The 57,387-nt window shown below is 67.5% G+C and carries 54 protein-coding genes and 2 pseudogenes (1 of these 56 only partly in view); 24 read left to right on the top strand and 32 right to left on the bottom strand.

The features are described 5' to 3' along the window. The 5 genes from AU188_RS24060 to AU188_RS24040 all read left to right on the top strand — a co-directional run. Positions 1-362: the final stretch of an acyl-CoA dehydrogenase family protein gene (locus AU188_RS24060; RefSeq protein ID WP_059165986.1), read on the top strand. It extends 787 nt beyond the left edge of the window; only the last 362 of its 1,149 coding nucleotides appear in the window; its start codon lies beyond the left edge, outside the window; it ends in the stop codon at positions 360-362. Beyond that, entirely contained in the window at positions 359-1,954 is a 1,596-nt protein-coding gene (locus AU188_RS24055) for an acyl-CoA carboxylase subunit beta (RefSeq protein WP_059165985.1), read from the top strand. Before AU188_RS24060 ends, AU188_RS24055 begins: the two co-directional genes overlap by 4 nt. 82 nt (positions 1,955-2,036) lie before the next feature. After that, complete coding sequence (locus tag AU188_RS24050; RefSeq protein WP_059165984.1) at positions 2,037-3,974, top strand: ATP-binding protein; 1,938 nt, start codon at positions 2,037-2,039, stop codon at positions 3,972-3,974. Continuing rightward, positions 3,971-5,131 carry an acyl-CoA dehydrogenase family protein gene (locus AU188_RS24045; protein ID WP_059165983.1) on the top strand — a complete coding sequence of 387 codons (1,161 nt, stop codon included), beginning with the start codon at positions 3,971-3,973 and terminating at the stop codon, positions 5,129-5,131. Before AU188_RS24050 ends, AU188_RS24045 begins: the two co-directional genes overlap by 4 nt. Next, on the top strand, positions 5,131-5,910 hold the full coding sequence (locus tag AU188_RS24040) for an enoyl-CoA hydratase family protein (RefSeq protein ID WP_059165982.1): 780 nt from the start codon (positions 5,131-5,133) through the stop codon (positions 5,908-5,910). The genes AU188_RS24045 and AU188_RS24040 overlap by 1 nt, the downstream gene beginning before the upstream one ends. On the opposite strand, the gene AU188_RS24035 is transcribed toward AU188_RS24040, so the two are convergent. Beyond that, positions 5,907-6,881, bottom strand: a complete 975-nt coding sequence (locus AU188_RS24035; RefSeq protein ID WP_059165981.1) for an HTTM domain-containing protein — start codon at positions 6,879-6,881, stop codon at positions 5,907-5,909. The two genes, AU188_RS24040 and AU188_RS24035, sit on opposite strands and share 4 nt — an antisense overlap. Continuing rightward, entirely contained in the window at positions 6,878-7,402 is a 525-nt protein-coding gene (locus tag AU188_RS24030) for a hypothetical protein (protein ID WP_059165980.1), read from the bottom strand. The genes AU188_RS24035 and AU188_RS24030 overlap by 4 nt, the downstream gene beginning before the upstream one ends. A gap of 120 nt (positions 7,403-7,522) precedes the next feature. Between AU188_RS24030 and AU188_RS24025 the strand changes: the two genes are divergently transcribed. Both AU188_RS24025 and AU188_RS24020 read left to right on the top strand, forming a co-directional pair. Further along, on the top strand, positions 7,523-8,284 hold the full coding sequence (locus AU188_RS24025; RefSeq protein ID WP_059165979.1) for an SDR family oxidoreductase: 762 nt from the start codon (positions 7,523-7,525) through the stop codon (positions 8,282-8,284). A 93-nt stretch (positions 8,285-8,377) separates the two neighbouring features. After that, complete coding sequence (locus AU188_RS24020) at positions 8,378-8,959, top strand: DUF1707 SHOCT-like domain-containing protein (RefSeq protein ID WP_059166107.1); 582 nt, start codon at positions 8,378-8,380, stop codon at positions 8,957-8,959. Positions 8,960-9,095: 136 nt separating this feature from the next. Here AU188_RS24020 and AU188_RS24015 read toward each other — a convergent pair whose 3' ends face one another. The 7 genes from AU188_RS24015 to AU188_RS23985 form a co-directional block, all read right to left on the bottom strand. Then, the gene (locus AU188_RS24015) at positions 9,096-11,090 is read right to left on the bottom strand and encodes a VWA domain-containing protein (RefSeq protein ID WP_059166106.1); all 1,995 of its coding nucleotides are present in this window, start codon (positions 11,088-11,090) and stop codon (positions 9,096-9,098) included. Positions 11,091-11,185: 95 nt separating this feature from the next. Continuing rightward, a complete protein-coding gene (locus AU188_RS24010; RefSeq protein ID WP_059166105.1) occupies positions 11,186-12,568 on the bottom strand; it encodes a sigma 54-interacting transcriptional regulator in 1,383 nt (460 codons plus the stop codon). A gap of 78 nt (positions 12,569-12,646) precedes the next feature. Beyond that, entirely contained in the window at positions 12,647-13,309 is a 663-nt protein-coding gene (locus tag AU188_RS24005) for a hypothetical protein (RefSeq protein WP_059165978.1), read from the bottom strand. Between the two features lie 49 nt (positions 13,310-13,358). Next, positions 13,359-14,927 (bottom strand): bifunctional phosphoribosylaminoimidazolecarboxamide formyltransferase/IMP cyclohydrolase, encoded by a 1,569-nt coding sequence (gene purH / locus AU188_RS24000; RefSeq protein ID WP_059165977.1) that lies wholly within the window; start codon positions 14,925-14,927, stop codon positions 13,359-13,361. Then, positions 14,924-15,553, bottom strand: a complete 630-nt coding sequence (purN, locus tag AU188_RS23995; protein ID WP_059165976.1) for a phosphoribosylglycinamide formyltransferase — start codon at positions 15,551-15,553, stop codon at positions 14,924-14,926. Before purN ends, purH begins: the two co-directional genes overlap by 4 nt. A gap of 10 nt (positions 15,554-15,563) precedes the next feature. Continuing rightward, on the bottom strand, positions 15,564-16,973 hold the full coding sequence (locus AU188_RS23990) for a cell division protein PerM (protein ID WP_059165975.1): 1,410 nt from the start codon (positions 16,971-16,973) through the stop codon (positions 15,564-15,566). 58 nt (positions 16,974-17,031) lie between these two features. After that, positions 17,032-17,913 carry a DUF5336 domain-containing protein gene (locus AU188_RS23985; RefSeq protein WP_059165974.1) on the bottom strand — a complete coding sequence of 294 codons (882 nt, stop codon included), beginning with the start codon at positions 17,911-17,913 and terminating at the stop codon, positions 17,032-17,034. Between the two features lie 156 nt (positions 17,914-18,069). Here AU188_RS23985 and AU188_RS23980 point away from each other — a divergent pair, with 156 nt between their 5' ends. After that, complete coding sequence (locus AU188_RS23980; RefSeq protein WP_059165973.1) at positions 18,070-18,918, top strand: LLM class F420-dependent oxidoreductase; 849 nt, start codon at positions 18,070-18,072, stop codon at positions 18,916-18,918. On the opposite strand, the gene modA is transcribed toward AU188_RS23980, so the two are convergent. The 4 genes from modA to sucC form a co-directional block, all read right to left on the bottom strand. Beyond that, positions 18,919-19,641, bottom strand: coding sequence for a molybdate ABC transporter substrate-binding protein (gene modA, locus AU188_RS23975; RefSeq protein WP_059166104.1), 723 nt, complete (start codon positions 19,639-19,641; stop codon positions 18,919-18,921). A 34-nt stretch (positions 19,642-19,675) separates the two neighbouring features. Continuing rightward, complete coding sequence (locus AU188_RS23970) at positions 19,676-21,202, bottom strand: acetyl-CoA acetyltransferase (protein WP_059165972.1); 1,527 nt, start codon at positions 21,200-21,202, stop codon at positions 19,676-19,678. Between the two features lie 102 nt (positions 21,203-21,304). Then, a complete protein-coding gene (gene sucD, locus AU188_RS23965; protein ID WP_059165971.1) occupies positions 21,305-22,207 on the bottom strand; it encodes a succinate--CoA ligase subunit alpha in 903 nt (300 codons plus the stop codon). Between the two features lie 13 nt (positions 22,208-22,220). Beyond that, entirely contained in the window at positions 22,221-23,387 is a 1,167-nt protein-coding gene (sucC, locus tag AU188_RS23960; RefSeq protein ID WP_059165970.1) for an ADP-forming succinate--CoA ligase subunit beta, read from the bottom strand. A gap of 270 nt (positions 23,388-23,657) precedes the next feature. Here sucC and AU188_RS23955 point away from each other — a divergent pair, with 270 nt between their 5' ends. Beyond that, a complete protein-coding gene (locus tag AU188_RS23955) occupies positions 23,658-24,722 on the top strand; it encodes a M23 family metallopeptidase (protein ID WP_059165969.1) in 1,065 nt (354 codons plus the stop codon). A gap of 9 nt (positions 24,723-24,731) precedes the next feature. After that, positions 24,732-25,343: a hypothetical protein gene (locus tag AU188_RS23950; RefSeq protein ID WP_059165968.1), complete on the top strand. Its 612-nt coding sequence runs from the start codon at positions 24,732-24,734 to the stop codon at positions 25,341-25,343. Here AU188_RS23950 and pcrA read toward each other — a convergent pair. Further along, positions 25,340-27,655 carry a DNA helicase PcrA gene (gene pcrA, locus AU188_RS23945; RefSeq protein WP_059166103.1) on the bottom strand — a complete coding sequence of 772 codons (2,316 nt, stop codon included), beginning with the start codon at positions 27,653-27,655 and terminating at the stop codon, positions 25,340-25,342. The two genes, AU188_RS23950 and pcrA, sit on opposite strands and share 4 nt — an antisense overlap. Positions 27,656-27,858: 203 nt before the next feature. Here pcrA and AU188_RS23940 point away from each other — a divergent pair, with 203 nt between their 5' ends. Continuing rightward, positions 27,859-28,179, top strand: coding sequence for a chorismate mutase (locus tag AU188_RS23940; protein WP_286137659.1), 321 nt, complete (start codon positions 27,859-27,861; stop codon positions 28,177-28,179). 60 nt (positions 28,180-28,239) lie between these two features. On the opposite strand, the gene AU188_RS23935 is transcribed toward AU188_RS23940, so the two are convergent. Together AU188_RS23935 and AU188_RS23930 are read right to left on the bottom strand one after the other, a co-directional pair. Next, positions 28,240-30,195, bottom strand: coding sequence for an SGNH/GDSL hydrolase family protein (locus tag AU188_RS23935; RefSeq protein ID WP_156426814.1), 1,956 nt, complete (start codon positions 30,193-30,195; stop codon positions 28,240-28,242). A gap of 100 nt (positions 30,196-30,295) precedes the next feature. Then, positions 30,296-31,744, bottom strand: a complete 1,449-nt coding sequence (locus AU188_RS23930) for an NAD-dependent succinate-semialdehyde dehydrogenase (protein WP_059165966.1) — start codon at positions 31,742-31,744, stop codon at positions 30,296-30,298. 127 nt (positions 31,745-31,871) lie between these two features. On the opposite strand from AU188_RS23930, the gene pgi reads away from it, so the two are divergent. Further along, positions 31,872-33,530: a glucose-6-phosphate isomerase gene (gene pgi, locus AU188_RS23925; RefSeq protein ID WP_059166101.1), complete on the top strand. Its 1,659-nt coding sequence runs from the start codon at positions 31,872-31,874 to the stop codon at positions 33,528-33,530. 4 nt (positions 33,531-33,534) lie between these two features. On the opposite strand, the gene AU188_RS23920 is transcribed toward pgi, so the two are convergent. Both AU188_RS23920 and AU188_RS23915 read right to left on the bottom strand, forming a co-directional pair. Beyond that, positions 33,535-34,080 (bottom strand): hypothetical protein, encoded by a 546-nt coding sequence (locus tag AU188_RS23920; RefSeq protein WP_059165965.1) that lies wholly within the window; start codon positions 34,078-34,080, stop codon positions 33,535-33,537. Further along, positions 34,055-34,366, bottom strand: a complete 312-nt coding sequence (locus AU188_RS23915; RefSeq protein WP_059165964.1) for a helix-turn-helix transcriptional regulator — start codon at positions 34,364-34,366, stop codon at positions 34,055-34,057. The genes AU188_RS23920 and AU188_RS23915 overlap by 26 nt, the downstream gene beginning before the upstream one ends. Before the next feature lie 135 nt (positions 34,367-34,501). Between AU188_RS23915 and AU188_RS23910 the strand changes: the two genes are divergently transcribed. Beyond that, positions 34,502-34,903, top strand: coding sequence for a hypothetical protein (locus tag AU188_RS23910; protein WP_059165963.1), 402 nt, complete (start codon positions 34,502-34,504; stop codon positions 34,901-34,903). A gap of 82 nt (positions 34,904-34,985) precedes the next feature. Here AU188_RS23910 and AU188_RS23905 read toward each other — a convergent pair whose 3' ends face one another. The 3 genes from AU188_RS23905 to AU188_RS23895 form a co-directional block, all read right to left on the bottom strand. After that, positions 34,986-35,363, bottom strand: coding sequence for a hypothetical protein (locus tag AU188_RS23905; RefSeq protein WP_059165962.1), 378 nt, complete (start codon positions 35,361-35,363; stop codon positions 34,986-34,988). 46 nt (positions 35,364-35,409) lie between these two features. Continuing rightward, positions 35,410-36,399 carry an SDR family NAD(P)-dependent oxidoreductase gene (locus AU188_RS23900; protein ID WP_059166100.1) on the bottom strand — a complete coding sequence of 330 codons (990 nt, stop codon included), beginning with the start codon at positions 36,397-36,399 and terminating at the stop codon, positions 35,410-35,412. A gap of 69 nt (positions 36,400-36,468) precedes the next feature. Next, on the bottom strand, positions 36,469-37,218 hold the full coding sequence (locus AU188_RS23895) for an SDR family oxidoreductase (RefSeq protein ID WP_059165961.1): 750 nt from the start codon (positions 37,216-37,218) through the stop codon (positions 36,469-36,471). A gap of 43 nt (positions 37,219-37,261) precedes the next feature. Here AU188_RS23895 and AU188_RS23890 point away from each other — a divergent pair, with 43 nt between their 5' ends. After that, on the top strand, positions 37,262-37,828 hold the full coding sequence (locus tag AU188_RS23890; protein WP_156426805.1) for a chorismate mutase: 567 nt from the start codon (positions 37,262-37,264) through the stop codon (positions 37,826-37,828). Here AU188_RS23890 and AU188_RS25905 read toward each other — a convergent pair. From AU188_RS25905 to AU188_RS23870, 5 genes and pseudogenes are all read right to left on the bottom strand, one after another. Then, positions 37,821-38,288: a zinc finger domain-containing protein gene (locus AU188_RS25905; protein WP_286137665.1), complete on the bottom strand. Its 468-nt coding sequence runs from the start codon at positions 38,286-38,288 to the stop codon at positions 37,821-37,823. The two genes, AU188_RS23890 and AU188_RS25905, sit on opposite strands and share 8 nt — an antisense overlap. Before the next feature lie 153 nt (positions 38,289-38,441). Beyond that, positions 38,442-38,684, bottom strand: a pseudogene (locus tag AU188_RS25900) (DNA-formamidopyrimidine glycosylase family protein); the annotation flags it as partial. Positions 38,685-38,700: 16 nt separating this feature from the next. Then, positions 38,701-39,099 carry a phage holin family protein gene (locus tag AU188_RS23880; RefSeq protein WP_059166099.1) on the bottom strand — a complete coding sequence of 133 codons (399 nt, stop codon included), beginning with the start codon at positions 39,097-39,099 and terminating at the stop codon, positions 38,701-38,703. Positions 39,100-39,175: 76 nt separating this feature from the next. After that, complete coding sequence (gene cobF, locus AU188_RS23875) at positions 39,176-39,934, bottom strand: precorrin-6A synthase (deacetylating) (protein WP_059165958.1); 759 nt, start codon at positions 39,932-39,934, stop codon at positions 39,176-39,178. Positions 39,935-39,949: 15 nt separating this feature from the next. Next, positions 39,950-41,002, bottom strand: a complete 1,053-nt coding sequence (locus AU188_RS23870; protein ID WP_059165957.1) for a YihY/virulence factor BrkB family protein — start codon at positions 41,000-41,002, stop codon at positions 39,950-39,952. 126 nt (positions 41,003-41,128) lie between these two features. Here AU188_RS23870 and AU188_RS23865 point away from each other — a divergent pair, with 126 nt between their 5' ends. Both AU188_RS23865 and AU188_RS23860 read left to right on the top strand, forming a co-directional pair. Further along, on the top strand, positions 41,129-42,031 hold the full coding sequence (locus tag AU188_RS23865) for an AurF N-oxygenase family protein (RefSeq protein WP_059165956.1): 903 nt from the start codon (positions 41,129-41,131) through the stop codon (positions 42,029-42,031). Then, entirely contained in the window at positions 42,028-42,306 is a 279-nt protein-coding gene (locus tag AU188_RS23860; RefSeq protein WP_172799586.1) for a DUF4873 domain-containing protein, read from the top strand. The genes AU188_RS23865 and AU188_RS23860 overlap by 4 nt, the downstream gene beginning before the upstream one ends. On the opposite strand, the gene AU188_RS23855 is transcribed toward AU188_RS23860, so the two are convergent. Continuing rightward, complete coding sequence (locus AU188_RS23855; protein WP_059165954.1) at positions 42,303-44,078, bottom strand: thiamine pyrophosphate-requiring protein; 1,776 nt, start codon at positions 44,076-44,078, stop codon at positions 42,303-42,305. The two genes, AU188_RS23860 and AU188_RS23855, sit on opposite strands and share 4 nt — an antisense overlap. Before the next feature lie 29 nt (positions 44,079-44,107). Further along, positions 44,108-44,374 carry a DUF4235 domain-containing protein gene (locus AU188_RS23850; RefSeq protein WP_059165953.1) on the bottom strand — a complete coding sequence of 89 codons (267 nt, stop codon included), beginning with the start codon at positions 44,372-44,374 and terminating at the stop codon, positions 44,108-44,110. A 65-nt stretch (positions 44,375-44,439) separates the two neighbouring features. On the opposite strand from AU188_RS23850, the gene AU188_RS23845 reads away from it, so the two are divergent. The 4 genes from AU188_RS23845 to AU188_RS23830 all read left to right on the top strand — a co-directional run bounded on the left by AU188_RS23845 (position 44,440) and on the right by AU188_RS23830 (position 48,981). Beyond that, positions 44,440-45,306, top strand: a complete 867-nt coding sequence (locus AU188_RS23845) for an LLM class flavin-dependent oxidoreductase (RefSeq protein ID WP_059165952.1) — start codon at positions 44,440-44,442, stop codon at positions 45,304-45,306. Between the two features lie 40 nt (positions 45,307-45,346). Further along, positions 45,347-46,351 (top strand): chemotaxis protein CheB, encoded by a 1,005-nt coding sequence (locus AU188_RS23840; RefSeq protein ID WP_059165951.1) that lies wholly within the window; start codon positions 45,347-45,349, stop codon positions 46,349-46,351. Beyond that, complete coding sequence (locus AU188_RS23835; RefSeq protein WP_502687637.1) at positions 46,335-47,096, top strand: STAS domain-containing protein; 762 nt, start codon at positions 46,335-46,337, stop codon at positions 47,094-47,096. The genes AU188_RS23840 and AU188_RS23835 overlap by 17 nt, the downstream gene beginning before the upstream one ends. Before the next feature lie 88 nt (positions 47,097-47,184). Beyond that, positions 47,185-48,981, top strand: a complete 1,797-nt coding sequence (locus AU188_RS23830; protein WP_059166097.1) for a CheR family methyltransferase — start codon at positions 47,185-47,187, stop codon at positions 48,979-48,981. On the opposite strand, the gene AU188_RS23825 is transcribed toward AU188_RS23830, so the two are convergent. Both AU188_RS23825 and AU188_RS23820 read right to left on the bottom strand, forming a co-directional pair. Beyond that, entirely contained in the window at positions 48,978-49,385 is a 408-nt protein-coding gene (locus tag AU188_RS23825; RefSeq protein ID WP_082686770.1) for a hypothetical protein, read from the bottom strand. The two genes, AU188_RS23830 and AU188_RS23825, sit on opposite strands and share 4 nt — an antisense overlap. A 5-nt stretch (positions 49,386-49,390) precedes the next feature. Then, positions 49,391-50,365, bottom strand: a complete 975-nt coding sequence (locus AU188_RS23820; protein WP_059165950.1) for an AraC family transcriptional regulator — start codon at positions 50,363-50,365, stop codon at positions 49,391-49,393. A 175-nt stretch (positions 50,366-50,540) separates the two neighbouring features. On the opposite strand from AU188_RS23820, the pseudogene rnhA reads away from it, so the two are divergent. After that, positions 50,541-51,006: pseudogene (gene rnhA, locus AU188_RS23815) on the top strand (ribonuclease HI). Between the two features lie 207 nt (positions 51,007-51,213). Here the strand turns inward: rnhA and AU188_RS23810 are convergent. Then, positions 51,214-53,493 carry an ATP-dependent DNA ligase gene (locus AU188_RS23810; RefSeq protein ID WP_059165949.1) on the bottom strand — a complete coding sequence of 760 codons (2,280 nt, stop codon included), beginning with the start codon at positions 53,491-53,493 and terminating at the stop codon, positions 51,214-51,216. Positions 53,494-53,527: 34 nt separating this feature from the next. On the opposite strand from AU188_RS23810, the gene AU188_RS23805 reads away from it, so the two are divergent. From AU188_RS23805 to ku, 3 genes are all read left to right on the top strand, one after another. After that, complete coding sequence (locus AU188_RS23805; RefSeq protein ID WP_059165948.1) at positions 53,528-53,749, top strand: hypothetical protein; 222 nt, start codon at positions 53,528-53,530, stop codon at positions 53,747-53,749. A 101-nt stretch (positions 53,750-53,850) separates the two neighbouring features. Next, positions 53,851-54,804, top strand: a complete 954-nt coding sequence (locus AU188_RS23800; RefSeq protein WP_059165947.1) for a carbohydrate kinase family protein — start codon at positions 53,851-53,853, stop codon at positions 54,802-54,804. Then, positions 54,804-55,739, top strand: a complete 936-nt coding sequence (ku, locus tag AU188_RS23795) for a non-homologous end joining protein Ku (RefSeq protein ID WP_059165946.1) — start codon at positions 54,804-54,806, stop codon at positions 55,737-55,739. The genes AU188_RS23800 and ku overlap by 1 nt, the downstream gene beginning before the upstream one ends. A 103-nt stretch (positions 55,740-55,842) precedes the next feature. Here ku and AU188_RS23790 read toward each other — a convergent pair whose 3' ends face one another. Further along, a complete protein-coding gene (locus AU188_RS23790; RefSeq protein WP_059165945.1) occupies positions 55,843-57,291 on the bottom strand; it encodes an HNH endonuclease signature motif containing protein in 1,449 nt (482 codons plus the stop codon). Positions 57,292-57,387 lie beyond the last annotated feature (96 nt).

Below are 57,387 nucleotides of genomic sequence, written 5' to 3'. Positions count from 1 at the left end.
AGTGGTGCCGCAACCGCGAGACCTTCGGCCGCCCGTTGATCTCGCGCCAGCAGGTGCAGAACACGCTGGCCGAAATGGCGCGCCGCGTCGACGTCGCGCGGGTCTACACCCGCAGCATCGTGGAGCGGCAGCTACGCGGCGAGACGAACCTGATCGCCGAAGTCTGTTTCGCCAAGAACACCGCGGTCGAGGCCGGCGAATGGGTGGCCAACCAGGCGGTGCAGTTGTTCGGCGGCATGGGATACATGTCAGAGTCCGAGGTCGAACGCCAGTACCGCGACATGCGCATCCTCGGAATCGGTGGCGGCACAACCGAGATCCTCACCTCGCTGGCCGCGAAGACGTTGGGATATCAATCGTGACGGCACTGCACTCCACGCTCGACGCCGCGTCACCCGCCTACGACGAGGCGGCGTCCGCGATGACCGTCAAGCTTGCCGAGCTCGAGGCCGAGCACGCCAAGGCGTTGGCCGGCGGTGGCTCGAAATACGTTCAGCGTCACCACGACCGCGGCAAACTCACCGCGCGCGAGCGCATCGAGCTGCTCCTCGATCCGGACTCGCCGTTCCTGGAGTTGAGCCCGCTCGCCGCATGGGGCAGCGACTTCACCGTCGGCGCCAGCGTGGTGGTCGGCATCGGGGCGGTCGAGGGGGTGGAGTGCCTGATCGTGGCCAACGACCCCACGGTCAAGGGCGGCACCAGCAACCCGTGGACGCTGAAGAAGATCCTGCGCGCCAACCAGATCGCGCTGCAGAACCGGCTGCCGGTGATCTCGTTGGTGGAGTCCGGCGGCGCCGACCTGCCGACTCAGAAGGAGATCTTCATCCCGGGCGGACAGATGTTCCGCGACCTCACCAGGCTGTCGGCGGCGGGCATTCCGACCATCGCGCTGGTGTTCGGCAACTCGACGGCCGGCGGCGCCTACATTCCCGGCATGTCCGACCACGTCGTGATGATCAAGGAGCGCTCGAAGGTGTTCCTGGCCGGCCCGCCGCTGGTGAAGATGGCCACCGGCGAGGACGCTGACGACGAGTCCCTCGGCGGGGCCGAAATGCACGCCCGCACTTCCGGTCTGGCCGACTACTTCGCAATCGACGAGCCCGACGCGGTCCGGATCGGACGCCGCATCGTGGCGCGGCTGAACTGGCAGAAGCAGGGACCCGCGCCGGCCCCGGTCGCCGAGCCGCTCTTCGACGCCGAAGAACTGCTGGGCATCGTGCCCGCCGATCTTCGCATCCCGTTCGACCCGCGCGACGTCATCGCCCGCGTGGTCGACGGCTCCGAATTCGACGAGTTCAAGCCGATGTACGGCTCGTCGCTGGTGACCGGCTGGGCCCGGCTGTACGGCTACCCGATCGGCATCCTGGCCAACGCGCGCGGGGTGCTGTTCAGCGAGGAGTCGCAGAAGGCCACCCAGTTCATCCAGCTGGCCAACCGCTCCGACACGCCACTGTTGTTCCTGCACAACACCACCGGCTACATGGTCGGCCGCAAGTACGAGGAAGGCGGCATGATCAAGCACGGCTCGATGATGATCAACGCCGTGTCGAACTCGACGGTTCCGCACATCTCGTTGCTGATCGGCGCGTCCTACGGCGCCGGCCACTACGGTATGTGCGGACGTGCCTACGACCCGCGGTTCCTGTTCGCGTGGCCCAGCGCCAAATCCGCGGTGATGGGCGGTGCGCAGTTGGCGGGCGTGTTGTCGATCGTCAGCCGCGCCGCCGCCGAAGCCCGCCGCCAGGTCTTCGACGAGGAAGGCGACGCGGCGCTGCGGGCCGCGGTGGAGGCGCAGATCGAGGCCGAGTCACTGCCGATGTTCCTGTCCGGCCGACTGTACGACGACGGGGTCATCGACCCGCGCGACACCCGCACGGTCCTCGGGATGTGTCTGTCCGCCATCGCCAATGGCCCGATCAAGGGGACGTCGAACTTCGGCGTCTTCCGGATGTGAGCGCCGAGATGTCAGTGATTTCGGTGTACTTGGTCGCGGTGAGCGCAACCAACTGCGCCGAAATCGCGAAGGAAGGGGCCCGATGATCACACGAGTTCTGGTGGCCAACCGCGGCGAGATCGCCCGGCGGGTGTTCGAGACGTGCCGGCGGCTCGGTATCGGCACCGTCGCGGTCTACACCGATCCCGACGCGAACTCGCCACACGTCGGTGAGGCCGACGCGCGGGTCCGCCTCGAGGGCCGCACCGGATACCTCGATGCCGGGCAGTTGATCGCGGCGGCGAAGGCGGCGGGTGCCGATGCGATCCATCCCGGGTACGGCTTCCTCTCGGAGAACGCGGAATTCGCCGCCGCGGTCCAGGACGCCGGGCTGACGTGGATCGGGCCGCCGGTGGCCGCGGTCGCCGCGATGGGGTCGAAGATCGAGGCCAAGAAGCTGATGGCAGCCGCCGGTGTTCCCGTGCTCGACGAGCTCGATCCCGACACCGTCACCGCCGATCAGCTACCCGTGCTGATCAAGGCGTCGGCCGGCGGTGGCGGCCGCGGCATGCGGGTGGTCCGCGAACTGGCCGAACTTGCGGGCCAAGTCGAGGCGGCTCGCCGCGAGGCGCAGTCGGCTTTCGGTGACCCGACGGTGTTCTGCGAGCGCTACCTGGCCACCGGCCATCACGTCGAGGTGCAGGTGCTCGCAGACGAACACGGCACCGTCTGGGCGGTCGGCGAACGCGAATGCTCGATTCAACGCCGCCATCAGAAGATCATCGAGGAGGCGCCCTCACCGCTCGTCGAGCGCACCTCCGGCATGCGCGCCAAGCTGTTCGACGCTGCGCGGTTGGCCGCCACCGCGATCGACTACACCGGCGCGGGCACCGTCGAGTTCATGGCCGACGAGAACGGCGAGTTCTTCTTCCTGGAGATGAACACCCGGCTTCAGGTCGAGCACCCGGTGACCGAGGAGACGACCGGGCTGGATCTCGTCGAACTGCAACTACTCGTCGCCGACGGTGATCGCCTCGACTCCGAACCGCCGCCGTCGCGCGGGTACTCGATCGAGGCCCGGCTCTACGCCGAGGATCCGGCCAAGGGGTGGCAGCCGCAAGCCGGCACCGTGCACCGGTTCGAGGTGCCGGCCAACGTGCGGGTCGACTCCGGCGTCGTCGCGGGCTCGGAGGTGTCGATCTTCTACGATCCGATGCTGGCCAAGGTCATCTCGTATGCGCCGAGCAGGCGCCAAGCCGCCGCCGTGCTCGCGGACGCGCTGACCCGCGCCCGTATCCACGGCGTACGCACCAACCGCGACCTGCTCGTCAACGTGCTGCGGCATCCGGCGTTCCTCGACGGTGCCACCGACACCGCGTTTTTCGACAGGCACGGCCTCGCCGAGCTCGCGGCGCCGCTGACCGACGACCACGCGGTGGCGTTGTCCGCGATCGCCGCCGCACTCGCCGACGCCGCCCACAACCGCGGTACCGCAGGAGTTTTCGCGGCCGCACCCAGCGGCTGGCGCAATCTGGCGGCGGCCCACCAGACGAAGCGGTACGCGGACGGGACGGGCACCGAGCACGAGGTGCGTTACCGGTTCGCCCGCGGCGGTCTCGACCTGCCCGGCCACGACGACGTCTCGCTGGTGTCTGCCAGTCCGACGCAGGTCGTGCTGCGGGTCGACGGCGTGGACCGGCCGTTCGACGTCGCCCGCTACGCCGACGCGGTGTTCGTCGACTCCCCCTCGGGTCCAGTGCAACTCACCGCGCTGCCACGCATCGGCGATCCCGACGCCGCGGTCGCCCTCGGCTCGCTGCTGGCGCCGATGCCCGGATCGGTGCTGCGGATCGGCGCGGCGGTCGGCGACGCGGTCGCCGCCGGCCAACCGCTGGTGTGGCTGGAGGCGATGAAGATGGAGCACACCGTGACCGCCCCAACCGACGGTGTGCTCACCGAACTGAACGTCGAACCGGGCCAACAAGTCGATGTCGGAGCTGTCCTGGCCCGAGTCGAGAACCCACAAGGAGACCAGCAATGAGCAGTTTCATCGAGACCGAAGAGCAGCAGGCGCTGCGCAAGGCGGTCGCCGCGATGGCCGCCAACTACGGCCAGGACTACTACCTGGAGAAAGCCCGCGCCGGCCAGCATACCGACGAGTTGTGGTCTGAGGCAGGCAAACTCGGCTTCATCGGAGTGAACCTGCCCGAGGAGTACGGCGGCGGCGGCGCCGGGATGTACGAGCTGTCGCTGGTGATGGAGGAAATGGCCGCGGCCGGCTCGGCGCTGCTGATGATGGTGGTGTCACCGGCGATCAACGGCACGATCATCTCGAAGTTCGGCACCGAGGAGCAGAAGAAGCGCTGGCTGCCCGGCATCGCCGACGGCTCGATCACGATGGCGTTCGCGATCACCGAACCCGACGCGGGCTCGAACAGCCACCGCATCACCACCACGGCGCGCCGCGACGGCAGCGACTGGATCATCAACGGCCAGAAGGTGTTCATCTCCGGCGTCGACCAGGCGCAGGCGGTGCTGGTCGTCGGCCGCACGGAGGACCACAAAACCGGCAACCTCAAGCCGGCGCTGTTCATCGTGCCGACCGACACAAAAGGGTTGAGCTGGACCAAGATCGACATGGAACTGGTCAGCCCGGAGAGTCAGTTCCAAGTGTTCCTCGACGAGGTGCGGCTGCCGTCGGACGCGCTGGTGGGTTCGGAGGACGCCGCGATCGCCCAGTTGTTCGCCGGGCTGAACCCGGAGCGGATCATGGGTGCCGCCAGCGCGGTCGGCATGGGCCGGTTCGCGATCAACAAGGCAGTCGACTACGTCAAGACCCGGCAGGTGTGGAAGACACCGATCGGCGCGCACCAGGGGCTGTCGCATCCGTTGGCGCAGAACCACATCGAGATCGAGCTGGCCAAGCTGATGATGCAAAAGGCGGCGTCGCTCTACGACGCCGGAGACGACGTGGGCGCCGCCGAGGCGGCGAACATGGCCAAGTACGCCGCCGGTGAAGCGTCGGTGCGCGCGGTCGACCAGGCCGTTCAGTCGATGGGTGGCAACGGGCTGACCAAGGAGTACGGAATCGCCGCCGCGGTCACCGTGTCGAAGCTCGCCCGCATTGCGCCGGTCAGCCGGGAGATGATCCTCAACTTCGTCGCGCAGACCTCGCTCGGACTGCCCCGGTCGTACTGATGAGCGCACTCGTCGGTTTCGCGGTCGACGGACCCGTCGCCCGGCTCACCCTGGACTCCCCGGACAACCGCAATGCGTTGTCGACCGCGCTGGTCGACCAATTGCACCAGGGCTTCACCGACGCCGTCGCCGACCCCGGCGTGCGAGCGGTGGTGCTCGGCCACACCGGCGGAACGTTCTGTGCGGGCGCCGATCTCGCCGAGGCTGCCGGACGGGATCCCAGCGCGCTCGCGGTCGACCGCGCCCATGAGATGACCCGGCTGCTCCGCCGCATCCTCGAGTTGCCGATCCCGGTGGTCGGCGCCATCGACGGGCACGTCCGCGCAGGCGGCCTCGGCCTGGTCGGCGCCTGCGACATCGTGGTGGCCGGCCGGCAGAGCACGTTCGCGTTGACCGAGGCCCGCATCGGCGTTGCGCCGTCGATCATCTCGCTCACCCTGCTGCCGAGGATGACCAGTCGCGCGGCGGGCCGCTACTTCGTCACCGGCGAGAAGTTCGGCGCCGCGGAGGCCGCCGAGATGGGCCTGATCACGATCGCCGCCGACGACGTCGAGACCAGCGTCGCCGAACTGACCACGGCGATCGGCAAGGCGTCGCCGCAGGGCCTGGCCGCGTCGAAAGCCTTGACCACAGCATCGATTCTGGCGGCTTTCGACCGCCGAGCCGAAGCGCTCACCACGCAGTCGGCCGAACTGTTCGTCTCCGAGGAGGCGCGCGAAGGCATGATGGCGTTCTTGGAGAAACGCCAGCCGAAGTGGATTCCGACCCCTCGCCCCTAGGACACGGCCGGCTGCTCGGAGGACTGCTGCGGCGGTGAGGGATTCGACCGCCCGCGGTTGCGCCATCTGGTCTTGAGCCGTGTCGGCAGTCGCTCGACGACCTCCCCCGGCACGAACGCCAGATACAGCACAAACATGGCGAGGCTGAAGAACCCGACATTCAGGTTGAACATGATCGTCAAGTGCATCAGCACGCCGGCCAGAAGCACCCAGCACCGCCATCGCCGACTCCAGACCAGTACCGCGAGCGCCAATTCGATCAGCAGGGTGCTCCACGTCAGAACGTTGACCAGAATCGCGTTGGCGGACAACCATTCTGGCGCGGACAGCAGCGCCCACCTGCCGTCGGTGTGCCACGCGTAGTAGACCGCCGAACCCTCCACCCAGGGTTTGCCGGCCAGCTTCGCCTGGACGGTCGCCAAATAGATGACCGACAACTGAACCTGCAGCAGCCGAACGGGCCACACCTGCCTGGCTTCTGCAGACCAGAAGGCTCCGGTACGGCGCCGCTGGTCCATCGACAACGCCACCCCGCACGACGAGAGCGCCAGGATCAGGGCGACGACGGTGAGAATGGCGTCACCGGCATTGAAATACGGGGCGCCGCGCCGCAGGAACGACTGAAGCAGGACGAACACCAGGATCGCCGCCACGCGGCTGTGCCAGCCCACCGTCATCGCGATGGCCGACAACAGCAGCAGCACCCACCCGATCACGAGCGCGGTGTCGCCGGGCCAGAGCTCGAACACACTCCACTGGAAGTCGACCCTCGGATGCTCGGGCAACACCCCCTGGTTCCCGAAAACCCCGAGCAGATCCGGCAGCAGCGCCACGGTCCACGCCATAATCACGACGCCGAACCCCATTCGGACCAAGCCCAGCGTGTACGCCGGCGCAGACGTGAAGAAAAAGGCGCACCAGCGGTCGACGCACGTGCTGACCCCCGCCCGGAGCCGATCGGAGACGGTCATCGGGACCCCGCCAAGTTCTCTTGGTACAGAAGCTTCGTCGCGGTCGGGCGCCGATTTCCCGAAGGCGGTTCGTCCGGTCCCCGCAACGTTTCGGTCCGAAGGACCATGGTGACGCCGACGGCATGTTCGTTGGGCTTGCTGACCTGCCGGACCACCCAGTGCGCGAGCTGCGGCCGGAACGCGGAGTCGAGCACGGCGGCATATCTGAGCAGTAACCAGCGATCCCACCAGCCGACGCCGCTCGCGCCGGGCTCAAACGTCCACACCCGGACCTCGCCGCTGGCGAACCGGACCTGAACCTCGACCGTGTCTTGGCGCCTGGTCGGGTTGGCGTACATCGCCCAACTCTGATCGAGACCCGTGGGCACCGCGACCGGTTCGACGACCGGTAGCAGGCTGCGCTTGATCGGCGAATCGGGCAGGTTGCACACGATGCCCACGAGGAGGAACAACGCAATGAAGACGCTCACCACCGCCTTGCCCACCGGCGAGTCCTCGAAGCGCTGCTGAATCAACGTCACCCACCCTTGCCTCGCGTCGCAAACACCCTAATTCACGTGAGGGTCGTCGCCATGGCGTCGCACCGCCGCTCGTCGACCAGGCGGTCTATTCTGAGGCCTTCAACCGCCGAGGAGGAGCTGATGTCGCGCACGGTCCTCGTCACCGGTGCAACGGGCACGTTGGGGCATCGCGTCGTTCCAGAAGCGGTCGGGGCCGGGCATCCCGTCCGAGCGTTGAGCCGCAAGAGCCACGTCGGATATACCGGCGTGAACTGGGCTCAAGCCGACCTGGTGAGCGGCGCCGGCCTCGACGCGGCGGTCGACGGGGTGGACGTCGTGGTCAACTGCGCGACGCAGCCAACCGGCGACAAGGACGTCGCCGCCATGCGCAACCTCGTCGAGGCGGGGCAGCGAGCGGGCGTCGCGCACATCGTGCACGTGTCGATCGTCGGCATCGACCTGATCCCGCTGCCGTACTACCGCGCGAAGCTGCGCGCCGAACAAGTCCTCGAGGCATCGGGCGTCGGCCATACGGTGCTGCGCGCCACGCAGTTCCACGATCTGATTGGCACCATGTTCGCGCTGCAGCGGTACTCCCCCGTGCTGTGGGCGCTGCGCGGCGTGCGATTCCAACCGATCTCCACTATTGACGTCGCGGCACGGCTGGTGGAGCTCGTCGACGCCGATCCGGCCGGGCGGGCGCAGGACATCGGCGGGCCGACGGTGCACACCCACACCGAGTTGGCGCGCATGTATCTGACGGCGCATCGAAGCCGTCGGCGAGCCGTTGCGGCGCCCTTGCCGGGACACATCGGGGCGGCGCTGCGGTCGGGTGCCAACCTGGTGCCGCAGAACCCTGTCGGCACCGTCGGCTTTGCTGAGTTCCTGACGTCCGGGCGATAAGTTTGGTCATCTACCTTCTTCGCCGTGGCCCGTCAGGGCACAGTTTGGACAATGGTCTTGCGTGTGCCACGGTTCGTCGTAGGCTCGTATCCGATGAGCACTCCAGCGTCGCGGAACGGTTCGATGCGAGCTGCTGACACCGACCGCATTCAGGTGGCGCAGCTGCTCACTGACGCCGCCGCGCAGGGCCGCCTTCAACTCAACGAGTATGAGGACCGTCTGACCAGGGCGTATGCCGCGCAAACCTATGACGAGCTCGACCGTCTGTCGGCGGATCTGCCCGGCGCGGTCACCCGGGGACGCAGCGGTGGCCCGTGTCGGCCCGCGCCGTCGACGATGCTGCTGGCGATCATGAGCGGATTCGAACGCCGCGGCCGCTGGAACGTGCCGAGGCGGATGACCACGTTCGCTCTGTTCGGCGGCGGGGTCATCGATTTGCGGTACGCCGACTTCACCTCGCCGGAGGTCGAGATCCACTCGTACTCGATCTTCGGAGGCCAGACGATCCTGGTGCCGCCCGAGGTCAACGTCGACCTGCGTGGTGTCGGGGTGATGGGCACCTTCGACCAGTCCGTGGAGGGCGACGGCTCACCGGGGGCGCCGTGCGTGTGTATCCGCGGCTTCTCGCTGTGGGGCCGCGTTGCCATCAAGCGCAAGAAGCGCAAGGCCGCTTAGCGCGAGTGACCCGTAGTAAGCAGGAAGCTCCTACGGTCGAGATTGCAGTCAGGGTCGTAGGGCGGCGCACGACCCTGACTGCAATCTCGCGTATGGGACGCAAGAGTCAACCCGCACTGGGCCCGCTTGACCGTCGCTAGCGCCTCCGCCGCGACCGCAGGTAGTCGCCGACTACGGCCGCACCGAGACCGTCGAGATCGGGCACGACGACCCGGCCCTCGACGCGACGCGCGACCTGGTCGATGAACCGCGCCAAGCCGGGATCGTCGCCCAGGCGGAAGATCGTCACCTGCGCCCCGAGCGCGGCGACCTCGTCGAAGCCCTTGACGGTGTGCGCGATCGTCCGCGGATGCGGCGGGTAATCGAAGAACACTGCCGGCGGCTGAGCCGCCGAATCCGATCCGGCCCCGCGCCCGAATCCCTCCAGGTGTGCGGTCGGCTCACCATCGGTGACGACCAGCACCACCGGCTGTGCGTTGGGATGGCGGCGCAGGTGCCGCCCGGCGAGCGCCAGCGCGTGGTGCAGGTTGGTGCCCTGCTCGTACACCCCTTCCAGCCCGGTGAGTTCGGCCGCGGTCACGGTGCGCGCGTAGCGGCCGAAGGCTATGATCTGCAGGGCGTCCGACCGGAACCGGGTGCTGACGAGGTGGTGGAGCGCCAGCGCGGTCCGTTTCATCGGCAGCCACCGGTTCTCCATCACCATCGAGAACGAGGTGTCGACCAACAACGCCACCGCGGCCTGTGTGCGCGTCTCGGTCTCGGAGATCTCGACGTCTTCGACCGTGATGCGAATCGGGCGTTCGGCCACCCCGGTCCCCGCCTGGCGCAGCACCGCGTTGGTGAGGGTCCGGGTGACGTTCCACGGTTCGGTGTCGCCGAACGCCCACGGCCGGGTCGCCCCGGTCAGTTCGCCCGCCGCGCCGGCACGACGGGTGTCCCGCTCGCCGTGTCGACCTGAAAGCCGTTGTGCCACATCGCGTAGCGCCGTCTGACCAAGCTGACGCATCGCCTTGGGAGAGAGCCGCCACTGGCCGTCGGAACCCCGATTCAAGAACCCCTGATCCATCAGCGCCCGTTCGAGTTCGGTCAGCGTGCGTGCGTCGACGGCGGCGTCCTCACCCAGCTGGCGGGCCAGCATGTCGAGGTCGACGTCCTCCATCGTCGCGCCGGCATAGCTCTGCGACAACGCCTCGGCGAGCTGCTCGAGTTCGGCGATGTCCTGCATCGCCTGGGCACCCTCTCCCATGCCCAGCGGATTGTCGCCGGAGAACTCCGACGAGCCGGTCCAGTCCTCCCCCGGCCGCGCCGCCTGCAGATGGGCGTCCAACCGGTTCAGCGCGTTCATCAACGACGGCGAGCCGAACGCCTGTTGGGCCAGCGCATCCAATTCGGCCCGTTGCTCGGCGCTCAAGCTGTTGCGGAACCGCTGCGCGGCCGCTGCGCGCTGGGCCAGCGAGTCGAGCAATTCGTCGACGTTGCGCGGGTTCTCCGGGAAGAACTCGCCGTGCTTGTTCATGAAGTCTTGGAAATCCTGTTGGGTGTCTTCACCTTTTGCGTGCTTGTCCAACAGGTCGTTGAGGTCGTCGAGCATCTCGTTGACGCGCTGGCGGTCCTCGTCGGTGGCGTTTTCCAGCGCCTGCTTCATGCCCGCGAACCGCTGGTCGAGCATCTCGCGGCCGAGCAGATCCTTGATCTGCTCGTACTTCTCGCGGGCCTCCTGCGAGCGCCAGTCGTAGTCGGACAGCTCCTGCACGGCCTTCGCCGGTGAGGGCGGCAACGACTCGATGCGCATCTCGTTGAACCTGGCATCGTCGTCGAGCGCCCGGGCCAGCTCCTTGCGTTCGGCCAGCACCGCCTCGTCGAGAAGTTTCTTGATCTCGGCCAGCGTGCCGTCGAGATTGTTGCGGGACAACAGCTCTCGACGACGACGGTTGGCCTCGGCGGCGAGTTTGTCGGCGCCCCGCATGTTCTTGGTGCCGCGGCGCATCAGTTCCGACAGCGCGCGCCGCGGCGAGCTGCCCTCCATCACGTCCTGGCCGATCTGCTCGAGCGCCTCGCGCAGGTCGATCGGCGGCGCCAACGGGTCGGGTCCGCCGGTGTATCGCGAATACCGCGAAGTCCGCTTACTCATCGTCACGCGCCTCAACGCGCCTCGATTGTGAATCTGACGACGTTTTTCGGCGATTTCCGTCGTCAGATTCACACTGGCCGCCACGCGGCGTGCTCTTAGCCATAGACCGTTTCGCCTTCTCCGGACACCTTGTCGATCCGCTTGGCCAGATACAGCGCCTCGAGCGCCAGTTCGACGGCCGCGGCCCGCTGACCGTCCGTCACCGCTCCGAGCCGCTTCTGTATCTCGGCGATCGCCGGCACCTCGGGCACCGCGGCCAGCACGTCGCGAGCCGACACCCGCTCGCCGGTGGTGACCGCCGACCCGTTCTCGATCGCCACCACCAGCGGTCCGACGTCGATGCCGCCGAGCAGCCGCTGCGCGGTGTCGGCGGTGGCGCGGCGCAGCAGGTGTTCGAGCACCGCCTGCTCGCGACCCTCCTCGCCGGACTCGAACTCGAGCTTGCCGCGCAGCACGTCGACCACCGAGGACAAGTCGACCACCCGGGCGACCGGCTCCTGCTCGCCGAGTACGGCCGACCGGTGGCGCGCGGCCGCGGCAGCGGTCTCGGCGGCGGCGATCGCGAAGCGCGCCGACACGCCCGAGCGCTGGTCGATCGACCGCGACTCGCGTAGATAGCGGGCGAACCTGGCGAGCACATGCACCAGGTACTCGGGCACCTCGGCGGCCAGGTGCGCCTCCTGGGTGATGACGCCGACTTCCGCGTCGAGTTCACGCGGGTAGTGGGTCCGGATCTCCGCGCCGAACCGGTCCTTGAGCGGCGTGATGATCCGGCCGCGGTTCGTGTAGTCCTCCGGGTTGGCGCTGGCGACAACGAGCACGTCAAGCGGCAGCCGCAGCGTGTAGCCGCGGACCTGGATGTCGCGCTCCTCCATCACGTTGAGCATCGACACCTGGATGCGCTCGGCGAGGTCGGGCAGCTCGTTGATCGCGACGATGCCCCGGTGCGCGCGCGGAATGAGGCCGTAGGCGATGGTTTCCGGGTCGCCGAGGCTGCGGCCCTCGGCCACCTTGATCGGGTCGATGTCGCCGACCAGGTCGGCCACGCTGGTGTCCGGGGTGGCCAGCTTCTCGGTGTAGCGCTCGCTGCGGTGCCGCCAGGCGATGGGCAGGTCGTCACCGCTGTCGGCGGCCCGCCGGATCGACTCGGGGGTGATCGGGCGGTACGGATGCTCACCCAGCTCCGAGCCGGCGATCACCGGGGTCCACTCGTCGAGCAGACCGGCCAGGGCGCGCAGCAGCCGCGTCTTGCCCTGACCGCGTTCTCCGAGCAGCACGACGTCGTGGCCGGCGATCAGCGCTCGCTCCAGTTGCGGAATGACGGTGTCTTCGAAACCGAAGATGCCCGGCCACGGATTGCGGCCCTCCGCCAGCGCGGCCAGCAGGTTCTCCCGGATTTCGGCTTTGACGCCGCGCTCGCGGTGGCCGGAGGTCCTCAGCTCGCCGACGGTGCGAGGCAGGTCTTGGGGTGCAGTCACGATCTCCACGCTACGACGTGCTCGGCGACAGTGCGGGTTCCCCACGCTTCGCGGGGGTCCAGCACCCGATGCGCCTGCTCAGTTCGGCGACGGCGGCAGCAGTTGGAAACCCGTCAACATCATCTCGGTGTCACGCTGATACGTCGGGTCGTCGGGGTCCATGGTCTGGGCGGTCACGCTGACGGCGTATGTCGCATTGTTGGTGTGCATCACGACGCCGAGCGCGATGGCCGGATGCCGCGCGACGTTGCCCAACACCGGCATCTGATAGCGGAACGTCCGGGCAGGCAGCGCGCACAGCGTGCCCTCGGTGATGCGGACGTCGGTTGCGCCCAACCCGGACTCCAACGCGTCGAGCATGTTGTCGAACACCAAGCCCGCGTCTTGAGTGCCCGCGGCGCTCTCGAACGTGACCACGACATTCGCCGCGAAACCGTCCGTGGTGAGACGGTCGTTGCGCAAAGCGAATCTGATCAGCTCCGAATCCAGCATCGTCGAGCGAATCCAATTCGGCGGCTGAGGGATCTTCATCACCGGCTCGTTGTCGCCCCGGGCCGGAATCGTCGTCAGCGGAGCGTCGGTCGTCTCGCACTGTGACGCGTCGGCCCCCTCCGCCGTCGCTGCGGCCGACAGGTCGGCGCCGGGCACCGCCCGTGGGTCGTCGACGTAGCGGGTGCAGGAAGCCAGGACCACTGTCGCCGCCAGCAGTAGGACGGTGGCAGTCCTCGACGCCGCGACCATGCTTGCAACCTAACCAGTCGCCGGGCATTCGCGCAGGGCGTGGCGGACGTCAGTGCGCGAAGTGTCGCGCCCCGGTCAGGTACAGCGTGATGGAAGCTGCTTCGGCGGCTGCAGTCACCTCGTCGTCGCGCACCGAACCGCCCGGATGCACGATCGCCTTGACGCCCGCGTCGGTCAGCACCTCGAGCCCGTCGGGAAACGGGAAGAACGCGTCCGACGCCGCGACCGCGCCGCGCACCCGATCGCCCGCGCGTTGCACCGCCAGGCGCGCCGCGTCGACGCGGTTGACCTGACCCATGCCGACCCCGACCGTAGCGCCGCCGGCGGCCACGACGATCGCGTTGGACTTCACCGCCCGGCAGGTCTTCCAGGCGAACTTCAGATCCGCGAGCGTCGCGGGGTCGGCGGGTGAGCCGGTCGCCAGCGTCCAGTTGACCGGATCATCGCCGGCAGCCGTGAACTCGTCGCGCTGCTGCAGCAACAGCCCGCCACTGATCTGGCGGAATTCGCTGCCACCGGGCTGCGGCTCGGAGGCCACCAGCACGCGGATGTTCTTCTTGCGCGCAAGCACTTCCACCGCGCCCGCCTCGTAGGCCGGCGCGATGATCACCTCGGTGAAGATGTCGGCGACGGTTTCGGCCATCTCGACGGTGACCTCGGTGTTGGCCGCGATCACGCCGCCGAACGCGGACAGCGGGTCGCACTCGTGGGCCTTGCGGTGCGCGTCGGCCACCGACGTCGACGAGACCGCGATGCCGCAGGGATTGGCGTGTTTGATGATCGCCACGCAGATTTCGCTGTGGTCGAACGCCGCCCGCCACGCCGCGTCGGCGTCGGTGTAGTTGTTGTACGACATCTCCTTGCCGTGCAGCTGTTCGGCCTGCGCGAGCCCGGGCCACGCGGCATCGTTGCGGTACAGCGCGGCTCGCTGGTGCGGGTTCTCGCCGTAGCGCAGCACCGAATCCCGCCGCCAGGTGGCGCCGAGCCACTCGGGCAGCGGCGCGGCGGCATCCGGCTCCGGCGCCAGCACCGAACCCATCCACGACGCGACTGCGACGTCGTACTCGGCGGTGTGCCGGAAGGCCAACGACGCCAACCTCTTCCGCTCAGTCAACGTGAAGCCACCGGCTCGCACCGCAGCCAGCACGCCGTCGTAGCCGCGCGGGTCGACCACCACCGCGACGCTGGGATGGTTCTTGGCGGCGGCGCGCACCATCGACGGTCCGCCGATGTCGATCTGTTCGACGCACTCGTCCTCGCTGGCACCGGACTCGACGGTCTCGGTGAACGGGTACAGGTTGACCACGACGAGTTCGAACGCCTCGACGCCGAGGTCGGCGAGCGCCGAAACATGTTCGGGCTTACGCTGATCGGCCAGCAGGCCCGCGTGCACTCGCGGATGCAGGGTCTTGACCCGCCCGTCGAGCACCTCCGGGAAGCCGGTGACGTCTTCCACCGGCGTCACCGGAACACCTGCTGCGGCAATGGTTTTGGCCGTCGAGCCGGTCGAGACGATCGCGACGCCCGCCTCGTGCAGGCCGCGGGCCAGTTCGGCCAGGCCCGTCTTGTCGTAGACGCTGACCAACGCCCGCCGAATCGGCCGCTTACCTTCGGTCATCCGATGATCGCCTTTCGTCCTGTCCAGGTCACGCCGCGGACGGCCACGGCGGCCAATACTTCCACCAGCAGCCGTCGTTCGACGACCTTGATCCGCTCGTGCAGGGTGGCTTCGTCGTCGTCGTCGAACACCGGCACCGCCTCCTGGGCCAGCAGCGGACCGGTGTCGGTTCCGGCGTCGACGAGATGCACGCTGCACCCCGTCACCTTCACGCCGTACGCCAGCGCGTCGTGCACCGCGTGGGCACCCGGAAACGCGGGCAGCAGCGCCGGATGGGTGTTGATGATCCGACCCAGGAACCGCGAAAGAAAAAGGGGGCCAAGGATCTTCATGAAACCCGCGGACACGATCAGGTCCGGCGAGTGTGCGGCGGTGGCTTCGGTGACGGCCGCGTCCCACGCGGCCCGGTCCGGGTGGTCGCGCAGCCGCACGGTGTACGACGGCACCGACGCGGCCGCGGCGATGTCGACGGCCGGGCAGTCCCGGTCGGCCCCGACCGCGACGATCGACGCGGGATAGTCACCACCGGTGGCGTCGAGCAGCGATCGCAGCAGTGAACCGGTGCCGGACGCCAACACCACCACCCGTGCAGGCACCTTCGGGGGCACACGGAGGGGTTGCTGCACGCCTGGCAGCCTAACGGGTTCCGGGGGCGCCTCTGTCGTCGTCCGCGACGAAGTGCTCCTCCGGGTCGTCGAGCGGGTCCCGCGGACCGGCGGCCGGCGGCTCCGGCTCCGGCTCCGGCTCCGGCTCCGGTTCGGGATCCGGTTCGGCCTCGGCGTCGGCTTCGGCCGGCACGTCGGCCTCGCTGTCGACAGGCTCGATGTCGTCTGGCTCGTCGGTTCCGGCGTCGTCGGGCTCAGGTCCGGGTCCGGCCTCGTCGGCCGGTTCTGCCGGCACCGGCTCGGGCGCCCGCGGTCTGCGGGTGATACCGCCGGTCATCGCCACCGTGAGCGCGCCGATCCCGACGAACCACAGGAAGACCCCGGGGCCGAACGTGGCTTGATCCACGCCGACGTCGCCGAAGTTGCCCAGCCGCCCGCCGCCGGCGTGGCCGAGCAGCGCCATGGTCAGTGCCGCCAGCCCCGAGGCGACGGCCAGCTTGCCCATCGCAGAACCCAGGGGAAGAGGACGCCGCGCACACTGCTGCCCGACCGCCACCGCGGACGCCGCCGCGACGATCAGCAATGCCACCCACACCGGGCCCAGCGGCGGCGTCGGCACCGCCGCCAGCACCGGAAGCGCCGGGATGTCGCCGCCGAACACGGTGAACGAGCTGAAGGTCGCGAGGCCGACGTGGGCGCTGGACCCGACCGCGACCGCGGCCGTACCGACGATCACATTAGGGATGTAGAGCACCGACAACACGGTCAGGCTGAGCTGGCCGAACGTCGAATCCGTGATCGAGTAGAGGTCGTGCATCGTCGACCAGTGCACGACCATCGAACCGGCCATCACCACGCCCGAGAGCCCGGCCAGCGCGAGCACACCCGCGACGGCGGCGCGAAGCGCGTCGGGCAGCCAAGCGGGCAACGGGGACGCTGCCAGCAGCCGCCGACCGACCCGCGATCCGACGCCGAGGACTGCACCTATCGCGTGTACGGCCAGCACGCCGCCAAATGCGCGCAACGCGTGCGGGGTCTGCAGGTCGGTGAGGACCGAGGCGGCGTCGTGGATGACGGCCAGCGCGATCGCGGCGATCAGCAGCGGCCCGCCCAGCGCCGACGCCACGATCCAACGCGTCACGAACCACGAGCCGTGCGGGGAAGTGGCCGCGGCCGTCGTGCGGGCCGTCGCCCACACCATCGCGAGCATTGGCAGCAGCGGCATCACTCCCAACTCGGCGCCGCCGATCGACACCGGCACCAGGTGCACGCCCAGCCACATGCTGGCGATCGCGCCGAGCGCGCCGGTCATGTCGCTGTTGGCGATCAGCAGCTGCAGCAGGACGACCGCCGCGATGATGACAAGCGCCACCAACGACGGCCCGAACGCGACCCGAAGCAGCTCACGCGCCTGGCGTGCGCCGACTGGCCGTTGATCCACTGGTTGGGCCGCTCCTCAGTCAGACTGCCGCGCGAAGGTCACGCAGGCGCGGCTCAGACTACGACGGCGCCGGGCCAGACTGCGACGAAGACGACGGCTGTCCCTGGGACGTCGGAGTCGACTGGGACGGCGGCTGGCCGTAAGTGGGGAATCCGGTCGGCGGCGTCGGCGGCCCTTGCTGACCGTGCTGCTGACCCTGCTGGCCCTGCTGGTGGCCTTGTTGGTGGCTCTGCTGCGGCGCCGACAGGTAGCCGCCCGTCGACGGTCCGCCCGGGTAGCCACCCGGATAGGTCGACGGATACCCCGGCCGCTGCTGCGGTCCACCGTGATGCTGGCCCGGCTGCTGGCCGTAGTACGGGCCTGGGCCGCCGTACTGCTGCCCGTAGGGCTGGTCGTACTTCTGCCGCGGTGCCGGCGGGGTGATGATGCCGGATTCGAACAGCAGCGCCGCCACCGCGACGATCGCCTGGAAGAGCGTGAAGGCGATGATCAGGTAGAGGCCCCAGTCGATCGCGGCGCCGCTCGGCCGGTTGATCACCTCGGCGATGACCAAGAGGAAGGCGACGACCGCCAGCACGGCGTACACCGACGTGGAGACGGACTGTTTGGGCAGCAGGCTCGTCCCGGCCAGCAGACCCGCCAGAAGCGCCGCCGCGACTGCGAGCACCAGACCGAACGAGGTTCCGCTGATGCTGCCCAAGCCCCCGAACTCGGACGCGGAGATGGTGAACAGCGGCCCGAAACTCGACAGGTACACCGCGAGGCCCAACACCGCCACCGCGATGGCGAGGTACATCGGCAGCTTGTTCGGACCGCCGGTGGCCGGCGACCCCACGTCCGGCGCCTTGCCGAACTGTTGCGTCGGCGCGGAGAACTGAGTGGTCGGCTGCTGTGCGGGCGGGTATCCGGGGCTACCGGGCGGACCTGACGGGTAAGACATGGCCTCTCCTGTGCTTCCTGTGCTCGGGCGGGCTTCGGAACCACGCTAGCGCACAGCGGGTCAGCCCGAGACCGGCACCGGTTCGCCCGATCGCCGGGACCATTCGTCTCCGACTTTGCGCTTGCCCTTCTGACTAGAACACGTTCTAATTCGGGCATGGACTACGGGCTCGTGCTGTTCACCAGTGACCGCGGGATCACTCCCGCCTCGGCCGCCAAGCTGGCCGACGATCACGGCTTCACCACGTTCTACGTGCCTGAGCACACCCACATCCCGATCAAGCGGCAGGCGGCGCACCCCACGACGGGCGACGAGTCGCTGCCCGACGACCGCTACATGCGCACCCTGGACCCCTGGGTCAGCCTCGGCACCGCGGCGGCGGTGACCTCGCGCGTTCGACTGTCGACGGCGGTGGCGCTGCCGGTCGAACACGACCCGATCACGCTGGCGAAGTCGATCGCCACGCTCGACCACCTGTCGGGCGGCCGCGTCAGCCTCGGTGTGGGGTTCGGCTGGAACACCGACGAACTGGCCGACCACAACGTGCCGCCCGGTCGGCGGCGCACCATGCTGCGCGAATATCTGGAAGCGATGCGGGCGCTGTGGACCGAGGAGGAAGCGTCCTACGACGGCGAGTTCGTCAACTTCGGACCCAGCTGGGCGTGGCCCAAGCCCGTGCAGTCGCACATCCCGGTCCTCGTCGGCGCCGCGGGCACGGAGAAGAACTTCAAGTGGATCGCCCGGTCCGCGGACGGCTGGATCACCACGCCGCGCGACTTCGACATCGACGAGCCGGTGAAGCTGCTGCAGGACACCTGGGCGGCCGCGGGTCGCGAGGGGGCGCCGCAGATCGTCGCGTTGGATTTCAAGCCGGATCCCGAAAAGCTGGCGCGCTGGGCCGATCTCGGTGTCACCGAGGTGCTGTTCGGGCTTCCCGACAAGTCCGCCGACGACGTCGCCGCCTACGTCGAGCGCCTGGCGGGCAAGCTGGCCGCGCTGGTGTGATCAGGGCTTGCCGAAGCCCGCTGCGCCGAGCACCTTCTGCCCCGCCTCGCCGGTCACCGCGTCGACGAATTTCCGTGCCAGGTCGGGCCGGGACGAATCCTTCAGCGTCGCAATGGGATAGACGTTGACCGCGTCGGCGGCTTCGGGCAACCCAACCGCGGTGACGTCGGCGCCTGCGTCCCGGACGTCGGTGACGTAGACGATCCCGGCGTCGGCCTGGCCGCTGGTGACCTTGTTGAGGACGTCGGTGACCGACGACTCCTCGCTGACCGGCGACAGTTCGACGCCCGCGGCCTGCTGGACCTTCTGCGTCGCCGAGCCGCACGGGACCTGCGGTGCACACACGACGGTGCTGACCCCGGGCCGCGTCAGGTCACGTAATGCGTTGATGTGTTTGGGGTTTCCCGGGCGTACCGCGATGGTCAGCGTGTTCGACGCGAAGTTCACCGGGTCACCGGCCAGCAGTCCCGCCGTCGCGGCCTTGTCCATGTTCCTGGTGTCCGCGGAGGCGAACACGTCGGCGCGCGCACCCTGGGTGAGCTGCGTGACGAGGTCGGACGATCCGGCGAACGCGAACTCCACTCGGGCGCCGGGGTTGTCCGCCTCGAATTGCTCGCCGATCTCGGTGAACACGCTCTTCAGCGACGCTGCGGCGAACACCGTCAGCGTGTCCTGTGATGTCTGGTCCGCACACGCGGTGGCCAGCGTGAGCAGCGCGGCCAGAAGCGCGAGTGGTTTCACGGCTGCCCTTCTGCGGTCAGGCCAGACTCGCGCGGTTGACCTTGTCGGTCGGGCGCACCGTGATCGTCGCCCCGAGTGGGTCGCCGTCGGACATCAGCGCGACGAGGTCGTCGTCCTCGGAGATGGCCAGGAACCGCGAGTCGTCCGAATCGAGCCTGCCGACGATGATCCCGGTGCGCACCGGCCAGTCGTACCGCACCGAGTAGGTCTCGATGGTGGCGCGACCCTCGGGGCGCTCGGTGACCGGAACCGTCGGCAGCGCAGCGACTTCCGCGTTCAGCTCTGCGCTGCGGTCGATCCGCCAATCGGCGGGAAGCGTCGAGTAGATGCCGACCGAGTACTTGCTCATCGTGCCGCCGTTGGCGCCCACAAAGCCGAATCGACCGGGGATGTCGCGTAATTGGGTGACCGTTTCGGCGATGGCGTGCAGCGAATAGCTGTTGCCCGGCCCGCCGAAGTAGGGCAGGCCGCCGGTCACCGTCAGGCCACGCGGGTCGCCGGCGTCGATGCCCAGCGCTTCACAGATCACGAAGACCGGGAACGGGAAACAGCTGTACAGGTCGAGGGTCGCGAGGTCGTCGACTCCGATTCCCGCCACCCGCAGGGCTTCTCGCGCGGCGTGCACGGCCGCGGGGCTCGCGCCGAGGTCGACGCGGTCCAGCAGCCCTTGCTCGGTCATGTCCGAGTGGCCGTGCAGATACATCCACTTCTCCTCGGGCACCCCGAGACCCCGGGCGGCCGCCACCGACATCATGATCGCGGCCGCGCCCTGGTTGACCTGATCGCGTGCCACCAGCAGGCGGGGATATGGGTCGCAGATCATCCGGTTGTCGTCGGTGACGGTGACGATCTCGTCGACCGAGCGCTCGACCGGCGATGACGAAAACGGGTTCTTGGCGGCCACTTTCGACAGCGGCGCGAACAACTCGGCCATCTCCCGCCGGTACTCGGCGACACCCAGTCCGAGCCGGCGGCGCCGCGCGTTGTCCAGCAGGCCGTATTGCACTGCCGCGCCGGTCAATCCGTGCGAGGCTGTGTACTCGGTGAAGTACTGGTGGATCTGATGTCCCCGGTCCTCGAGTTGGCCGTCGACGTGTTCGGTGAAGTCCGGCTTCTCGTCCCGGTTCGCGAAGTAGCGCGCCGTCGACCCCGGCTCCGAGCCGATCACCATCGCCACGTCGAATTCACCCGCCGCAATGGCGTTTCCGGCCTCGGTGACGAGCTTCTGCGGACCCTGCCCGCCGACCGGTTCGAGCACCACTCGCGCGGGATCGCCGCCGACCCGCCGCATCACCGAACGCGGATAGTTGTTCGACTTTCCCAGCGTCGCGGGCATCGGCCCGGAGATCTCGAACTGGCGCAAGCCGTACACCGTGTCGATCGCCTTCGCGGCCGTGGTGACCTCTACCCCGGTGTCGGTCAGCGCGGCGCGCACCGCCTCGGTGGCGAGGTCGACCGCCGACATGCCCCGGTAGTCGGGATCGTCGATCCGCTCGGTGAACTGCCCCACGCCGACGATGACCGGGGTCCGGGGATCGACCATTACAGACCTCGCTGCCGCCGAGCGACCGCGTTTGCACGCTTCACATCGGCATGTCGCTGTACAAACACGGTCACTCGCGGCAGAAGTAGTAGGGCTACCGGGCTACATGCCCTGCAGGATCTCCCGGGCCAGGCGCGCGGTCTCCGACGGCGTCTTGCCGACCTTCACCCCCGCGGCCTCCAGCGCTTCCTTCTTGGCCTGCGCGGTACCGGACGACCCGGACACGATCGCGCCGGCGTGACCCATGGTCTTGCCCTCGGGCGCGGTGAAGCCCGCGACGTAGCCGACGACCGGCTTGCTCACGTTGGCCTTGATGTAGTCGGCGGCCCTCTCCTCGGCGTCGCCGCCGATCTCACCGATCATCACGATGATCTTGGTGTCAGGATCCTTCTCGAACGCTTCGATCGCGTCGATGTGCGTGGTGCCGATGACCGGGTCACCGCCGATACCGATCGAGGTCGAAAAGCCCAGATCGCCCAGTTCGAACATCATCTGGTAAGTCAGCGTGCCCGACTTGGACACCAGCCCGACCGGTCCCGGGCCGGTGATGTTGGCGGGCGTGATGCCGGCCAGCGCCTCGCCGGGGGTGATGATGCCCGGGCAGTTGGGGCCGATGATGCGAGTCTTCTGACCCTTTTCGACGTTATAGGCCCACGCATATGCCGTGTCCTGCACCGGAATTCCCTCGGTGATGACGACCAGCAGCGGGATCTCCGCATCGATTGCCTCGATGATCGCGTCCTTGGCGAACTTCGGCGGCACGAACACCACCGACACGTCGGCGCCGGTCTCCTTCATCGCCTCCGCGACCGAGCCGAACACCGGCAGCTCGACATCCTTACCGTCCTTGTCGACGTGCGACACCGTCGTGCCGGCCTTGCGGGCGTTGACCCCGCCGACCAACTGGGTGCCCGCCTTGAGCATCAGCGCGGTGTGCTTGGTGCCCTCGCCACCGGTGATGCCCTGGACGATGACCTTGGAGTCCTTGTTCAGAAAAATCGACATGGGTCATCTCTCCTTAAGACTTGTTCGCCAGCTCGGCGGCTTTGTCGGCGGCTTCGTCCATCGTGCCCAGTTCGGTCACCAACGGGTGGTTGGCCTCAGCCAGGATGCGACGGCCTTCTTCGACGTTGTTGCCGTCGAGTCGGACCACGAGCGGCTTGTTGGCCTCGTCGCCGAGGATCTTCAACGCGTTGACGATGCCGTTGGCGACCGCGTCACAGGAGGTGATGCCGCCGAACACATTGACGAACACGCTCTTGACCTGCGCATCGTGCAGGATCACGTCCAGACCCGCGGCCATCACCTCGGCCGAGGCGCCGCCGCCGATGTCGAGGAAGTTGGCCGGTTTCACGCCGCCGTGCTTCTCGCCCGCATAGGCGACCACGTCCAGCGTCGACATCACCAGGCCCGCACCGTTGCCGATGATTCCGACCTGACCGTCGAGCTTGACGTAGTTGAGGTCGTGCTCCTTGGCCTTGAGCTCCAGCGGGTCGGTGGCGTCACGGTCCTCGAACTCGGCATGCTCGGGATGGCGGAAGTCGGCGTTGCCGTCGAGCGTGACCTTGCCGTCCAGCGCCAGGATCTGATCGTCAGGAGTGCGCACCAGCGGGTTCACCTCGACCAGCGTGGCGTCTTCTTTGACGAACACCTCCCACAGCTTGGCGATCGTCACCGCGGCGGCGTCGAGCACCTCGGCGGGCAGGTGACCCTTCTCGGCGATCTCACGCGCGAACGCCTCGTCGACGCCCTTGGTGGCGTCTACGGGCACCCTGGCCAACCGGTCCGGCTTGGTGGCGGCGACCTCTTCGATCTCCATGCCGCCCTCGACCGAGCACATCGCGAGGTAGGTGCGGTTGGCGCGGTCGAGCAGGAACGAGATGTAGTACTCCTCGGCGATGTCGCTGGCCTCGGAGACCAGCAACTTCTTGACGATGTGGCCTTTGATGTCGAGACCGAGGATGTTCTGCGCGTGGGTGAACGCGTCGTCGGCGGTAGCCGCGTACTTCACGCCGCCGGCCTTGCCGCGGCCGCCGGTCTTGACCTGTGCCTTGACCATGACGGGTTTGCCGATCTCCTCGGCGATCGCCTTGGCGTCCTCGGCGGTGTCGGTCACCCGACCCGGTGTGGTCGGTACGTTGTGCTTGGCGAAGAGCTCTTTCGCCTGGTATTCGAAGAGGTCCATTGGCTTTGGAACGTCCCTGTCTCTAGCGCGTCGATTGCGGAGTTGTTGGGCCGAAGGCTCGGGGGAACTTTATCCACACCCGCGGAACGCGTTGGCACCGCCCACCTCCCATGTGGCAGATCTCACCGCCTGATCCCAGTGATACAAGTCACATTCGCTCGCGGAATAGCCGCACAGGTTGCAGCCTTCATTGGGATTTGGTTAACGTGCCTCTGGCTTCGATAACGTTTCGATCACGGCAAGCTTCACGACAAACAAGGACCCTTCACGTTGGCTGCGCACCGTTCGTCTGGATCTCACCGCAGATCATCGACGAATCGGCAAATAGACGGCCGCGTAAGCGAATCCCCCGCCGAAGTCACCGACATCATTCCGTTCAACGAGTTCGGCGGCTTGCCCGAGTTGGGAGCCGACGCCGACTTCCGTGAGAACAGCGCGTTCGACCGCGAAGCACAAGTCATCCACGCCCCCGAGCTCGACGATCTGAACGACACCGACGATCTCGTACCGCTGCGGCTGGCGGTGCCCTCGGAGTTCCAGGCCGGGCCGCGCCACGCTCGCCGCTCGCACGCCTACCGCGACAGCAACACCGACACCAGCGACGGCATGGCCGCCACCGACGTGATCAAGATCGGCGGCCGCGCAGGCCAGCACCGCAAGCAAGAGATCCCGGTGAAGGGCCGGCTGATGGTCGCCGCGATGGCGGTCGGCGCGACCGCCGCGGGGGCGTACTCGATGGCCGACGCCGCGCAGGAGTCATCGTCACAGACCGTGCTCGCCGTCGACCAGGACGCCCTGGCGAATACGGTCAGCGGCACGACGGACGGCATGCAGATCGTCGCCGTCACGCCCGCCGCCAGCTCGGCACTGCACACCGAGGAGATCCAGAAGGCCGCGGCGTTCGCTCAGGAGCGCGCCGAACGCGAAGCACGCCTGCAGCGGCCGATGTTCGTGATGCCCACCAGGGGCGTGTGGACGTCGGGCTTCGGCTATCGCTGGGGCGCACTGCACGCCGGGATCGACATCGCCAACTCGATCGGCACACCCGTCCTCGCCGCGTCCGACGGCGTGGTCGTTTCCGCGGGCCCGTATGCCGGTTACGGCAACATGGTCAAGCTGCGCCACGCCGACGGCACCGTGACGCTGTACGGCCACCTCAGCGCGTGGGAGGTCGAGGTCGGACAGCGGGTGTGGGCCGGTGACCAGATCGCCAAGATGGGCAACACCGGCAACTCGACCGGACCGCACCTGCACTTCGAGGTGCACCTGAACGGAACCGACCGCGTCGACCCGGTGGGTTGGCTGGCCAAGCGCGGGCTGAACCCGTCCAACTAGTCTGGCCAGGTGGCCGGCGACGACGATCCCGACGAGGGACAGGCAGAACCTCCGCGGCGCACCCCGTCGAACGCTGAGACGGGCATCATCCGCCGCCATCCGACGGGCGAGATTCCCACCGGTCAGGACCCGCAGACCACCATCATCCGCCGCCACCCCACCGGGGCGATTCCGGTCGCCGAGGCCGAGCCGCAGACAAGCTTCGTGCCCCGGGCCCGGCCGGTCACCGTGTCCCCCGCCGAGCCCCCGCCGGCCAGTCCGAAGCCCGCGATCGCCGCGGCGGCCGTGAGCATCCTGACCGGCTGGGCCACCGCCGTCATCGCCACCGATCTGATCACCGGCTGGTGGCGCACCGATCGCCTGTTCTGCGTCGCGGTCGGCTTCCTGACCGCGATCTCTGCGGCCGCCCTCATCGCCGGGCTGATCGGGCTGCTGTTGCGCCGCTGGGTCAGCCGGTGGCTGATCGTCGTGGGGGCGGTGGTGGCGCTGCTGATCTTCTCCAGCCTGTTCGTCGCCGGGGCCAAGCTGCCCGCCGCGGTGTACGCCATCCCGGTGCTGCCGCTGGCCAGCATCGTGCTCGCGGCGCTGCCCGCGACGGGCCGCTGGGAGCGCTCCGGCTAAAGCTTGCTGATCGGCGCGTGGTTGTGCATCAGCTTGACGCGACCGGAGCTGCCGAAGTCGATGAGCGACATCGCCGACTCGCCCACGCCGGTGACCTCCTCGACCCGGCCCAACCCGTACTTGTCGTGGGTGACCCGGTCGCCGGGCTCGAGCACCAGCAACGGCCGCTTACCCGCTCCCGACCGCGTCGGCGACGGTCGCGGAGAGCCGAACCGGCCCGCGCCGCTCACCGGCGCGCTGAACGACGGTGTCGGGTCGGTGCGCCGCCAGTCGATGAGGTGTTGCGGAATCTCCTTGAGGAAGCGGGATTCCGGGTTGAGCATCGGCTGACCCCACGACGAGCGGACCTTGGCCCGGCTGAGGTAGAGCCGCTGTCGCGCCCGGGTGATGCCGACGTAGGCCAAGCGGCGCTCCTCGGACAACTCGGTGGGATCGCCGAGCGCCCGCATGTGTGGGAACATGCCGTCCTCCCAACCGGTCACGAACACCACCGGGAACTCGAGGCCCTTGGCGGTGTGCAACGTCATCATCGTGACGACTCCGGCGCCGTGCTCGGGCAGTTCGTCGGCGTCGGCCACCAGCGACACCCGCTCCAGGAACTGCGCCAGCACCCCCGTGTCGGGGATGTCCTCATCGACGGGCTCATCCTCGTCGAGTGCCTGCGCGTTGGCCAGATCGGTGCTGAATTCGTGTGCGACGCTGACCAACTCGTTGAGGTTGTCGAGCCGCGCGAGATCCTGCGGATCGCTGGACGACTCGAGTTCGGCGCGGTAGCCGGTGCGGTCGAGCACCGCCTCCACGAGCTCACCGAGCTCACCGTCGAGACGGCCACGCAGGTCGTCGAGCATGTCCACAAACGCCGAAATACACTTCTCCGCACGGGTGTTGAGCATCGGTACCTTGCCCTCGGCGGCCGCCTGCAGCGCGTCGTTGAAGCTGAGGCCGGTGTTCTCGGAGTACACCGCCACACACGCTTCGGCGCGGTCACCGATGCCGCGCCGGGGCGTGTTGAGGATGCGACGCATGCTCACCGAGTCGCCGGGATTGTCCAGCACCCGCAGGTAGGCGACGATGTCGCGGATCTCCCGGCGCTCGTAGAAGCGAACGCCGCCGACGACCTTGTACGGGATGCCGGCGCGGATGAAGACCTCTTCGAGCGCGCGCGACGAGTTGTTGGTGCGGTAGAACACCGCGAAGTCGTTGTACGAGTATCCGTCCTCGGCGAGCGCGTCGATCTCCTGAGCGACGAAGCGCGCCTCGTCGTGCTCGTTGTCGGCGACGTAGCCGACGATCAGCTCGCCGTCGCCCTCGTCGGTCCACAGCCGCTTCTCCCGGCGGCCGGTGTTGCGCGAGATCACCGAGTTCGCCGCGTTCAAGATGTTCTGCGTCGAGCGGTAATTCTGTTCGAGCAGAATCGTTGTGGCATTGGGGAAATCGCGTTCGAAGTCCTCGATGTTGCGGATCGTCGCACCGCGGAACGCGTAGATCGACTGGTCGGCATCGCCCACCACGCACAGTTCGGCCGGCGCCACCCCGGCTGGATCGCCTTGCGAGGCAGCCGTCCCTACCAGCTCGCGCACCAGCACGTACTGGGCGTGGTTGGTGTCCTGGTACTCGTCGACCAGGATGTGCCGGAACCGTCGCCGGTAGTACTGCGCGATCTGCGGAAACGCTTGCAGCACAGCGACTGTCTCGCCGATCAGGTCGTCGAAGTCGAGCGCGTTGGCCGCGCGCAGGCGTCGCTGGTACTCGGCGTAGACCTCGGCGATGATGCCGGGCAGCTCCTCGCCGGCCTCCGACGCCTCGGCCGCCGCCTGTTCCGGGCCGATCAGCTCGTTCTTGTGGTTTGAGATGCCGTTGGACAGCAGCCGCGGCGAGTACCGCTTGGTGTCCAGCCCCATGTCCTTGCCGATCATCAGCAGCAGGCGCCGCGAGTCGTCGGCGTCGTAGATCGAGAAGTTCGAGTTCAGGCCTTTGATCAACGAGGCCTGGTTGCGCAGGATCCGTACGCATGAGGAGTGGAAGGTGGAAATCCACATGTTCCTGGCCTTGGGACCCACCATGGCCACCACCCGCTCGCGCATCTCGGCGGCGGCCTTGTTGGTGAACGTGATGGCCAGCACCTGTCCGACGCCGACGTCGCGGGCCGCCAGCAGGTAGGCGATCCGGCGGGTGAGCACCGCGGTCTTGCCGGAGCCGGCACCGGCAACGATGAGCAGCGGCGAGCCCTGGTGCAGGACGGCCTCGCGCTGCTGCGGGTTGAGCCCGTCGAGCAGTTGGTCGGTTTCGGTGGCCAGGTTCATCTGGGTCATGTCACCACCGAACTTACCGCTGCGCAGGGACATCCCCGCGGTCGAACCGCGTAACGAGCTTTGCGCTGGCAGGGCTGTTGGTGGCACACTTTGTCTCGTGCTCAGCAAACAGCGATTTTCCCGCGGGTACCGATCCGCGGGGGTCTAGCTGCTTCCCGAGAGCCGCCGCGGTCCGCTTCGGCGATCCGCGGCACGCCTCTTGTGTGAGGCCCAGGACCGGACGAGACCAGACCCACACAACGAGAGCGGTGAGAAATCCCATGACGACCGAAACCGAGACCGTGCCCGATATCGATGACCTGCGCCAGGAGATCGACCGGCTCGACGCCGAGATCCTCGCGGCCGTGAAGCGCCGCACCGAGGTGTCCAAATTGATCGGCCAGGCCCGGATGGCGTCCGGCGGAACGCGCCTGGTGCACAGCCGCGAGATGAAGGTGATCGAGCGCTACAGCGAACTCGGCCCCGACGGCAAGGACCTCGCGATGCTGTTGCTGCGCCTGGGCCGCGGTCGCCTCGGCCACTGACCTCTCGGGTGATTTCGGTGTAGTTGGTTGCGCTGACCGCAACTGGCGACACCGAAATCACTAGCGCAGCGCATCGGTCAGCCACGGCGTCAGCCACTCCACCGCTTCGGGCGTCGGATGGACGCCGTCGCTGCGGATCCGGATGCCGTCGATTCGATTGGTGTAGCCCCCGTTCGGGCCCAGCTTGCGGTTCAGGTCGAGCACCGAGACGTTCTGCCGGTACTTGACGGCGCTGCGCAGCAAGGCGTTCCAATCGTCGGTGCGATCCGGGTCGTCCTCCGGGTAGAGGCTGCCGTCCGGCTTCTCGGCGCGCCGATTGTAGGGCTCGGTGGTGACGACGACGCGTGCGCCGGTCGAGGACAGGATGTCGAGCGCGCGATTGAGTTCGGCCCGCAGATAGGCGTCGTAGGCCGGCTCGCCGATGTGCGTCCAACGGCCTTCGTTCATCCGGTCCACGACCTCCCAGCGGCCGACGATCAGCAGCACCACGTCGGGGCGGTCGTGTTTGATGCGCTGTGCCCACCTGCTCGGCCACGAGTCGCATTCGGGTTTCTGGTTCAGCGTCTGCCCGACGTACCGGTACGGCCCGCCGCGCGCGATGCCGCATCCGATCGTCGTGTAGTCGGTGAACACCAGGCCCGGCGTTTCGGGCAGGTAGCGCATCACCGTCCACGCCACCGAGTCGCCGAACACCGCGACGGTCCTGGTGCCCGGCTCGTGGGCGACGGGGCGCTGCACCGCGACCGGAATCTCCGGTGCGACCAGCGCGGCGGAGTCGATGCGCGAATCCTGCACCGGCGCGGACGGCACGCCGACCGGCAGCACGGTCATCGTGATTACCGCGGCGGTGGCAGCCGTCGCCCCGGCCAGCGGCAGCATCGGCACGATCACCGGCCGCCAGCGTCGGATGGGCTGTTCCAGCAGCCACCACGACAGCGCCGCCACCCCGAGTGTCGCCGCGCACCGCAGGGCGAACAACGACCAACCGGACCATCCGGTGCGTTCGCCGTTGACCACCAAAAAGATGGGCCAGTGCCACAGGTAGACGCCGTAGGAGATCGCCCCCAGCCAGACCAGCGGCCGCCACGCCAGCATCCGCGCGGCGGGTCCGTCCTGGTCCATTGCGACCGCCCCGATCACCAGCCCCGCCGCGAGCGCCACGACGATCAGCAGGCCGGCGCGGAAGTCGCCGACGCTGCCGGTCGCGGTGTGCACGGCGAAGGCGAGTACCGCGATGCCGACGACGGACAGGATGCGGGCGGCCCACCGCAGCCACCGCGTCCGGATCACCGGCCCGGCCATGGTCACCGTCGTCCAGTCCCGCACCAGCAGGGCGGCCGCTGCGGCGCCGACGAGCAACGCCTGTGCGCGGGTGTCGGTGCCGAAGTAGATGCGGTTGAGCGATCCGCCGTCGACGAACACGATCGCCGCCGCCGCCGACGCGATCGCGCCGACGGTGGCCAGGGCGAACACCACCCACCGTAGGTGCAGCCGGTCGCGCCGGCAGAACACGAACCCGACCGCGATCAGCAGCAACGGCCACAGCAGGTAGTACTGCTCTTCAACCGCCAACGACCAGGTGTGCTGCAGCGGCGACGGCGGTGCGCCCACGGCGAAGTAGTCGGTGCGCTGGGCGACGAACGCCCAGTTGGCCACCCAGAAGAACGACGCGACGGCGTCGTCGCGCAGCGCCGTGATCGCCTCCGTCGAGAAGAGGTCCCGCGCCGCCACCACTGCGAGCACCATGACCAGGAGCGCGGGCAGCAATCGGCGGGCCCGGCGAATCCAGAAGTCGCGCAGCCGGATTCGGCCGGTCCGGGCATGCTCGTCGAGCAGCAGCGAAGTGATCAGGAAGCCGCTCAGCACGAAGAAGACGTCGACGCCGAGGAAGCCGCCGGAGACGCCCGGGATGCCGCCGTGGTCGGCGAGCACCAGTGCGACAGCGACGGCGCGGATGCCGTCGAGGGCGGGAATCTCGCCACGCCGATGCGCACGCGAGGAGCGAGTGTCGGACAGCGAGCGGCGATCAGCGGGCGCGACAGTGCGACGCGCATTCACTTGCGAAATCTTGCCTGCGCCGACGGACGCGGGGGTGCAGGCGCGGCGGCGTGTCGGCCTACTTCGTCAGCGCGATGTACTTGATCTCGAGGTACTCGTCGATGCCTTCGAAGCCGCCCTCGCGACCGAAGCCGGATTCCTTGACACCGCCGAACGGCGCCGCCGGATCGGAGATCACGCCGCGGTTGACGCCGACCATGCCGGACTCGATGCCCTCGGCGACGCGCAGCGCGCGGTCCAGCGACCTGGTGTAGATGTAGGCCGCCAGGCCGTACTCGGTGTCGTTGGCCGCGGCGATGCCCTCCTCCTCGGTGTCGAAGCCGGTGATCGGCGCGACGGGGCCGAACACCTCCTCCTTGAGAATGCGGGCGTCGGCGGGGACATCGGTGAGCACCGTCGCCGGGTAGAAGTTGCCGGGCCCGCCGGGGGCCTCGCCGCCGACGGCGACGGTCGCACCGCGCGACACCGCGTCGTCCACCAGTTCGGTGACGGTGCCGACCTGCTTGGCGTTGATCAACGGTCCCAGCGTCGCCGACTCGTCGAGACCCTTGCCGAGCGTGAACTCGCTCATCCGCTTGACCAGCTTCTCGGTGAACTCCTCGCGCACCGGGTTCGCGACGTGGAAGCGGTTGGCCGCCGTACACGCTTCGCCGCCGTTGCGCATCTTGGCCAGGATCGCGCCGTCGACAGCGGCGTCGATGTCGGCGTCGTCGAACACCACGAACGGCGCATTGCCGCCGAGTTCCATCGAGGTCCGCAGCAGCTTGTCGGCCGACTGCTTGACCAGCGCCCTGCCGACGCCGGTGGAGCCGGTGAAGGTCAGCTTGCGCAGCCGGCCGTCGTCGATCAGCGCGGCGGTGACGTCTTTCGGGCTGTTCGTCGGCAGCACCGACAGCACACCCTTGGGCAGACCCGCGTCGTCCATCAGCTTGGCCAGCAGCAGCATGGTCAGCGGCGTCTCCTGCGCAGGTTTGACGATCATCGTGCAGCCGGCGGCGAGCGCCGGGCCGATCTTGCGGGTCCCCATCGCCAGCGGAAAGTTCCACGGCGTGATCGCGTAGCACGGGCCGACCGGCTGCTTGGTGACCAGAACGCGGCCGCTGCCCGCCGGGCTCGGGGTGTAGCGGCCCGCGATGCGCACGGCCTCCTCGGCGAACCAGCGGAAGAACTCGCCGCCGTAGGTGACCTCGCCCATGCTCTCGCGCAGCACCTTGCCCATCTCGAGGGTCATCAGCGTGGCGATGTCCTCGGCGCGTTCGGTGATCGTGTCGAAGACCGCGCGCAGGATCTCGCCGCGCTCGCGCGGGGCGGTGGCCGCCCACTCGGCCTGCACGCCGCAGGCGACGTCGAGCGCGGCGACCGCGTCCTCGGCTCCTGCGTTGGCGACCGAAGTGAGCACCTGGTCGTCGGACGGGTCGAGCACATCGAACGTCGAGGAGCCCTGGCGTTCTTCACCGCCGATCCACAGTCCGGTGGGAACTGACGACAGCAGCTTCGCGGTATCCATAGTTCTTGATTACACCTTCGGAGCCGATCATTCACCCCCGCCGAACGTGCGGTCACGGCGAAAATTCGGCGCGATCTTCGCAGTGAGCGCACGTTCGCGGTTGCCTGCCGGCACTAAGGTCGTGCCCATGAGCGCCGAGATTCCCGATATCGCCTCGACCCCGGCATGGCAGGCCCTGCAACGGCATCACGACGAGATCGGCAGCAAGCATCTGCGCGAGTTCTTCGCCGAGGATCCGGCTCGCGGCACCGAGTTGGCGACGACGGTCGGCGACCTCTACATCGACTACAGCAAGCACCGCGTCACCCGTGAGACGCTCGCGCTGCTGGTCGACCTGGCCCGTGCCGCGGGCCTCGAACAGCGGCGCGACGCGATGTTCTCCGGCGTGCACATCAACACCTCCGAGGACCGAGCCGTGCTGCACACCGCGCTGCGGTTGCCCCGCGGGGCCGAACTGTCCGTCGACGGTCGAGACGTCGTCGCCGACGTGCACGCGGTGCTCGACAAGATGGGCGACTTCACCGACCGGTTGCGCAGCGGCGAGTGGACCGGGGCGACGGGCCAGCCGATCAAGACCGTCGTCAACATCGGCATCGGCGGCTCGGACCTCGGGCCGGCGATGGTCACGCTCGCGCTGCGCCATTACGCCGACGCGGGCATCTCGGCGCGGTTCGTGTCCAATGTCGACCCGGCGGACCTGGTGGCCAAGCTCGACGGACTCGACCCGGCGACAACGCTTTTCATCGTCGCGTCGAAGACGTTCTCCACCCTGGAGACGCTGACCAACGCGACGGCGGCGCGACGGTGGCTCACCGACGCGCTCGGTGACGCGGCGGTGGCCAAGCACTTCGTCGCGGTGTCGACGAACAAGAAGCTGGTCGACGATTTCGGCATCAACACCGAGAACATGTTCGGCTTCTGGGACTGGGTGGGCGGGCGCTATTCCGTCGACAGCGCAATCGGTTTGAGTGTGATGGCGGTCATCGGCCGCGAACGGTTCGCCGAGTTACTGTCCGGCTTCCACATCGTCGACGAGCACTTCCGCACCGCGCCGTTGGAGTCGAACCTGCCGGTGCTGCTCGGGCTGATCGGGCTCTGGTACAACGAGTTCTTCGGCGCGGAAACCCGTGCCGTGCTGCCGTATTCGAACGACCTGGCGCGGTTCGCGGCATATCTTCAGCAGCTGACGATGGAGTCCAACGGCAAGTCGGTGCGTGCCGACGGGTCACCGGTCACCACGAGCACCGGCGAGATCTTCTGGGGCGAGCCGGGAACCAATGGCCAGCACGCGTTCTACCAACTGTTGCACCAGGGCACGCGGCTGGTGCCGGCCGACTTCATCGGATTCTCCCAACCCACCGACGACCTGCCGACCGCCGACGGCCGCGGCAGCATGCACGACCTGCTGATGAGCAACTTCTTCGCCCAGACGCAGGTGCTCGCATTCGGCAAGACGGCCGAGGAGATCGCCGCCGAGGGAACGCCACCGAATGTGGTGCCGCACAAGGTGATGCCGGGCAACCGGCCGACCACGTCGATCCTGGCCACCAAGTTGACGCCATCGGTGCTCGGCCAGTTGATCGCGCTCTACGAACACCAGGTGTTCACCGAAGGCGTCATTTGGGGCATCGACTCGTTCGACCAGTGGGGAGTCGAACTCGGTAAGACGCAAGCCAAGGCGCTGCTGCCGGTCATCACCAATGACGACTCCCCCGCCGAACAATCGGACAGCTCGACCGACGCGCTGGTGCGGCACTACCGCGCCGAACGCGGCCGCAGCGCCTAGCGATCTAGGCGTCGGGGTCCGGGCGACTCCAGCCGAGGATCATCGCCGGCGCGCAACCGCCGAACACCAGCACGGCCAGCGACATCAGCGCACCCGCATAGGCCACATCGGTGTCGGTGTCGCGCAAGTAAATTGATGCGACGAGCAGGTAGCCGATCGGAATCAGCATCAGGTTCTGGGTGATGGTCAGGCCGATCGAGCGGGCACTGTTGCGCTGCTGTACCTCGTACTCGTCGAGGGCCGCCTCCGGGGCGTCACCCTGCCTGCCCGACACGATCTGCAGCATGATCCACAGCGGGAAGAAGAACAGACATGCGACCAACCACAACAACGGCGCCCACCATAATCCGAACGCGGACAGGACACTGACTGCGAACATGAACGCGAAGGTGAGCCCGAGACCGACCACGAGAATCCGGCGTCGGGACTGGGTGCGCCACCTCGGAAGCGAGTGGGCATAGGTCCGCTCATGCTTGAGGAACCGCCTAGTCCGGTAGTCCTGGTAACGGTCGATGAGCGTTCGGTCAGCCTGCCGGGTCGATGGGGACATCTGAGTCGCCTCCTTGCGCGCGCGGGTTCCTCCGGTAGAGCTCGATGGACAGCGGCGTGAACTCCGTGCGGGAGAACACCGCCTCGACGGGCAGGCCGAACACGTCGCAGATCCGAAATGCCAGGTCCAGGCTCGGATAGTGGTCGCCGCGTTCGAGCGCGCCGACGGTCTGCGGGTTCACGTCGATCAGAGCCGCGAGTTCAGCCCGCGTCATCCGCCGCTCGGCGCGTAGGACGCCGATGCGGTTGTGGATGGGCAGCGAATCGCCCCGTCTCACCGGACTCACACAACACAGTGTTAGGAAAACCCAACGATCTGTCAAGCAGACCTATCGCTCAGCGGTCCGCTGAGGCGAGCCCAACGTGCGGCTCTGGAGCGGGCGCTGCGATTGTCCGGACGACGTAGTGGGCACACCGAACGTATGCGAGAAACCAATGCGCGTGCCATCGCGGCGGTCGGCATCGTGCTCGCCGCGGTGGCCGCAGCCTGTTTGATAATGCCGGCGGCCAGGGAGTTGGGAACGCTTTCGGGGATGTGGGTGGCGGCGGCCATCCTGGGCGTACCAGTCCTGTTGATCTTGGCACTCTCTGGATTTCCGGCTTATGGAGTGCGGCGTGCCCTGGCGGTGGCGATCGTGGTCACGGTGTTGACGTGCGCGGTGTCATGGGTCGTGGCGGTGTTCGCGTTTGCCACCGCGTTGAGCGGCACGGCGTCCGGGATATTGCTGGCGATCGTGCTTTTCGGCGCTCCTGCTGCATCTGTTTTGGTGTTCGGGTTCGTGGCGCGCCGCCTGGTCGCCGATCGCACGGAGGCCGTTGGCTGAAACCCAATGCGACACAGGTTGTTCAGCACAACGCGGCGCACGCTCACCGAGAAGCGTGCACCGCGCGGCTGAAGGATGGTGGTTACGGAGCCGGGATGTTCACGCAGCCGACATTCGGCAGGCATCCGCTCGCACCGCCGGGTCCGGCCGTGCCGCCGGGTCCGTTCGGGGCCAGCGAACCGCTCGCGCCACCGGGGCCCGCCGAGCCTTCGGGGCCACCGGGGATCACACCTGCAGCGCCGCCTCCGTCAGCGGTGCCCTGCGGGCCGTTCGGAACATTCACTTGCGCACCACCACCGGGACCGGCCTCGACGTTGCCGATGCCGGCACACGGAGTGCCGTCAGCGTTGAGACACGGCGGGGGTGCCGGTTGCGCACCGGCGATCGGCGCGACGGCGATCGCGACTGCCGCAGCGCCCGAGAACAACAGGGGCGTCATCTTCGTCAGTTTTTCGATCATGGGATTTGGCTACCACGACGCCCGATTGCTTAAACCTGCGAACGACCTACAACCTGCCGACCTGCCTCAGCCCGGCGACGGTGTCCGCCAGCGTCTCCTGCGGGTCCCGGTAAGTGATGGTGAGTTCGATCTCGCTGGGTGAATCGTCAGACGACGGCATCTGGGTGTAGTACTGCATCGCCGCCCCGGTCACCGGCGCGTCGAACGGCAGATAGGCCCCGGCCACGTCGACCACCCTTCCGAGGTTGCGCAGCAACGTATCCGGCACTGGGTACACCCGAAGCGACCGGTTCGCTGCGCGGCCGATCGTCGACGCCAGATCGGCGATCCCGACGCGCTTGCCGCCTGCCATGTATCGACGTGGCCCCTTGCCGGGTTCGAGTAGCGCGGCGTGCAGCGCAGCCAGATCGCGGACGTCGACCACAATCCAGGCGGCACCGCGGCCTGGCACCCCACGCATCTTCACGGCCGCCTCAACGCCTTCGGCCGCTTCGCCGAACTGGTTTCCCGCCGGCGGCCCGAGCACCATGCCCGGGTACGTGATGTTCACCGGGGCACCCGCATCCTGTAGTCCTCGTGCGTACTTCTCCACCTCCGCCTTGGACTTCCCGTAGCCGTCGGTCCCACCGACCACCGGAAGATCGGCGTGGAGCACGTCGAGGCCGGGACGGAACAGTGCGGTGAAGCTGGATACGTGGACGATCGGATCGAGGCCGCGCAAAACCGCCGCGCCAAGCACGTTGCGGGCGCCGGCGAGATTGGTCTGCAGCATCCTGTCGGCCTGCCGTGGATCCATGGAAACCATTGCCGCGGAATGAATCACGGCGTCGCAGCCGTCCATCGCCGCGGCCGTCGCATCGGCGTCGGCAATGTCGCCGATGGCGTAGTCGTCGGTGTCGACGCCGATCTGCGCGGCGCTGGTCGCCAACCGCGCCGGATCACGGACCAGGAACCGCACGTGATGACCCGCCTCGGCCGCCGCCTTGGCCGTCCATGCTCCAACGAACCCGGTGCCACCCGTCAGCAACACTCTCATCGAAACCTCCATGGGGAACTAGCGCTGCGGGCTACCCGGTGGCGCTGGTCTCTACACGGTTTCGCCGCCTCAGGCGAACGGCTTGATGAGCCGCGGCGGCAGCACCCGCATCAGCTGAACCAGCGGCGCCCATGGCCACCACGGCACCGCCGCGCGTCCACTCTCCCGCTCGATGACGGCCACCATCGCGCGCACACCGGTTTCGTTGTCCACCATCAACGCCGTCGACTCGGCCTTCGCCGTCATCTCCGATTCGATGTAACCGGGCTCGAGGACCGTGACCTTAATGGGCCCACGTGCGTACTCCGCGCGCAACGACTCACCGAGCGACGACACCCCCGCCTTGCTCGCGGCGTAGGCCGCCTTCACCCCCGGAACGCCTTTGTTGCCGAGCACCGAGGAAACGAGCACCAGGTGGCCGCCGCCCGTTTGCTTGAACATCTCGAGCGCTGTCTCGATCTGCACCAGTGCGGCAACGAGATTGGTTTCAATGGTGACCTTGTTCGCCCACAGCTTGCCCGACCCCAGCGGCGCGCCCTTGCCGACGCCCGCGTTGACGATGACGCGGTCGATGCCGCCGAGTTCGTCGGCCAGCTCACCGAACACCTTCGGCACCTGGTCATGATCGTTGACGTCGAGCGCGGCGACGGCGACTTCGATTCCGGGATGACGCTCGAGCAGTTCGGCCTTGAGCTCGTCGAGCCGGTCGACGCGGCGGGCACACAGCGCGAGATCGCGGCCCTTGGCGGCGAACGCGCGGGCCATGCCGGCGCCCAGGCCGGAGCTCGCGCCGGTGACCAAGATCTTCTGCCGAGTCACCCCGACAGACTAAGCGAGCGCGATCGAGGTCGATGATGGACGCATGGTTGCCCCTCGGATGACGACGTCGGCGCTGGTGACGTTGCTTGTCGCGATCTCACTGCCGGTCGCGCACGCCCAGCCAGTCAGCCCGCTGTACCGGCTGGTGGACACGGCGGCGCAGCGGCTGGCCACCGCGGACCCGGTCGCGGCAGCCAAATGGATCAACGGTGGGCCGATCACCGACCGGCAGCGCGCCGACGCGGTCCTCGACACCGTCGCCGCCGACGCCGCCGCGCACGCCGTCGACCCGGCCTACGTGCGAACGATCTTCACCGACCAGATCGACGCCACCGAGGGCATCCAGTACACCCGCTTCGGCCAGTGGAAGTTCGACCCCACGTCCGCACCCACCGCGGCGCCCGAACTGTCCGAGTTGCGATCGCAGATCGACGGGCTCAACAAGATCATGGTCGAAGAGATTGCACTGCAGTGGAATACGCTTCACAGCCCGGACTGCATGCGCACGCGCAAGGATGCGACGGACGCCGTGGCCAATGCCCGTCAGCTCGACCCCCTCTACCGGCAGGCGCTCTCGGCGGCCACCCGCGCTTACTGCCGGATCACTTGAGCAGTCGCGACATCCGACGATCGGCCAGTACCTTGCCGCCCGTCTGGCAGGTCGGGCAGTACTGGAAAGACTTGTCCGCGAACGACACTTCGCGCACGGTGTCCCCGCAGACCGGACAGGGCAGACCGGTGCGGGCATGTACCCGCAAGCCGGAGCGCTTCTCCCCCTTGAGCGTTGCCGCCTGCTGACCGACCGACCGCTGCACGGCGTCGGTGAGGACACCGATCATCGCGTCGTGCAGCGCGGCCAGCTGCGCATCGGTGAGCTTGCCCGCCGTCGCGAACGGAGAGATCCGCGCGACGTGCAGAATCTCGTCGCTGTAGGCGTTGCCGATGCCTGCGATCACCTTCTGGTCGGTGATCACGGTCTTGATCCGCCCGCTGTTGCCCGCCAGTACTCCGGCGAGATCGTCGGGGCTCAACGACAATGCGTCGGAGCCCAGCGCCGCGATGCCGGGCACCTTGGCCGGATCGTCGACGAGCCACACCGCAAGCCGTTTCTGCGTGCCGGCCTCGGTCAAGTCGAAACCCGCTGCCTCACCGGGTGTTCCGAGATGAACGCGGAGCGCGATCGGCCCCTTCCCGGGCTTCAACGGTGCGGCCGCCAGCTTGTCCGACCACCGCAACCAGCCCGCGCGCGACAGGTGGGCGATCAGGTACAGGTCGCCGGCCTGCAGGCCGAGATACTTGCCCCAGCGGTTGGCGTCGGTGACCGTCCGCCCGTGCAGCGCGGTGACCGGTGGGTCGAATGTCTTGAGCACCGAGAACGCCGACACGTCGACGCGGCCGATCGGGTGTCCGACGGCATGGCGGCGAAGGTGATCGGCGAGCGCTTCGACTTCGGGCAGTTCCGGCATGGCTCCAGTGTGCCGCTCAATCGCGCGCGCGGTTAGCGCCACCGGTGATCAGCGACAGCAGCCAGCTCACGACCGACAGCACGATCGCCGCCCAGATCGCCGTCCACCAGAAGTCGTCGATGTACAGGCCCCAGTGCGTGGTGTGCTCGGTGATCCACGACGTTATCCACAGCATCAGCGCGTTGATGACGATGTGGAACAGGCCGAGCGTGACGATGTAGAGCGGGATCGAGATGATCTGCACGATCGGCTTGATCACCGCGTTGACCACGCCGAAGATCACCGCCACGACGAAGATGATGCCGACCTCCGCCAGTGCGGAATCCCCGCCGACGAAGCGGATGCCGGGCACGATCAGCGTCACCACCCACAGCGCAACGCCGGTCAGCGCGGCGCGGACAACAAACGACACCATGCCGGCGATCTTGCCACGGTCGCGTTGCGGCCCCTGAGTGGTTGATCGCACGCACCGGGTGAAGGCGATCAACCGGTTAACGAATCTCCGAACGCAGTAGGTAGGTGTCCATGATCCAGCCGTGCCGGGCCCTGGCGTCGGCGCGCACCGCCGCGATCCGCGAGCCGACCTCGCCGACGGTGCCAGACATCAGGAGCTCGTCGGGCGTGCCGAGGTAGGCGCCCCACCAGATGCGGGTGTCGGGCGGGCAGGACAGAAAAGAGCAGTCGGCATCGAGCATCACCACCGCGCTTCCGGCCAGTCCATGGTCGCGCAATTGCCTGCCGGTCGTGATGAGCACGGGCTCGCCGACGTCGTTGAGCGGAATGCGATGCCGCGCCGTCAGCGTCTGAATGGCGGTGACACCCGGGATCACGTCGAAGTCGATGTCGACGTGGCACGCGACGGCGTCGAGGATGCGCAGCGTGCTGTCGTACAGCGACGGATCGCCCCACGCGAGAAATGCTCCGGTGCCGCCGTCAGAAAGCTCGGAGGAGATCGCGTCGGCCCACACCCGCGCCCGCGCGGCATGCCAGTCGGCGACCGCCCGGCGATAGTCCGGAGCATCCGAGGCGGCCCTGTCTCTCGGCGGGTCGGGCAGTTCGACGAACCGATAGCCGGGCTCGCGGATGAACCGTTCGCAGATCTGTCTGCGCAGGGCCACCAGGTCGTGCTTCGAGTCGCCCTTGTCCATCGCGAAGAACACCTGCGTGTCGTTGAGCGCCGCCACCGCCTGCGCGGTCACCTGGTCCGGATCGCCCGCGCCGATGCCGATGACGTGGATTCGACGGGTCACGCCCGCAGTATGCCTTCAGTGTTTGCGGCCCCGCGAAAAGCGTAGCCGCCTGGCCCGCTTGACGTCCTTCTTCTCGGCGGCCGCATCCTTGCGCAGCTTGTGGGTGTCCTTGGGTGGTAGTCGCAATTCCTGCTCGGCGGGCAGACCGGCCTGCAGCTGACGGCTGCGCTCCAGCTCGGCGTCCACCTCGGCGCCGAACAGCAGCGCGAGGTTGGTGATCCACAACCACAGCAGGAAGACGATCACACCGGCCAACGCGCCGTAGGTCCTGTTGTAGCTGCCGAAATTCGCCACGTAGACACCGAACAGCAGGGACGCGAGAACCCACACCAGGATCGCGAGCGCCGCGCCGCCGCTGATCCAGCGAAACCTCGGCTGCTCGACGTTGGGTGTGACGTAGTACAGGATCGCGACGGCCAGCACGACGAACAGCAGGATCAGCGGCCACTTGGCGATACCCCAGACCGTCACCGCCACCTCGCCGAGGCCGATCGCATTCCCGACCGCCTCGGCGACCGGCCCGCTGACCGCCAGCATCAACACCACCGCGGCCGCGAGCACCAGGCCGGCCAGCGTCAACAGCAACTGCACCGGACGCAGTTTCCACACCGGTCGACCCTCGTCGACCTCGTAGATGCGGTTCATCGCGCGGCCGAACGCGCCGACGTAGCCCGACGCCGACCACAGCGCGCCCACGATGCCGATCACCAACGCCAGGCCGGCCGTCGGCGAGTTGACGAGTTGCTCGACCGTCGGCCGCAGTGTGTCGAGCGCGGATGCCGGCGCCACGTCATCGGCGATGTCGAGCAGCCCGTCGACCGTGCGTTCGCCCTGTCCGAACACACCGAGCAGGGACACCATGACCACCAGTGCCGGAAAGGCCGACAGCACCGCGTAATACGTCAGCGCCGCGGCAAGGTCGGTGCACTCGTCGTCCTGGAACTCCCGGACCGCCTTGCGCATCGCGTAGAGCAGCGACGGCCGGGTGAGGTCGGTCGGCGACTGAGGCTTGCGCGGGTCATCGGGGTCCGGCGTCCGAGTGGCGTTGTCGGACTCGTCAATTCGCATACCACCCGATACCCCCGCCCGCCGCAGCCAAACGCTCGGTACCCGAAGTATGCGGTACCGCGGGTATTGACTCCGATGCGGAGGCTGCCTACCTTGGGGGTTAAGTCACCCAAAGGGAGGTCGCCGATGACAACCCCCGCTGTCGCGTCCAGCCGCAACGAGTTCTCCGAGCGCCTGCTGAAGGGGTCGGTGAAGAAGTCCTACGCCCCCGTGGTCGACATCGACTGGACCGCGCCGTTGGACCCGGACAAGTTCTTCCTGCCGCCGAAGATCGTCTCGCTCTACGGCACACCGCTGTGGGACACGATGACCCGCGAACAGCAGATCGAACTGTCCCGCCAGGAACTGGTCAACACGTTGTCCGCGGGTATCTGGTTCGAGAACATCCTGAACCAGTCGCTGCTGCGCAAGATGATGCATCAGGACCCCACCGCCAGTAACACGCATTACGAGTTGACCGAACTCGGGGACGAAACCCGTCACATGGTGATGTTCGGCAAGGCCATCGAGCGGGTCGACGCAAAGCCGGTGTGGCCCAAGTGGTATCAGCGGGTCATCATCAACGCGCTGCCGTTCGTGTTCCAAGGCTCGGCGCTGTGGGTCGCCGCGCTGATCGGCGAGGAGATCTTCGATTCGCTGCAGCGCCAGATGATGGACGACGACGAGCTACAGCCGATCGTGCAGCGCCTGATGCGGATTCACGTCACCGAGGAGGCCCGACACATCCAGTTCGCCCGCGACGGATTGCGCAAGCGGGTCCCGCACATGCGTCCGCTGCCGAAATTCGTGCTGTCCAACATCAACGGTCTTGGCGGCTACTTCTTCCGCTTCCTGTTCACCAACAAGGTGCAGTACGCGCGCGTCGGCCTCGACCCCAAGCAGACGCGGCGCATCGCGCGCAGCAGTCCGCATCGCCGCGAAACTCAGATGACCGGCTTCGCACCGCTGGCGGCATTCCTCGACGAGGTGGGGCTGCTGGGCCCGATTGCGCGCCGGATGTGGCGGCGAAGCGGTTTCCTGCCCCAATGACCGTCGTCTACGACGGGCCGGCCGCACTGCGGTTGCACGATGCGGAGCACGGCGTGCGGGTGCGGCTGACCGGTCACCTCGACCCGATCGACGGTCGGTACCACTGGCGGGGCATGGTCTTCGACCTGGCACCGGATGTCCGCATGCCGCAGACCGTGCACATATCGATCGGCGACCGCACGGCACAGGGGCAGTTGACCGAGGTGACGCCGTGGGGCACCCACTGCGTCGCCGGCGTCGGCGCCCCGCCGTATCCGCCGGACACCGAGGGTTAAGGCGTCGGCTCCGACCTGCGTTGTGCGACAACGCGTTCACGTACCGCACCGCCGTCGGGCTCCTGTTCGAGCGCGGCATAAACGGTGTCCGCCTTGGCTTCCGGCATCATCGGCGGAAGCATCGGTGTCTTCGGGTCGACGACGGCTTCGAGCACGGTCGGCCGGTCGGCCTCAAAGGCCCGCTGCCACGCCGCATGCGCCTGCGCCGATTCGCTCACCCTCAATCCGTGCAGTCCGAGCAGTTCGGCGTATTCGGCGTAGCGAAACGGCGGAACATCCTGGGACGCCGGGAAGCGCGCGTCGCCCTCCATTTCGCGCTGCTCCCATGACACTTCGGCCAGATCCTGGTTGTGCAGCACCAGGGTCACGAAGCGTGGATCCGGCCAACCGCGCCACCGGTCCGCGATCGTGACGAGTTCGAGCAACCCGCTCATCTGCATGGCGCCGTCGCCGACCAGCGCGACGACCGGGCGGTCGGGCGCGTCGAGCTTGGCCGCGATCCCATACGGCAGCGCGCAGCCCATCGACGCGAGATAACCCGACACATGCGCAGGTACCCCGCGCGGCAACCGGAGGTGACGGGCATACCAGTATGTCGCCGACCCGACGTCGACGGCGACGCGGGCGTTGCCCGGCAGGTGATCGGTCAACGCCCGCACCACGAATTCCGGGTTCGCCGAATCATGTTGGGCGTCACTGCGTTCGGCCGATTCGCGAAGCCAGTGCTGCGCCCAACGCGTGACCTGGTGCTGCCACCGGCGATCGGTCTTGCGGTGGACCAGCGAAGACAACCGCGTCAACGTATCCGCCGCGTCGCCGGTGAGCGCCACGTCGACCGGATACTTCGCGCCCACGACCCGGGGCTCGACGTCGATCTGCACCGCGCGCGCCTGGCCGGGGGCGGGATAGAACTCCGTCCACGGGTCGTTGCTGCCGACGATCAGCAGGGTGTCGCAGCCGGCCATGAGTTGCGCGCTGGCCGTCGTGCCCAGATGACCCATCACCCCGGTGTGCCACGGCGCAGCCTCGTCCAGAACCGGCTTGCCGAGCAGTGAGGTCGTCACGCCGGCCCCGAGCAGGTCGACGATTTCGATGATCTCGTCCTCGGCGCCCATGCCCCCGCGCCCGACCAGCACCGCGATCTTCTCGCCGCTGTTCAGCAGCTCGGCAGCGCGGTGCACGTCGGCGTCCCGGGCGACCACGTGCGGACGGGTGAATCGAGCGGCCGACGGAACGACACCGTGACTGTGCTGGATCTCGTCGGGCATCTGTGCCTTCTGCACGTCGTGCGGCACGATCAGGCACGTCGGCGTCGACGACGCCAGTGCGGTGCGCATCGCGTTGTCCAACGCCATCGGCATCTGCTCGGGCGCGAAGACGGTCTGGACGTACTGCGCGCACACATCCTTGAACAGCGTGTGCAGGTCGACCTCCTGTAGATAGCCGCTGCCCAGCGCGGTCGACACCACCTGCCCGACGATGGCCACCACCGGCTGGCGGTCCAGCTTCGCGTCGTAGAGGCCGGCGAGCAGGTGGATCGCGCCGGGGCCTTGGGTGGCCAGGCAGACGCCCACCTCACCGGTGTACTTGGCGTGGCCGCAGGCCATGAACGCCGCGAGTTCCTCGTGCCGGGTGGCAATGAATTCCGGCTCACCGGCCCGGGCGAGTGCTCCGAGAAGTGTGTTGACGCCGTCGCCCGCGTAACCGAAGACTCGCGTCGCTCCCCAGTCGCGCAGCCGCGTCACCAACGCGTCGGCGACGAGATCGGGCACCGCTCACCTCGGTTCCGCGCGGAATCGCGCTAGCTCAGGTCTTCGTTTGTCAGCGCGTGGAACCCCTTCGCCTGAGCCCGGGCGAGCGCGGCCCGGATCAGGCCGACGATCAGGCCCTGTATCGCCGCGGCGATGAACACCTCGCGCGCCGAGCGGCTGAGGTCCTTGGGATCCGGCTCCTCGTCCTCCGGGTTGATCCGCTGCCAGACCTCGGTGAAGATCTTGCCCGCGATCAGGCCACCGACAACGCTGCTGGCGATTGACAAGGGCTTGGACATGGTTTTGGCCGCGCTCACGGCGTTCAAGTTCCCGGCGAACCATTCCCTAAACCCCGAACTAGAACCCGTTCTAGTATTGCGGCGTGCGGTTCACCTATGCCGAAGCGATGACCGATCCGGCGTTCTATGTGCCCCTGGCGCAGGCCGCGGAGGCGGCGGGCTACCACGCGATGACGATCGCCGACAGCATCGCCTACCCGTTCGAGTCGGACTCCAAGTATCCCTACACACCCGACGGCAGCCGCGAATTCCTCGACGGCAAGGCGTTCATCGAGGCGTTCGTCCTCGCGGGTGCGTTGAGCGCGGTCACCACGACGCTGCGGTTCAACTTCTTCGTCCTCAAGCTGCCGATCCGGCCGCCCGCGCTGGTGGCCAAACAGGCCGGATCGCTGGCCGCGCTCTTCGGCAACCGGCTCGGGTTGGGCGTCGGCACCAGCCCGTGGCCCGAAGACTACGAGTTGATGGATGTGCCGTTCGCCAAACGCGGTAAGCGGATGGACGAATGCATCGAGATCATCAAGGGTCTGACCACCGGCGAGTACTTCGAGTTCCACGGCGAGTTCTACGACATCCCGAAAACGAAGATGACACCGGCCCCCACCGAGCCGATCCCCATCCTCGTCGGAGGCCACGCCGACGCCGCGCTCAAGCGGGCGGCCCGCAACGACGGTTGGATGCACGGCGGCGGCGATCCCGGGGAACTGGATCGACTCCTGAAGCGGCTCAAGCAGTTTCGCGAAGAGGAGGGCCGCACGGGGCCGTTCGAGATCCACGTCATCTCCGCCGACGCCTACACGCCCGACGGCATCAAGCGCCTCGAGGACAAGGGCGTCACCGACGTGATCGTCGGGTTCCGGATCCCGTACATCACGGGGTCGGACACCGAACCGCTCGAGACCAAGATCCGCCATCTCGAGAAGTTTGCCGAAACGGTGATCAGCAAGGCCTGACAAGGGTTATCGGCGCAGCAGTGCGGGTAGCCTGAGCCCAATGGCGGACACGGGGGCGCTGCGAGGCGTCGTGGCGGTGGGCGCCTCCGCGGGAGGCGTGGAGGCCCTCACCCAATTCGCGGCGGGACTACCGGCCGACCTGCCTTTCGCGGTCTTGATCGCGTTGCACATGCCGCCCAAAGCGCCGAGCGTGCTGGCGAAGATCATCGACCGCAGTGGACTGGTGCCGGCCGCCAGGGCAGGCGACGGTGAAGCGCTGGAGCCGGGACGCATCTATGTCGCGGTGCCGGACCGTCATCTTCTGGTCAATGACGGCCGGGTGTTGTTGTCCGAGGGCCCGACGGAGAACACTTTCCGCCCGGCGATCAACGCCTTGTTTCGCTCGGTGGCCGTCGATTTCGGTCCCCGCGCGATCTGCGTCCTGATGTCGGGCGTCCTCGACGACGGAGTGCTCGGCGCGGCAGCAGTACGCTCGAGGGGCGGAACGACGATCGTGCAGCATCCCGACGACGCGCTGTATCCGACCATGCCGATGAACGCCATCCGGGCCGGTGTCGTCGACCACCAGGTCGCGGCCAAAGACGTCGGTGCCCTCCTCGAGAGCCTGGCGGAGCAAGAGATCGAGGATCGAGAAATGGAACCCGACGATCTGATGAAACTCGAGAACCGCATCGCGATGGGTCCCCGGTTCGGCATCTCTTTCGACGGTGAGGCGTTGGGCCCGCCCTCCGGCTACACCTGCCCGGACTGCAACGGATCGCTGGCAGAGATCACCAAGGACAACTACCGCTGCCGGGTCGGGCACGCCTGGACCGCCGACGCTCTGCTGGGGGCGCGCGACGACGAGATCGAAGGTGCGCTCTGGGTTGCGCTGCGCAGCCTGCAGGAGAAAGGCAAGCTGGCGCGACGGATGGCCGAGAACGTGGGCAGCGGCGCGTTGTTCGACCGGTACAACCGGATGGCGCACGAGGCCGAACACGCGTTGACGGTGCTGGGCAGGCGACTGTCGGAGCTGACTGCAGAGGAAGGTGAGCGCGGTGCCTGACGATATCGGCACGCTGGCGTCCGCTGCCGATGAAATCGGCGGTACGACGGTGCTCACGCCCCGCGGTGTGCTCGACAGCCGGACATACCGTCCGCTTCGCGACGTGATCATCAAGGCCGCCCTCGACGAGCCGCGGGCCGTCATCGTCGACGTGACCAGTCTCGAGGTGCCTGCCGAGTCGGCATTGGCGGTGTTCACGAGTGCGCGCTGGCACGTCGACCGGTGGCCGGAGATACCGATCCTGTTGGTCTGTGAGCACCCCGGCGGCCGATCGGCCATCGTCCGCAACGGAATCCACCGCTACGTCCCCGTTTACGCGACAATCCACGACGCGGTCGAGGCGCTCGGTCAGCCCTCGCCGCTCGAGTTTCGACGCCGCGCCCGTGCACATCTGCCCGGCGGCATGGCAAGTCTGCGGCGGACGCGTGAACTCGTGGACGAGTGGCTGATGGCATGGTCGCAACCCGACCTGATCCCGGTCGCCAAGGTCGTCGCCACAGCATTCGTGGAAAACGCTGTGGCACATGCCAACAGCGATCCGAACTTGCGGCTCGAGTGCGACGGCTCGGCGGTGACCATTGCGGTGGAGGACACCAGTCACGTGCCCGCCGGCGTTCGGGAGTGCGGCGGTGGCCCGCCGACGGGGCTGCGCATCGTGACGGCACTGTGTCGCGCGTGGGGCAACGCGCCGACCCCTTCGGGCAAAACGGTCTGGGCGGTGATCGGTCCGGAAAACCGGCTGTAGTTGCGGGTATGGTCAGATCCGCGGGACGGCGATCGGACACGGGTTGAACGAGCAGACGGAAGAGTCGTTCGAGACTCTCTTGCAGTACATGCGTGATACGCGGGGCTTCGATTTCACCGGCTACAAGCGCGCGTCGCTGATGCGTCGGGTGCAGCACCGGATGGAACGTGCCGGGGCGGACACCTACGAGCAGTACCTCGACATGTTGCAGGCCAGTCCCGACGAATTCTCCGCGCTGTTCAACACGATCCTGATCAACGTCACGTCGTTCTTCCGCGACCCGCCCGCGTGGGAATACCTCCAGCGCGAGATCGTCCCGTCGATCACCGCCGACCGCGGACCCGGCAGCCCCATCCGGGTGTGGAGCGCCGGATGCGCTTCCGGCCAGGAGGCATACACCCTGGCGATGATCCTCGCCGAGGAGTTGGGCGTGGAGGCGTTCCGGCAGAGGGTCAAGATCTACGCGACGGACGCCGACGATGATGCGCTGACCGCAGGGCGCGCCGGGTCATACGACGCCAAGGCCGTCGAGTCGGTCCCGCCCGAACTGCTCGACCGGTATTTCGAGAACACCAACGGCCGATATGTGTTCCGAAAGGATCTGCGGCGCTCGGTGATCTTCGGTCGTAACGACCTGGTCAAAGACGCCCCGATCTCCAAAGTGGATCTACTGGCGTGCCGCAACACCCTGATGTACTTCAACGCCGCCACCCAACGAAACATTCTGGGCCGGTTGCATTTTGCCCTGGCGCCGCACGGCATTCTTTTCCTCGGTCGCGCCGAGATGCTGTTGACACACGGCGATCGCTTCACCCCGGTCGACCCGGACCAGCGGGTGTTTCGGAAGGCCGTGGGTTCGCACGGCAACATCGACCGCTCCGGCGGTGAGGTGCGCGCGGTGGGACCGCACGGGCATCGTCAGGGCCTCGACCCCGTGCGCGACTTGGCTTTTCGGGCTAGTCCCGTGGCTCAGCTCGTCGTCACCGGTGACGACACCGTCGCCATGATCAACTGGCAAGCCGAGGCCATGTTCGGACTTTCCGAACGTGACGTCGGTCGCCTGCTGCGCGATCTCGAGTTGTCCTACCGCCCGGTGGAGTTGCGCGCGTATCTCGACCAGGCCAGGGTCGAACGGCGATCGGCCCGGATTCAGAACGTGGAATGGCAACGGCCCGGAGCGGATACGGTCTGGTTCGAGATCCACATCAACCCGCTTGTCGACGCCTCCGACGGCGTGCTCGGCACCTCGATCGTGTTCTTCGATGTGACGGCGACGAGGCTTCTGCTGGACAAGGTCGGCCACACCAACCGGCAGCTTGAGGCGGCCTACGAGGAACTGCAGTCCACCAACGAGGAACTGGAGACGACGAACGAGGAACTGCAGTCCACGATCGAGGAGCTGGAGACCACCAACGAAGAACTGCAGTCCACGAACGAAGAGCTCGAGACCATGAACGAGGAGCTGCAGTCCACCAACGACGAGCTCCACACGATCAACGACACGCTGAACGAGCGCACCATTGAGCTCGATCAGGCGAAGAACTCCATGGACGCGCTCGTCGATTCGATCCATTTCGGACTCGTTGTGGTGGACCGGGAGATGCGGGTGGCGGTGTGGAACCGGGGTTGTGAGGAGCTCTGGGGTCTGCGTGCAGACGAGGTGATCGGATCGGCGTTGACCGCGTTGGACATGGGCTTCCCCGTTGATGCCGTCAAACCCCTGATCGGCCGGGCGTTCGTCGATGCCGACAGCATCGAGACGACGGTCGTCGACGCGGTCAACCGTCGCGGCCGGCCGACCCGCGTGCGGGTCGTGTGCAGCGCGTTCCGATCCGCCCCGGCCGCCATCAACGGCGCATTGCTGTTGATGGAAGTCGATTCTTAGTTCTTCCGGCGGTCGTCCGCTGCTTCTTTGACCTGCTCATCGGCGGCCGCCGCGTCGTGTTGCAACGCGGCGTCGCGGTGGCGGGCAGCGGCGTCCTGATGGGCGCCGCCCGCCGGGTCGTCGGCGAACAACGCGGCTTGCTCATGGGCCGCGGCCGCTTGGCGGTGCGCCAGTGCGGCGTCGACGTGCCTGGCCGCGGCCGAATGGTGCGCATCGCGGGCACGATCGAGCGCCTGGTCCGCGCGCACCTGCGCCGTTTCCGCCGTCTCCGCGGTCGCTCGACCGCCTGACTGTAGACAAGCGATTCGCTCGCGCAGCTCCTCTGCCCGCGCGCGCGCTCGCTCGGCACGGTCCGCGGTCGAGGGCTCGTCCGTGGCACGGCCGCCAGGCAGGTCACCGGGCATGGCCCTCACCCTCGAAGCGTGGTGTGCGGACTACAACCGTATGCCTCGCGGTACGACACGGCGAACCGCCCGGTGTGCGCGAATCCCCAGCGGGCGGCGATCTCGGTCACCGTCGTGCGGGAGCGATCGGCGGCCTGAAGCTCCTGGTGGGCGTAGTGCAATCGAAGCCGGCGAAGGTACTGCAGCGGGGTCATCTCCAGGTGCCGGCGAAACATGTACTGCACCGCGCGCGGCGTGACGTGCACGGCCCGGGCGATGTCGTTGAGCGCGATGTCGTTGCTGACGTTGGAGTCCATGAACTCCATCGCGCGGCGAAGTAGCACGGGTTGGTGGTCGGTACGGTCGTGGGTCGTGGGCGCCGCGGCGAACGTGTTCGGGAACGTCGACATCGTGACGGCCGCAAGGAGCCGCGCAGCATGGCCGAGAACCAGCGGGGTGGCCATGACGTCGTCGCGGAGGATGACGTCCTTGACATAGGTGACCGTGCTCTTCCACAGCCGGGTCGCTGCGGCATCGACGGGCTGCAGGCTGGTGAAGTGAAGAGCATCCTCGTTGGCGGTCAGCCCGGTGGCCACGGAGGCCAGCGTCGACGGCTCCAGCAACACCGAGGTCATCCGCACGTCGTGGACGCACGCCCGGTGGGGGGTGTCCGGTTGCGACATCACGGCGACTTCGCCCGCGGCCACCTCGGCGGACTCGGGCCCGCATTCGCGGTTCATCCGGCCGCTGCTCGGCCAGATGACCAGCACCTTGTTCAACGGATCGGTCGAGGCGTGCGCGTCAGCTGCCAAGTGGATGTCCTCGATCGCGAATGGTCCGACGGCCGTGCGCGCATGCCTGAGCAGGCCGGGCGCGTGGTCGGCCTTCTCACAGCGCAGCCGCAACTTCGCACCGTAGGCGGACTCGAGGAACTCCTCGGCGCGGGCGGAGTCGGCGATCTCGACCTGAGATCGCTGCGGGCTGTGCACTTTGACGGCCATGTCGGCTATGGGAATCACCCACTCAAACTGAAACGAGATGGGGCATGAGTCTCAACCCTTTGGCTCCCACTACCGTACCCACTGAGCTGGGTTTCGAAGCGCCGGTCGGTCGGACGGCGATACTCTCGGCGAGTCGATGAGCCGAGTGCTCGACGCGGTGCCTATCCTCTGCCGCATGACAGAGGACGTGGTGGTTATCCACACCGACGGCGGATGCAGACCCAATCCCGGGCCCGGTGGCTGGGGCGCGGTGCTGCGGCAGCGTCGTCACGTCCGCGAGATGTGCGGTGGCGAGTCGCTCGACGAGCAACAACCGGATGGAGTTGACGGCGCCGATCATGGCGCTCGAGGCGCTCACCAGACCGGTGGTGGTGCACCTCCACACCGACAGCACCTATGTCCGGAACGGGATCACCAGGTGGGTGCTCGGCTGGGAGCAAAACGGCTGGATGACCGCCGCGAAGCAGCCGGTGAAAAACGTCGACCTGTGGATGCGGCTGCGACTGGCCTGTGCGCGGCACCGGGTCGAGTGGTTCTGGGTCAAGGGCCACTCGGGTGTCGCCGACAACGAGTTGGCTGACCGGTTGGCCACGCGGGGCCTACAGGAAGCGCTCGAGGGTGCCGCGTCGAGCGTGCGGTGAGATCGCGTTTCAGCGGAAACCCGCGGTCTGTATGTCTTTATCTGACATTTGGACGGATTTCCATCATGCAAACAGACGCACAATTTCTGACATCTGGACGCCGTCCGAACACCTCGCTGTCGAAACTCAGCAGCCGCGCGATGACCGGTGCCTCGTGGCGACCCGCTGAAATTCGGCGTAAGGCGATCGCGTGATCGACACGATCATCTAGTTCTCCCAGCGAACCTCGGCCGGGTCCTTGTCCGGGCGCAGCCCTCGCCAACTCGGCTGCCGCAGCCGGTTATCTGATGTCCGTTCGCTGTAGCGCACCTCGCCGACGAGTTCGGGGCGGACGAACGTGACGCCCTTGGCGTCCGGGCGGGGCAGCCGGTCGTTGAACGGGCTGTCGTCCGTTTCCAACGGCTTGAGCGTCTTCTTGAGGTCGGCCAGGGCCTTGTCGGTGAAGCCGGTGCCGACCCGGCCGACGAACTGCAGTCCACCGCCTGTCGGGATACCGAGGAGCAGCGCGCCGATGCCGCTCGAACGGCCGCCCTCGCCCTGTCGCCAGCCGCCGATCACGACTTCCTGGGTGTTCCACAGCTTGTCCTTGATCCACGACGACGACCGCCGCCCCGGTTGATATGTCGAGTCACGTTTCTTGGCGACGACACCTTCCCAGCCCTTCTTACGGGCATACTCGAGCGCCTCGGGGCCGTCGCCGGGCAACAGGTCCGGGACGATCAACCCGCCGCCCTCGGCCAGCGCCTCGAGCAGTCGCCGACGGTCGGAATACTTGGCGCGCAACAGCGATCGGCCGTCGAGGTGCAGGATGTCGAACGCCCAGAATTCCACCCGGGTCGAGCGGGCACGGTTCTGCATCTCAGTGAAGCTCGGGACCCCCGACTCGTCGAGTGCCACCGCCTCACCGTCGAGGATCACGTGGTGCTCGGCGAGGTCGGCTGCGAGCGCCTCGAATGGGGGGAACTCCGCGGTGACGTCGCGGCCGCGTCGCGAGCGGACGGTCAGCCTGCCGCGGTCCGCGTCGAGGATCACCCGGTAGCCGTCCCACTTGCCCTCGAACGCCCACTGGCCGGCCTTGAGTCGCGCGACCGATCCTTCCTTCGACAACATCGGAGCGAGATCACCGGCCTGCGGCCGCTTCTGGTCCTTCATCCGGTGAGCGAGCCAGTTCTTGCCGTCGGTCTGGATCAGGGCGTAGCGGCCGTCGATCTTGTTGCCCTGCAGGTTGATGATGACCTCGCCGCCCTCTTTGGGACTGTCGGGCGGCACGTCGTTGAACTTCTCGGCCTCATACGTGCCGGTGTCCCAGACGATCATCTTGCCGCCGCCGTACTCCCCTTTGGGGATCTCGCCGTGAAAGGTCAGATACTCCAGCGGATGGTCCTCGGTGTGCACCGCCAGGTGGTTCACCGACGGGGTGTCCGGCAGGTTCTTGGGCACCGCCCAGCTCACCAGCACGCCATCGCGTTCCAGTCGCAGGTCGTAGTGCAGCCGGCGGGCGTGGTGCTCCTGGATGACGAACTTGTCGTTGTTGCCCGTTTTCGGCGGCTTGTTCGGCACCGGCTCCGGGGTTTTCGAAGCGTCGCGCATGCTGCGGTACGTGGTCAGCCGATCGGGCACCGGCACCGCCTCGTCGAGCGGCGCCAACAGATCACCCATCTCCTCGACGCGCCCGAGAACCTCGTCGAACCGCAGGTGCCGTAGCTTCCGATCGCCGATCTCATCCCATGTCCTGGGCGCTGCGACGGTCGGATGTTCGCGCCCGCGAAGGGAATACGGGGCGATGGTGGTCTTTGCGCCGTTGTTCTGGCTCCAGTCGACGAACACCTTTCCGGCGCGCAGGCTCTTCGTCATCGTCGCGGTGACCCGCTTGGGCATCGTCTTCTCCAGCTGCTGCGCGACCCGCCGGGCGAGCACCGATGCGCCTTGTGAACTGATCGGCTCCTGCAGTGGCACGTACAGGTGCAGTCCCTTGCTGCCGCTGGTCAACGGGTAGGTGGTGAGCCCGATGTCGTCGATCAGATCCCGTACCTCGTGGGCGACCTCGCAGAGTTGTCGAAACGACACTCCCTCGCCAGGGTCGAGGTCGAAGACGATGCGGGTCGCCGGGCCGGGGGTCGGTGGTCCGTCGTCCCTGGCGACGAATCTCCATTGCGGCACATGTACTTCGAGCGCGGCCTGCTGCGCGATCCACGCCAACCCCTCGGCGGTGTCGATGAGCGGATACGTCGTCGTCCCGGACCGGTGGGTCACCGACGCGCGGTCCAGCCAATCCGGCGCCGACGAGGCGAGCTGTTTCTCGAAGAACGACGGCTCCTCGACGCCGTTCGGCCACCGCTTGCGGGTGACGGCACGGCCGGCGACATGCGGGATCATCGCCTCGGCGATGCCGACGTAGTAGTCGAACACCTCGGCCTTGGTGGTCCCCGTCGCCGGGTACAGCACCTTGTCCGGGTTGGTCAGCTTCACCCGGCCGAATCGATCCACAGTGTGAACGTATACCCGCTGCTACGTTGGATCAGTGACTCGACTTGCGGCGGCGGTGCTGGTCACGGCGGCGGCGCTACTGGCGGCGCCGAACGCGGCGGCCGATCCGCAGGACCTCGTCCCCTACTGCTCGGGCGACCAGACGCCGATGGACAACAACTGCCGGCCGATGGCGCACCAGGAGTTCACCCACGGGTCGGGGTTCGGTCCGGACCTGCCGAATGGCCTCGACCCGTCTAACCAGCCGGTGACCTGAACATCGAGATCTGCCTGGGTTCGTCGCGCCGTTCACAGCCATAGCGCAGAAATCGGCGGCACCGGCAGTACGCCGGGTAGCGTGAAAACCGTGGTGACCGCATGAGTTCGGGCGACGGTGGGCAGCGGGCCTTGGTGATCGGCGAGGCGTTGATCGACATCGTCTCGCGTCCCGGCCAAGTCAGCGCCGAACACGTCGGCGGCAGCCCGCTCAATGTGGCGGTCGGGCTGGCCCGCCTCGACCGCGACGTCGACTTCCTCACCCACATCGGCGACGACGAGCGCGGCCGGCGCATCGTCGAGTATGTCGAAGCGGCTGGGGTGCAACTGGTTACGGGAAGCACGAACGCGGCGCACACCCCGACGGCGCTGGCCACTCTCGACGAGCACGGCTCGGCACAGTACGAATTCGACATCGAATGGCAACTGACGGGCACGCCGGAAGTCGGGCCACCGCTCGTCGTACACACCGGCTCGATTGCGACGGTGCTGGAGCCCGGGTGCCGCGCCACCGCGGCGCTGCTCGACACCTACCATCCGTCGGCGACCGTGACGTTCGACCCGAACGTGCGGCCGGTGCTGATCGAGGACGCCGACGCCGCACGCGGCCGCATCGATCGGATCATCGAGCGGTGTGACGTGGTCAAGGTGAGCGACGAGGACATGCGCTGGATCGACCCCGATCGGTCTCCCGAGCAGATCGCGCACACGTGGCTGACAATGGGGCCGTCCGTCGTCGCGGTGACCACGGGTGGGGATGGCGCGTTCGCGCTGTGCGCGCAGGGCATGGTGCGTGTGCCGGCGTTCCAGGTCGACGTCGTCGATACGGTCGGCGCGGGCGATGCGTTCATGACCGGGCTGATCGACGCCCTGTGGGCGCTGGGCCTGCTGGGCGCCGAACAGCGCGCTGACCTGGCGCGAATCGGCACCGAGGCGCTGACGGGCGTCGTGCGCACCGCCGCCTTGTCCTCGGCGTTGACGGTGTCCCGCGCCGGCGCCGATCTTCCTGATCGCAGCAGCCGCGATGCGGCGCAGAAATCAGCCATACTGGGTTGATGCGTTCCATATGGAAAGGCTCGATCGCGTTCGGCCTGGTGAACGTCCCGGTCAAGGTCTACAGCGCGACCCAGGACCACGACGTGAAGTTCCATCAGGTGCACGCGAAGGACAACGGACGCATCCGGTACAAGCGCGTCTGTGAACTCGACGGCGAGGAGGTCGAGTACCGCGACATCGCCCGGGCGTATGAATCCGACGACGGGCAGACGGTGATCATCACCGACGAGGACATCGCGACTCTGCCCGAGGAACGCAGTCGGGAGATCGAGGTGCTGGAGTTCGTTCCGGCCGGCGACATCGATCCGATGATGTATGACCGCAGTTATTTTCTTGAGCCCGAGGGCAAGTCGTCGAAGTCGTATGTGCTGTTGACCAAGACGCTCAAGGAGACCGACCGGGTCGCGATCGTCCATTTCGCGTTGCGCAACAAGACCCGACTGGCGGCGCTGCGGGTGCAGGACTTCAGCAAGCGCGACGTGATGGTGATCCAGACGCTGTTGTGGCCCGATGAGATCCGCGATCCCGATTTCCCGGTGCTGGACAAGGAAGTCGACATCAAATCGGCCGAGTTGAAGATGGCCACCCAGGTCGTGGACTCGATGACCGACGACTTCAATCCCGACCGCTACCACGACGACTATCAGGAGCAGCTGCACGAGCTCATCCAGGCGAAACTCGAAGGCGGCGAAGCCTTTACCACCGAGGAGCAGCCGCAGGAGCTCGACGAGACCGAGGATGTCTCCGATCTGCTGGCCAAGCTCGAAGCGAGCGTGAAGGCGCGGCGCGAAGGCCGCGGCAAGTCCGACGACGGGGACAAGCCGGCCAAGAAAGCGCCCGCGAAGAAGGCGGCTGCGAAGAAGGCCCCGGCCAAGAAGGCCGCGAAGAAGTCGCCTGCCAAGAAGGCTGCGAAGAAGACCGCCTCGAAAAAGTAGCGTCCGCTAGTGCGACTATGTGATCAGCACGTCGAGTCCGTCGTGGGCCGGCGAGGATGAACGACGTCACCGACGCGTAAAAGTCATCGATCGCTGCTGATTTCTAGAAGGGTGGTGGTTCGCAGTCGCGGGCGAGGGCTTCGGCGAGTAGCTGCTGTTGGCGTTGTTCTTCGGCGATCAGTTCGCTGCGTTTGCGGCGTTCGGCATTGATGCGGTCACGGCGGTCCTGCTCGCGAGTTTGCCTGCGCCGCGGCATCATCGCCAACCGGTCGGTGCTGTCGTCAGGCTCGCTACGTGGTGGGATCTCGAGTTGCCCCGTCGACTGCCCGAGCGCCGGAAACATGGCCGCCCCATGGGGTTCGGTGCGCCACAGGTGCCCGGTCGGTGCGATCAACTCGATCGTGCCGTCGGGCAATTGCCGGTCAGACCACCCGCCTACTCCACACAGGAACGTCTTGACCAGATGATGTGTGCGGCAGTAATGCTTGGTGTTCGACGGATGCGTTGGGCCGTACGGCCAGGGCACCGTATGGTCAACATCGCAGCGCTGCACCGGCTTGTCACAACCCGGCCAGCGGCAGCTGAGATCGCGCCACCGCAGGAAATCGCTCAACCCGGCGCTGGGCCGATACCCGTTGTCGGCGACGGCATCAGCGCGCGGCACCACCACCGGCTTCAACTGCGCGTTCTTGGCGATGTCTCGTACCGATTCGGCGGGCAGCACGCCGAACCCGGGCAGATAACCCGGTTTGTCGCTGGTCCCGTCGAGCGTGGGGTGTTCGGCGAGCACGTGCACCACCGCCGCAGTAGCCGCTGCGTGTTGTGCAGCCGCCGGGCAATCGTCTAATCCACACTGACAAGCCAGCCTGGACTCCAGACGCGACAGCGGCCCGCAGGCATCGGAGCGGCGCTGCTCTTTGGTGCGCGGATCCTTGTCGCAGACCGTGGCCGCAAGCGCATCCAACCGCTGATCCAACGCGGCCCCGACTTCGGCGTGCAGTGAACCCGTTACCGCGGCCACCCCGGCGGTGTCGGTCGGGGTTATCTCGACGTAGCGGTGCTCGTCGACCTCCGGCGGCACCCGGACCGCGGCCGGATCATATTCGGCGACAAACGAATCGATACGATCACGCAACTTGTTCTTCGACAGCTTCATCCACTTCTCGACCCGCCCGGCCAGAGCTTCATCCAAGCCGGCGATGATGTCGTCGTCAACATTCTCGGTGCGCGCAACGACCGTGGCCACCAGCCGGTAATCGATCACTCCCCGGCAGAACCGTCGAAGAATCTGCGGCAGCCGCTTCCGCAACGTCACCGCGACCCCGACCTGCCCAACCGCACGGGCATGGCTGATGTTCTGCACCGCCGAAATCTCGGCCGCCACGGCGGTCATGGAATCGACGGCGCACAAGTCGGCCAACTCGAAACCCGGATTCCGCCGCTCGAACAACTCCCCAACCGACGCCAACCGCCGCCCCATCGCCGCAGACTCCTCCCGAGTCTCCTCACCCATGAAGGTGAGCAACTCCGCATCGGACACGGTCTCGAACATACGTTCGATACTACTCGGATCCACTGACTCAAACTTTTTGACAGGCCCGCGTTATCCACAACGCGGCGTTGTTGAGGAGGTTGAGTGAGGCATGGT

Origin of the sequence: Mycobacterium sp. IS-3022 (assembly GCF_001500065.1) — a bacterium.
GTDB lineage: Bacteria > Actinomycetota > Actinomycetes > Mycobacteriales > Mycobacteriaceae > Mycobacterium.
Note: the sequence above shows the minus strand (reverse complement) of the source record. Positions and strands in the feature narration are given on the sequence as shown.

Coding starts and splice junctions, on each gene's coding strand:
- AU188_RS24050 (WP_059165984.1), top strand. CDS start 2,037: ATGATCACACGAGTTCTGGTGGCCAACCGCGGCGAGATCGCCCGGCGG.
- AU188_RS24045 (WP_059165983.1), top strand. CDS start 3,971: ATGAGCAGTTTCATCGAGACCGAAGAGCAGCAGGCGCTGCGCAAGGCG.
- AU188_RS24040 (WP_059165982.1), top strand. CDS start 5,131: ATGAGCGCACTCGTCGGTTTCGCGGTCGACGGACCCGTCGCCCGGCTC.
- AU188_RS24035 (WP_059165981.1), bottom strand. CDS start 6,881: ATGACCGTCTCCGATCGGCTCCGGGCGGGGGTCAGCACGTGCGTCGAC.
- AU188_RS24025 (WP_059165979.1), top strand. CDS start 7,523: ATGTCGCGCACGGTCCTCGTCACCGGTGCAACGGGCACGTTGGGGCAT.
- AU188_RS24020 (WP_059166107.1), top strand. CDS start 8,378: ATGAGCACTCCAGCGTCGCGGAACGGTTCGATGCGAGCTGCTGACACC.
- AU188_RS24015 (WP_059166106.1), bottom strand. CDS start 11,090: ATGAGTAAGCGGACTTCGCGGTATTCGCGATACACCGGCGGACCCGAC.
- AU188_RS24005 (WP_059165978.1), bottom strand. CDS start 13,309: ATGGTCGCGGCGTCGAGGACTGCCACCGTCCTACTGCTGGCGGCGACA.
- purH (WP_059165977.1), bottom strand. CDS start 14,927: ATGACCGAAGGTAAGCGGCCGATTCGGCGGGCGTTGGTCAGCGTCTAC.
- AU188_RS23985 (WP_059165974.1), bottom strand. CDS start 17,913: ATGTCTTACCCGTCAGGTCCGCCCGGTAGCCCCGGATACCCGCCCGCA.
- AU188_RS23980 (WP_059165973.1), top strand. CDS start 18,070: ATGGACTACGGGCTCGTGCTGTTCACCAGTGACCGCGGGATCACTCCC.
- AU188_RS23970 (WP_059165972.1), bottom strand. CDS start 21,202: ATGGTCGATCCCCGGACCCCGGTCATCGTCGGCGTGGGGCAGTTCACC.
- sucD (WP_059165971.1), bottom strand. CDS start 22,207: ATGTCGATTTTTCTGAACAAGGACTCCAAGGTCATCGTCCAGGGCATC.
- sucC (WP_059165970.1), bottom strand. CDS start 23,387: ATGGACCTCTTCGAATACCAGGCGAAAGAGCTCTTCGCCAAGCACAAC.
- pcrA (WP_059166103.1), bottom strand. CDS start 27,655: ATGACCCAGATGAACCTGGCCACCGAAACCGACCAACTGCTCGACGGG.
- AU188_RS23930 (WP_059165966.1), bottom strand. CDS start 31,744: ATGGATACCGCGAAGCTGCTGTCGTCAGTTCCCACCGGACTGTGGATC.
- pgi (WP_059166101.1), top strand. CDS start 31,872: ATGAGCGCCGAGATTCCCGATATCGCCTCGACCCCGGCATGGCAGGCC.
- AU188_RS23920 (WP_059165965.1), bottom strand. CDS start 34,080: ATGTCCCCATCGACCCGGCAGGCTGACCGAACGCTCATCGACCGTTAC.
- AU188_RS23910 (WP_059165963.1), top strand. CDS start 34,502: ATGCGAGAAACCAATGCGCGTGCCATCGCGGCGGTCGGCATCGTGCTC.
- AU188_RS23905 (WP_059165962.1), bottom strand. CDS start 35,363: ATGATCGAAAAACTGACGAAGATGACGCCCCTGTTGTTCTCGGGCGCT.
- AU188_RS23900 (WP_059166100.1), bottom strand. CDS start 36,399: ATGAGAGTGTTGCTGACGGGTGGCACCGGGTTCGTTGGAGCATGGACG.
- AU188_RS23890 (WP_156426805.1), top strand. CDS start 37,262: ATGGTTGCCCCTCGGATGACGACGTCGGCGCTGGTGACGTTGCTTGTC.
- AU188_RS23880 (WP_059166099.1), bottom strand. CDS start 39,099: ATGGTGTCGTTTGTTGTCCGCGCCGCGCTGACCGGCGTTGCGCTGTGG.
- AU188_RS23870 (WP_059165957.1), bottom strand. CDS start 41,002: ATGCGAATTGACGAGTCCGACAACGCCACTCGGACGCCGGACCCCGAT.
- AU188_RS23865 (WP_059165956.1), top strand. CDS start 41,129: ATGACAACCCCCGCTGTCGCGTCCAGCCGCAACGAGTTCTCCGAGCGC.
- AU188_RS23860 (WP_172799586.1), top strand. CDS start 42,028: ATGACCGTCGTCTACGACGGGCCGGCCGCACTGCGGTTGCACGATGCG.
- AU188_RS23840 (WP_059165951.1), top strand. CDS start 45,347: ATGGCGGACACGGGGGCGCTGCGAGGCGTCGTGGCGGTGGGCGCCTCC.
- AU188_RS23830 (WP_059166097.1), top strand. CDS start 47,185: ATGCGTGATACGCGGGGCTTCGATTTCACCGGCTACAAGCGCGCGTCG.
- AU188_RS23825 (WP_082686770.1), bottom strand. CDS start 49,385: ATGCCCGGTGACCTGCCTGGCGGCCGTGCCACGGACGAGCCCTCGACC.
- AU188_RS23820 (WP_059165950.1), bottom strand. CDS start 50,365: ATGGCCGTCAAAGTGCACAGCCCGCAGCGATCTCAGGTCGAGATCGCC.
- AU188_RS23800 (WP_059165947.1), top strand. CDS start 53,851: ATGAGTTCGGGCGACGGTGGGCAGCGGGCCTTGGTGATCGGCGAGGCG.
- ku (WP_059165946.1), top strand. CDS start 54,804: ATGCGTTCCATATGGAAAGGCTCGATCGCGTTCGGCCTGGTGAACGTC.
- AU188_RS23790 (WP_059165945.1), bottom strand. CDS start 57,291: ATGTTCGAGACCGTGTCCGATGCGGAGTTGCTCACCTTCATGGGTGAG.